The 54,579-nt window shown below is 62.5% G+C and carries 49 protein-coding genes, 1 tRNA gene, 1 pseudogene and 1 riboswitch; of the genes and pseudogenes, 29 read left to right on the top strand and 22 right to left on the bottom strand.

From position 1 onward, the window contains the following. From MUU55_RS13225 to MUU55_RS13195, 7 genes are all read left to right on the top strand, one after another. Positions 1-1,372 (top strand): autotransporter family protein (locus MUU55_RS13225; protein WP_244761212.1); only part of this gene is annotated, 1,372 nt, incomplete at its 5' end. A 210-nt stretch (positions 1,373-1,582) separates the two neighbouring features. Continuing rightward, positions 1,583-2,545, top strand: a complete 963-nt coding sequence (ytfQ, locus tag MUU55_RS13220; RefSeq protein WP_244761211.1) for a galactofuranose ABC transporter, galactofuranose-binding protein YtfQ — start codon at positions 1,583-1,585, stop codon at positions 2,543-2,545. Between the two features lie 168 nt (positions 2,546-2,713). Beyond that, positions 2,714-4,231: a galactofuranose ABC transporter, ATP-binding protein YtfR gene (ytfR, locus tag MUU55_RS13215; RefSeq protein WP_244761210.1), complete on the top strand. Its 1,518-nt coding sequence runs from the start codon at positions 2,714-2,716 to the stop codon at positions 4,229-4,231. Continuing rightward, the gene (locus MUU55_RS13210) at positions 4,228-5,253 is read left to right on the top strand and encodes an ABC transporter permease (protein ID WP_244761209.1); all 1,026 of its coding nucleotides are present in this window, start codon (positions 4,228-4,230) and stop codon (positions 5,251-5,253) included. The genes ytfR and MUU55_RS13210 overlap by 4 nt, the downstream gene beginning before the upstream one ends. Then, the gene (gene yjfF, locus MUU55_RS13205) at positions 5,250-6,218 is read left to right on the top strand and encodes a galactofuranose ABC transporter, permease protein YjfF (protein WP_244761208.1); all 969 of its coding nucleotides are present in this window, start codon (positions 5,250-5,252) and stop codon (positions 6,216-6,218) included. Before MUU55_RS13210 ends, yjfF begins: the two co-directional genes overlap by 4 nt. Positions 6,219-6,303: 85 nt before the next feature. After that, positions 6,304-7,035 (top strand): FadR/GntR family transcriptional regulator, encoded by a 732-nt coding sequence (locus MUU55_RS13200; protein WP_244761557.1) that lies wholly within the window; start codon positions 6,304-6,306, stop codon positions 7,033-7,035. A gap of 132 nt (positions 7,036-7,167) precedes the next feature. Continuing rightward, positions 7,168-8,415, top strand: a complete 1,248-nt coding sequence (locus MUU55_RS13195) for an alpha/beta hydrolase (RefSeq protein ID WP_244761207.1) — start codon at positions 7,168-7,170, stop codon at positions 8,413-8,415. A 55-nt stretch (positions 8,416-8,470) separates the two neighbouring features. Here MUU55_RS13195 and MUU55_RS13190 read toward each other — a convergent pair whose 3' ends face one another. Next, positions 8,471-9,106: a DUF1236 domain-containing protein gene (locus MUU55_RS13190; RefSeq protein ID WP_244761206.1), complete on the bottom strand. Its 636-nt coding sequence runs from the start codon at positions 9,104-9,106 to the stop codon at positions 8,471-8,473. 123 nt (positions 9,107-9,229) lie between these two features. Next, the gene (gene spdA / locus MUU55_RS13185; RefSeq protein ID WP_244761205.1) at positions 9,230-10,036 is read right to left on the bottom strand and encodes a 2', 3'cyclic nucleotide phosphodiesterase SpdA; all 807 of its coding nucleotides are present in this window, start codon (positions 10,034-10,036) and stop codon (positions 9,230-9,232) included. Positions 10,037-10,200: 164 nt separating this feature from the next. Between spdA and MUU55_RS13180 the strand changes: the two genes are divergently transcribed. Next, entirely contained in the window at positions 10,201-11,235 is a 1,035-nt protein-coding gene (locus MUU55_RS13180; protein ID WP_244761204.1) for a proline racemase family protein, read from the top strand. Positions 11,236-11,388: 153 nt separating this feature from the next. Here the strand turns inward: MUU55_RS13180 and MUU55_RS13175 are convergent, their stop codons facing one another. After that, positions 11,389-12,414, bottom strand: coding sequence for a tetratricopeptide repeat protein (locus MUU55_RS13175; protein ID WP_244761203.1), 1,026 nt, complete (start codon positions 12,412-12,414; stop codon positions 11,389-11,391). A gap of 188 nt (positions 12,415-12,602) precedes the next feature. Between MUU55_RS13175 and MUU55_RS13170 the strand changes: the two genes are divergently transcribed. Then, positions 12,603-13,244: a FecR family protein gene (locus tag MUU55_RS13170; RefSeq protein ID WP_244761202.1), complete on the top strand. Its 642-nt coding sequence runs from the start codon at positions 12,603-12,605 to the stop codon at positions 13,242-13,244. Here MUU55_RS13170 and MUU55_RS13165 read toward each other — a convergent pair. The 3 genes from MUU55_RS13165 to MUU55_RS13155 all read right to left on the bottom strand — a co-directional run bounded on the left by MUU55_RS13165 (position 13,241) and on the right by MUU55_RS13155 (position 16,129). Next, complete coding sequence (locus MUU55_RS13165) at positions 13,241-15,082, bottom strand: CHASE2 domain-containing protein (RefSeq protein WP_425314178.1); 1,842 nt, start codon at positions 15,080-15,082, stop codon at positions 13,241-13,243. The two genes, MUU55_RS13170 and MUU55_RS13165, sit on opposite strands and share 4 nt — an antisense overlap. 36 nt (positions 15,083-15,118) lie before the next feature. Further along, the gene (locus MUU55_RS13160; protein WP_244761200.1) at positions 15,119-15,823 is read right to left on the bottom strand and encodes a Crp/Fnr family transcriptional regulator; all 705 of its coding nucleotides are present in this window, start codon (positions 15,821-15,823) and stop codon (positions 15,119-15,121) included. A gap of 117 nt (positions 15,824-15,940) precedes the next feature. Then, on the bottom strand, positions 15,941-16,129 hold the full coding sequence (locus MUU55_RS13155; protein ID WP_244761199.1) for a hypothetical protein: 189 nt from the start codon (positions 16,127-16,129) through the stop codon (positions 15,941-15,943). A 193-nt stretch (positions 16,130-16,322) separates the two neighbouring features. Here MUU55_RS13155 and MUU55_RS13150 point away from each other — a divergent pair, with 193 nt between their 5' ends. From MUU55_RS13150 to MUU55_RS13135, 4 genes are all read left to right on the top strand, one after another. Further along, the gene (locus MUU55_RS13150; RefSeq protein ID WP_244761198.1) at positions 16,323-16,748 is read left to right on the top strand and encodes a DoxX family protein; all 426 of its coding nucleotides are present in this window, start codon (positions 16,323-16,325) and stop codon (positions 16,746-16,748) included. 130 nt (positions 16,749-16,878) lie between these two features. Further along, complete coding sequence (locus MUU55_RS13145; protein WP_244761197.1) at positions 16,879-17,577, top strand: orotate phosphoribosyltransferase; 699 nt, start codon at positions 16,879-16,881, stop codon at positions 17,575-17,577. Between the two features lie 63 nt (positions 17,578-17,640). Next, positions 17,641-18,570 carry a carbohydrate kinase family protein gene (locus MUU55_RS13140; RefSeq protein ID WP_244761196.1) on the top strand — a complete coding sequence of 310 codons (930 nt, stop codon included), beginning with the start codon at positions 17,641-17,643 and terminating at the stop codon, positions 18,568-18,570. Positions 18,571-18,812: 242 nt separating this feature from the next. Further along, entirely contained in the window at positions 18,813-19,898 is a 1,086-nt protein-coding gene (locus tag MUU55_RS13135; RefSeq protein ID WP_244761195.1) for a glycosyltransferase family 4 protein, read from the top strand. Here the strand turns inward: MUU55_RS13135 and pgi are convergent, their stop codons facing one another. Both pgi and MUU55_RS13125 read right to left on the bottom strand, forming a co-directional pair. Further along, complete coding sequence (gene pgi, locus MUU55_RS13130; protein WP_244761194.1) at positions 19,899-21,524, bottom strand: glucose-6-phosphate isomerase; 1,626 nt, start codon at positions 21,522-21,524, stop codon at positions 19,899-19,901. It lies immediately after the preceding gene. Between the two features lie 126 nt (positions 21,525-21,650). Next, positions 21,651-23,351, bottom strand: coding sequence for a long-chain-fatty-acid--CoA ligase (locus tag MUU55_RS13125; RefSeq protein ID WP_244761193.1), 1,701 nt, complete (start codon positions 23,349-23,351; stop codon positions 21,651-21,653). Positions 23,352-23,650: 299 nt separating this feature from the next. On the opposite strand from MUU55_RS13125, the gene MUU55_RS13120 reads away from it, so the two are divergent. Beyond that, positions 23,651-24,847 (top strand): AI-2E family transporter, encoded by a 1,197-nt coding sequence (locus tag MUU55_RS13120; RefSeq protein ID WP_244761192.1) that lies wholly within the window; start codon positions 23,651-23,653, stop codon positions 24,845-24,847. A 108-nt stretch (positions 24,848-24,955) separates the two neighbouring features. Next, positions 24,956-25,192, top strand: a complete 237-nt coding sequence (locus tag MUU55_RS13115; protein WP_244761191.1) for a DUF4189 domain-containing protein — start codon at positions 24,956-24,958, stop codon at positions 25,190-25,192. An 802-nt stretch (positions 25,193-25,994) separates the two neighbouring features. Here the strand turns inward: MUU55_RS13115 and MUU55_RS13110 are convergent. The 3 genes from MUU55_RS13110 to MUU55_RS13100 all read right to left on the bottom strand — a co-directional run bounded on the left by MUU55_RS13110 (position 25,995) and on the right by MUU55_RS13100 (position 28,174). Next, entirely contained in the window at positions 25,995-26,483 is a 489-nt protein-coding gene (locus MUU55_RS13110) for a histidine kinase (protein ID WP_244761190.1), read from the bottom strand. Positions 26,484-27,021: 538 nt separating this feature from the next. Continuing rightward, positions 27,022-27,097: transfer RNA gene (locus MUU55_RS13105), tRNA-Thr, on the bottom strand. A gap of 114 nt (positions 27,098-27,211) precedes the next feature. Beyond that, entirely contained in the window at positions 27,212-28,174 is a 963-nt protein-coding gene (locus MUU55_RS13100) for an NAD(P)H-dependent flavin oxidoreductase (protein ID WP_244761189.1), read from the bottom strand. A 354-nt stretch (positions 28,175-28,528) separates the two neighbouring features. Between MUU55_RS13100 and MUU55_RS13095 the strand changes: the two genes are divergently transcribed. Next, a complete protein-coding gene (locus MUU55_RS13095; protein WP_244761188.1) occupies positions 28,529-29,674 on the top strand; it encodes a biotin transporter BioY in 1,146 nt (381 codons plus the stop codon). A gap of 9 nt (positions 29,675-29,683) precedes the next feature. Here the strand turns inward: MUU55_RS13095 and ppk2 are convergent, their stop codons facing one another. Further along, positions 29,684-30,565, bottom strand: a complete 882-nt coding sequence (gene ppk2 / locus MUU55_RS13090; protein WP_244761187.1) for a polyphosphate kinase 2 — start codon at positions 30,563-30,565, stop codon at positions 29,684-29,686. A 143-nt stretch (positions 30,566-30,708) separates the two neighbouring features. On the opposite strand from ppk2, the gene phoR reads away from it, so the two are divergent. From phoR to phoB, 7 genes are all read left to right on the top strand, one after another. Continuing rightward, complete coding sequence (gene phoR / locus MUU55_RS13085) at positions 30,709-32,004, top strand: phosphate regulon sensor histidine kinase PhoR (RefSeq protein WP_425314172.1); 1,296 nt, start codon at positions 30,709-30,711, stop codon at positions 32,002-32,004. A 189-nt stretch (positions 32,005-32,193) separates the two neighbouring features. Beyond that, positions 32,194-33,228, top strand: coding sequence for a substrate-binding domain-containing protein (locus MUU55_RS13080; RefSeq protein ID WP_244761186.1), 1,035 nt, complete (start codon positions 32,194-32,196; stop codon positions 33,226-33,228). 109 nt (positions 33,229-33,337) lie between these two features. Continuing rightward, positions 33,338-34,822 carry a phosphate ABC transporter permease subunit PstC gene (pstC, locus tag MUU55_RS13075; protein ID WP_244761185.1) on the top strand — a complete coding sequence of 495 codons (1,485 nt, stop codon included), beginning with the start codon at positions 33,338-33,340 and terminating at the stop codon, positions 34,820-34,822. A 23-nt stretch (positions 34,823-34,845) separates the two neighbouring features. After that, positions 34,846-36,147, top strand: a complete 1,302-nt coding sequence (pstA, locus tag MUU55_RS13070) for a phosphate ABC transporter permease PstA (RefSeq protein ID WP_425314177.1) — start codon at positions 34,846-34,848, stop codon at positions 36,145-36,147. 13 nt (positions 36,148-36,160) lie between these two features. After that, positions 36,161-36,976, top strand: coding sequence for a phosphate ABC transporter ATP-binding protein PstB (pstB, locus tag MUU55_RS13065; RefSeq protein WP_244761183.1), 816 nt, complete (start codon positions 36,161-36,163; stop codon positions 36,974-36,976). Positions 36,977-37,026: 50 nt separating this feature from the next. Continuing rightward, entirely contained in the window at positions 37,027-37,755 is a 729-nt protein-coding gene (gene phoU / locus MUU55_RS13060) for a phosphate signaling complex protein PhoU (protein WP_244761182.1), read from the top strand. A 21-nt stretch (positions 37,756-37,776) separates the two neighbouring features. Then, on the top strand, positions 37,777-38,460 hold the full coding sequence (gene phoB, locus MUU55_RS13055) for a phosphate regulon transcriptional regulator PhoB (RefSeq protein WP_244761181.1): 684 nt from the start codon (positions 37,777-37,779) through the stop codon (positions 38,458-38,460). Positions 38,461-38,621: 161 nt separating this feature from the next. Here phoB and MUU55_RS13050 read toward each other — a convergent pair whose 3' ends face one another. Further along, positions 38,622-39,152, bottom strand: a complete 531-nt coding sequence (locus tag MUU55_RS13050) for a GcrA family cell cycle regulator (protein ID WP_244761180.1) — start codon at positions 39,150-39,152, stop codon at positions 38,622-38,624. Between the two features lie 423 nt (positions 39,153-39,575). On the opposite strand from MUU55_RS13050, the gene MUU55_RS13045 reads away from it, so the two are divergent. The 3 genes from MUU55_RS13045 to MUU55_RS13035 all read left to right on the top strand — a co-directional run bounded on the left by MUU55_RS13045 (position 39,576) and on the right by MUU55_RS13035 (position 42,894). Beyond that, positions 39,576-40,766: an aspartate aminotransferase family protein gene (locus MUU55_RS13045; protein WP_244761179.1), complete on the top strand. Its 1,191-nt coding sequence runs from the start codon at positions 39,576-39,578 to the stop codon at positions 40,764-40,766. 28 nt (positions 40,767-40,794) lie between these two features. After that, positions 40,795-41,706, top strand: coding sequence for an ornithine carbamoyltransferase (argF, locus tag MUU55_RS13040; RefSeq protein ID WP_244761178.1), 912 nt, complete (start codon positions 40,795-40,797; stop codon positions 41,704-41,706). Positions 41,707-41,901: 195 nt separating this feature from the next. Continuing rightward, complete coding sequence (locus tag MUU55_RS13035) at positions 41,902-42,894, top strand: Hsp33 family molecular chaperone (protein ID WP_244761555.1); 993 nt, start codon at positions 41,902-41,904, stop codon at positions 42,892-42,894. Positions 42,895-42,909: 15 nt separating this feature from the next. On the opposite strand, the gene apaG is transcribed toward MUU55_RS13035, so the two are convergent. Further along, on the bottom strand, positions 42,910-43,302 hold the full coding sequence (gene apaG, locus MUU55_RS13030; protein WP_244761177.1) for a Co2+/Mg2+ efflux protein ApaG: 393 nt from the start codon (positions 43,300-43,302) through the stop codon (positions 42,910-42,912). A 126-nt stretch (positions 43,303-43,428) separates the two neighbouring features. Then, the gene (locus MUU55_RS13025) at positions 43,429-44,613 is read right to left on the bottom strand and encodes an O-succinylhomoserine sulfhydrylase (protein ID WP_244761176.1); all 1,185 of its coding nucleotides are present in this window, start codon (positions 44,611-44,613) and stop codon (positions 43,429-43,431) included. Between the two features lie 43 nt (positions 44,614-44,656). Next, positions 44,657-44,735: riboswitch (SAM riboswitch) on the bottom strand. A 79-nt stretch (positions 44,736-44,814) separates the two neighbouring features. Here MUU55_RS13025 and MUU55_RS13020 point away from each other — a divergent pair. From MUU55_RS13020 to MUU55_RS29375, 3 genes and pseudogenes are all read left to right on the top strand, one after another. Then, entirely contained in the window at positions 44,815-45,921 is a 1,107-nt protein-coding gene (locus MUU55_RS13020; protein ID WP_244761175.1) for a 2'-deoxycytidine 5'-triphosphate deaminase, read from the top strand. Positions 45,922-46,014: 93 nt separating this feature from the next. Beyond that, a complete protein-coding gene (locus MUU55_RS13015; protein ID WP_244761174.1) occupies positions 46,015-47,043 on the top strand; it encodes a LacI family DNA-binding transcriptional regulator in 1,029 nt (342 codons plus the stop codon). Between the two features lie 258 nt (positions 47,044-47,301). Then, a pseudogene (locus MUU55_RS29375) lies at positions 47,302-48,221 on the top strand (transposase family protein). A gap of 83 nt (positions 48,222-48,304) precedes the next feature. Here the strand turns inward: MUU55_RS29375 and pseI are convergent. The 7 genes from pseI to MUU55_RS12975 form a co-directional block, all read right to left on the bottom strand. Next, positions 48,305-49,366, bottom strand: a complete 1,062-nt coding sequence (gene pseI, locus MUU55_RS13005) for a pseudaminic acid synthase (RefSeq protein WP_244761172.1) — start codon at positions 49,364-49,366, stop codon at positions 48,305-48,307. Further along, a complete protein-coding gene (locus MUU55_RS13000; protein ID WP_244761171.1) occupies positions 49,350-50,009 on the bottom strand; it encodes a formyltransferase family protein in 660 nt (219 codons plus the stop codon). The genes pseI and MUU55_RS13000 overlap by 17 nt, the downstream gene beginning before the upstream one ends. Next, a complete protein-coding gene (gene pseG / locus MUU55_RS12995) occupies positions 50,010-51,122 on the bottom strand; it encodes a UDP-2,4-diacetamido-2,4,6-trideoxy-beta-L-altropyranose hydrolase (protein WP_244761170.1) in 1,113 nt (370 codons plus the stop codon). After that, on the bottom strand, positions 51,119-51,814 hold the full coding sequence (gene pseF, locus MUU55_RS12990) for a pseudaminic acid cytidylyltransferase (protein WP_244761169.1): 696 nt from the start codon (positions 51,812-51,814) through the stop codon (positions 51,119-51,121). Before pseF ends, pseG begins: the two co-directional genes overlap by 4 nt. Next, complete coding sequence (gene pseC / locus MUU55_RS12985; RefSeq protein ID WP_244761168.1) at positions 51,811-52,974, bottom strand: UDP-4-amino-4,6-dideoxy-N-acetyl-beta-L-altrosamine transaminase; 1,164 nt, start codon at positions 52,972-52,974, stop codon at positions 51,811-51,813. Before pseC ends, pseF begins: the two co-directional genes overlap by 4 nt. Positions 52,975-52,976: 2 nt before the next feature. Continuing rightward, a complete protein-coding gene (pseB, locus tag MUU55_RS12980) occupies positions 52,977-53,975 on the bottom strand; it encodes a UDP-N-acetylglucosamine 4,6-dehydratase (inverting) (protein WP_244761167.1) in 999 nt (332 codons plus the stop codon). 385 nt (positions 53,976-54,360) lie between these two features. Further along, positions 54,361-54,579 (bottom strand): hypothetical protein (locus tag MUU55_RS12975; protein WP_244761166.1); only part of this gene is annotated, 219 nt, incomplete at its 5' end.

Genomic DNA, 54,579 nt, shown 5'->3' with positions numbered 1-54,579 from the left:
CGAGGATCCGACCGACCCGACGGACCCCGAGGATCCGACTGACCCGACCGATCCCGAGGATCCAACTGACCCGACGGACCCCGAGGATCCGACTGATCCCACGGATCCCGAGGACCCGACTGATCCCACGGACCCCGAGGATCCGACCGATCCGACTGACCCCGAGGATCCGACCGATCCCACGGATCCCGAGGACCCGACTGACCCCACGGACCCCGAGGATCCGACCGATCCGACTGACCCCGAGGATCCGACCGATCCGACTGACCCTGAGGATCCGACTGACCCGACCGATCCCGAGGATCCGACCGATCCGACTGACCCTGAGGATCCGACGGATCCCACAGATCCGGAGGATCCGCTCTACCAGCCCGGTGTCCCGGTCTATGAAGCCTATCCGCAGGCATTGCTTGGGCTGAACACCATGCCGACGCTACAGCAGCGCGTCGGCAATCGCTTCTGGTTGGTCGGAGGCATTCCGGAAGTCCATCAGCAGGGCGCTTCCAACGATTTGTCGAGCGCATTTCTCGCTGTTTCCGGAATCTGGGCGCGAATTGAAGGCGCGTACAGCGACATTGAACCGCGTTTTGCAACCGCCGGGACGGCATTCGACCAGAGCATTTTCCGCGCACAGGCGGGAGTGGACGGCGTTTTTTACGAAAGTGCCAATGGCACGCTGATGGCGGGACTTTCCACCCACTACAGGCACGGCGTGACCGATACTGATTCCATTCACGGCATCGGAAAGATTTCGAGTGATGGTTACGGCGCCGGCGGCGCGTTGACATGGTATGGCAACGACGGAACCTATCTCGATGGCCAGGCGCAAGCCACCTGGTACGAGTCGGATTTGCGCTCCCTCACAGCCAACCGCTTTCTGGTTCGCGACAACGATGCTTTCGGCTATGCGCTCTCCCTGGAGGGCGGAAAGCGGATCGCCATCGATGATGGCTGGTCGATCACGCCGCAGGCCCAGATTGTCTACTCGCATGTGGATTTCGACCGGTTCAAAGATGTATTCGGCTCTTCCGTCAGTCTCGACAAGGGTGCAAGCCTCCAGGGTCGCCTTGGGCTCACACTGGATCGTGAAATGACATGGCAGGACGCCCGGGGCCTGACCAGCCGGGTTAATGCCTACGGCATCGCCAACATCTACCATGAGTTCCTGAACGGGACCCGTGTGGACGTGGCCGGTGAAAAATTCCGCGTCCGGCAGGATCGTCTTTGGGGCGGTATCGGCGCCGGCGGAACCTATAGCTGGAATGACGGTCGATATTCGCTCTATGCGGAAGGCCTGCTCAACACGAGTCTTGCCCATGTCGGCGACAGCTATTCGCTGCAGGGCAAGATCGGCTTCCGCGCAAAGTGGTGAGGGAAAACAAGGAGTGCACCGTCCAGAATCCTGCCCCGCGCGAGATACTGGACGGTGCACCCTGTAGGCCGTCGGATTCCCGCAGCAGTACCGCACCCGCATGTGGCGATTAAAAAAATCGCAATCGGCAACTTTTGGCCGTTTACAATAGTAATACAATATGATGTTTTACGCCTGCTGCTGAGGAGCAGCTTTCTTTGGGAGGACATCATGAAATTCAAAATCGCACTCGCAAGTGCCACGATCCTTGCTGCCTCGATGTTCAGCACTGCATCCGCCGCCGACCTGACGATCGGCTTTTCGCAGATCGGTTCGGAATCCGGCTGGCGCGCTGCCGAAACCACGCTCACCAAGCAGCAGGCTGAAAAGCGCGGCATCGACCTGAAATTCGCCGACGCCCAGCAGAAGCAGGAAAACCAGATCAAGGCGCTGCGCTCGTTCATCGCGCAGGACGTCGATGCCATCCTGATCGCCCCCGTCGTCGCCACGGGCTGGGATGAAGTGCTGCAGGAAGCCAAGGATGCGGAAATCCCGGTCATCCTGCTCGACCGCACGGTCGATGCGTCGAAGGACCTCTACCTGACGGCCGTCACCTCCGACCTCGTCCATGAAGGCAATGTCGCCGGCAAGTGGCTGGTCGATACCGTTGCCGGCAAGCCGTGCAACGTTGTCGAATTGCAGGGCACGACGGGCTCGTCGCCGGCCATCGACCGCAAGAAGGGTTTTGAAGAAGCGCTCGCCGGCAAGGATAACCTGAAGATCATCCGCAGCCAGACCGGTGATTTCACCCGCACCAAGGGCAAGGAAGTCATGGAAAGCTTCCTGAAGGCGGAAGACGGCGGCAAGAACATCTGCGCGCTCTACGCCCATAACGACGACATGGCCGTCGGCGCCATCCAGGCGATCAAGGAAGCCGGCCTGAAGCCGGGCACGGATATCCTCGTCGTCTCCATCGACGCTGTTCCGGATATCTTCCAAGCCATGGCGGCCGGTGAAGCCAACGCCACCGTGGAGCTGACGCCGAACATGGCCGGCCCCGCGCTCGACGCGCTCGACGCCTTCCTCAAGGACGGCAAGGAGCCGCCGAAGTGGATCCAGACGGAATCGAAGCTCTATACCCAGGCCGACGATCCGCAGAAGGTCTACGAGGAGAAGAAGGGCCTCGGCTACTGATCTCCTTCCGGGAGCCCCGCGTCCGGCTCCTAACTTGACGCGGGGCATCTTCCCTTTGCATTCGGCACTCCCTGACGCACTGTCTCCTGGATAAGTTTGTCGGAGTTGTCGGCTCGCCTGCCGTCTCCCCTTGGGACGGCGGGCGGCAGACGTCACACGGGTGGGATCATGCAGGCGAGTACCTCCATTCTTTCGGCAACGGCGATCGACAAGATCTTTCCCGGTGCCAGGGCGCTCGACGGCGTCGATTTTTCGCTGCAGCGCGGCGAGGTCCATGCGCTGCTCGGCGAAAACGGTGCAGGCAAGTCGACGCTCGTCAAATGCCTGACCGGCGCCTATCGCCGCGATGGCGGGCGCATCCTGCTCGACGGCGCGGATGTCGATCCGCAGAGCACGCTGGAAGCCCAGAACCTCGGCATCGGTACGGTCTACCAGGAGGTCAACCTCCTGCCGAACCTCACGGTCGCTGAAAACCTCTTCCTTGGCCGCCAGCCGAAGCGCTTCGGCTTCATCGACAGCCGCGAAATGAACCGGCGTGCGAAGGCGCTGCTTGCCGAATACGATCTCGATATCGATGTGACTGCCGAGCTTGCCGCCTATTCGGTGGCGGTGCAGCAGGTCATCGCTATTGCGCGTGCGGTGGATCTCTCCGGCAAGGTGCTGATCCTCGACGAGCCGACGGCCAGCCTTGATGCGCATGAGGTGGCGATGCTGTTTCGCATCGTGCGCCGCCTGAAGGAGCGCGGCCTCGGCATCATCTTCATCACCCACTTCCTCGAGCAGGTCTATGACATTTCTGACCGCATCACCGTGCTGCGCAACGGAAAGCTCGTCGGCACACGCGCCACGGCGGACCTGCCGCGCCGCGATCTCATCGCCATGATGCTCGGCCGCGAGCTGGTGCAGGAAGTGGCGGCGGAGCATGGCGCGAAGGGCGAGGGCGGCGAGGTCCGCTTCCGCTTCCGCAATTTCGGCCGCAAGGGCCACATCCAGGCCTTCGATCTCGATGTGCGCAGGGGCGAGGTAGTCGGCGTCGCCGGCCTGCTCGGTTCGGGGCGCACCGAGACGGCGGAAATCATGTTCGGTGCCGAGCGGGCCGATAGCGGCACGGCGGAAGCAGACGGCCGCGCGCTCGACCTCTCTTCGCCGCGATCCGCCATCCGCGAAAAATTCGGTTTCTGCCCGGAGGATCGCAAGGTCGACGGCATCATCGGCGATCTCTCGGTGCGCGAGAACATCGCGCTCGCCCTGCAGGCGCGGCGCGGCTGGGCGCGACCGATCAGCCGCAGCGAGCAGGATCGGCTCGCCGACGAGTACATCAGGGCGCTCGATATCCGCACCAGCGACCGCGAGAAGCCGATCAAGCTTCTCTCGGGCGGCAACCAGCAGAAGGCGATCCTCGCGCGCTGGCTCGCCACGAACCCGGATTTCCTGATCCTCGACGAACCGACGCGCGGCATCGATGTCGGGGCGCATGCGGAGATCATCCGCCTCATCGAATCGCTCTGCGAGAAAGGTATGTCGCTGATCGTGATCTCGTCGGAACTGGAAGAACTCGTCGCCTATTCGAGCCGCGTCATCGTGCTGCGCGACCGGGCGCATGTCGCCGAACTCGTGGGCAACCAGGTGACGACCGATGGCATCGTCGAGGCCATTGCGGCCTCGGCCGGGAGGGTGGACGCATGAGCACGACACTGAAGGCCTATGCGGTCAGGCTCTTTCCGCAGGTCGCAGCACTTGCCGTCATCCTGCTGATGGTCTCCATCGCCTTTCCTGGCTTCTTCAAGCTCGAAATGCAGAATGGCCGGCTCTATGGCAGCCTGATCGACATCCTGAACCGCGGCGCGCCTGTGGCGCTGCTCGCGATCGGCATGACCGTCGTCATCGCCACCAAGGGCATCGACCTCTCGGTCGGCGCCGTCATGGCGATCTGCGGGGCGGTGGCGGCGGCGGCCATCACCTCGGGTCATTCGCTCGCCATGACGCTCCTGATCACGCTCGGCACCGGCATTCTCTGCGGCCTGTGGAACGGCATCCTTGTCGCTGTGCTCGATATCCAGCCTATCATCGCAACGCTGGTGCTGATGGTGGCCGGACGCGGCATTGCGCAGCTGATCACCGAGGGTGCTATTCTCACCTTTAACGATGCCGGGCTGATCTTCATCGGCAGCGGCGCGCTGTTCGGCCTGCCCATGCCCGTCGTCATCTGGCTCGCTTTCGGCCTGCTGGTGGCGCTGCTCGTGCGGCGCACGGCGCTCGGCATGCTGATCGAGGCGCTCGGCGTCAACCGCCGCGCCTCCATGCTCTCGGGTGTCTCGACGGGCGTGCTGCTGATCGCGGCCTATGTGCTGTCGGGCCTCTGCGCCGCGCTCGCCGGCATCATCGCCGCCGCCGATATCCGGGGTGCCGATGCCAACAATGCCGGCCTCTGGCTGGAGCTTGATGCGATCCTCGCGGTCGTCGTCGGCGGCACGTCGCTGCTCGGCGGACGCTTCTCGATTGCCGCCTCGCTCATCGGCGCGCTGATCATCCAGTCGGTCAATACCGGCATCCTGCTCTCGGGCTTTCCGCCGGAATTCAACCTCATCATCAAGGCGGCGATCATCGTGCTGATCCTCGTCATCCAGTCGCCGCGTGCGCAGTCGGCCTTCGTCTTCCTCTCCCGTGCCCGCGCACCGGTAAAGAAGACGGCCGGGGAGGCGAAATGAACCCGCGTTACCTTCCGCTCACCGCGACGATCGCGATCTTCCTGATCGCCTATGCCGTCTGCATCGCGCAATATCCCAACATGCTGTCGACGCGCGTCATCGGCAACCTTTTGACGGACAATGCTTTTCTCGGCATCGCCGCCGTCGGCATGACCTTCGTCATCCTGTCGGGCGGCATCGATCTCTCCATCGGCGCGGTCATCGCCTTCACCGGCGTCTTCCTCGCCGTGCTCCTGCAGGCGACGTCGATCCATCCTCTCGTCGCCTTTGTGCTGGCGCTCGCCATCACCACGGCCTTCGGCGCGCTGATGGGGGCGATCATCCACCATCTGGAAATGCCGCCCTTCATCGTCACTCTCGCCGGCATGTTTCTGGCGCGCGGCATGGCGTTTGTCCTGTCGATCGATTCCATTCCGATCAAGCACCCGTTCTACGCCACCCTGAAGAGCGCCTACTACAAGCTGCCCGGCGGCGGACGCATCACGCTGATCGGCGGGCTGATGCTGCTCGTCTTCGCGCTCGGTATCCTGATTGCCCACCGCACCCGCTTCGGTGCCAATGTCTATGCGCTCGGTGGCGGTGCGCCGACGGCGCGGCTGATGGGCGTGCCGATCGGGCGCACGACGATTGGGATCTATGCGCTCTCGGGCTTCCTCGCCGGCCTCTCGGGCATCGTCTTCTCGCTCTATACCTCGGCCGGTTATTCGCTGGCGACGGTGGGCGTGGAACTCGACGCCATCGCCGCCGTCGTCATCGGCGGCACGCTGCTCACCGGCGGTTCCGGCTTCATTGCGGGCACGCTCGTCGGCATCCTGATCCAAGGCCTCATCCAGACCTACATCACCTTCGACGGCTCGCTGTCGAGCTGGTGGACGAAGATCCTGATCGGCCTTTTGCTCTTCGCCTTCATCCTGTTGCAGAAGGGGCTGATCCTCGTCACCGACCGGCGGAGGCGGCATGCCTGATTTCCTGCGCACGCCGCCTCTCACGCTCCCACTCTGTTGCTAGACGGAGGGCAAAGCGGTGCGGAAAACAGGTCTGCTCGAAACCATGATGAACGGAGCGGTGGCGCGCACCAGCCACTCGCAGGTGGTGGGCGAGCTCGGCAAGGCGATCATCGCCGGCGAGTTTCCGGTGGGCGCGACGCTGCCGGGCGATGCGGAAATGGAGGCGCGCTTCGGCGTATCGCGCACCGTCATCCGTGAGGCGATGAAGACGCTCGCCGCCAAGGGCCTCGTCGTGCCACGCGCCCGCATCGGCACGCGCGTGACGCCGAAGGACCAGTGGAACCTCTTCGACAGCGACATCCTCACCTGGCACTTCGCCGTCGGCGTCGATGATGTCTTCCTCATCCATCTCAGCGAAATCCGCCTCGGCTTCGAGCCGCAGGCCGCAGCCCTTGCCGCGCGCCACGCGACCGAGGCGGATATCAACCAGATGATGCTGCTCGCCGTCGCCATGGGCGATCCCGAGCACACGCCGGAAACGCTGGCGCTGGCCGACCTGCGCTTCCACCTCGCTGTGATGGACGCCGCGCGAAACCCTTTCATGCGCACTGTCGGCAGCCTGATCGAGGCGGCGCTGGCCGGCGTCTTCAAGCTCAGTTCGCCGGCTTCCGACCGCATCAAGATCGGTGATGTCGCGGCAAACCACATGCGCATCGTCGAGGAAATCCGCCGCCGTGACGAGGATGGCGCGCGCCGCGCCATGGAGAACGTCATCCGCGTCGGCCGCGCCCGCATCACCGATGCGCTGGGCGGGCAGTCGCCCGGGCCGGCGTGACCGATATGCCACGCCTCGCCGCGTCGATGGGCGCTGTCGCTCAGCTTGTCTTCTAAACCGAGCCTCACTCCGCTAAGCAGGGACATCGGTGCGCCGCACCGGCGAGAACTGGAAAGCGGAAGGAAGCGGGACATGATGCACCGCGAAATGCCGCGCGTATTGCGTCGCGTGATTGTCGCCGGGGTCATTCTGCTGGCCGGCTGTGCCGGCCGCCCCGAGGGCGTACTGGTGCCGAGCGGCGAAACACCGCCCGGTGTTTCGACCGTCGATCTGCTGGTTGCGACCACGCGCGCCCCCTCCGAGCAGCCGGGCGTGCTGTTTTCCGGTGAGCGCGGCTCGGACCTCCAGCTGCGCGACATCGCCATTTCCATTCCGCCCGATGACAAGCGCAAGATCGGCCAGGTGCAATGGCCAAAGAAGCTGCCGGCCGATCCGCTGAAGGATTTCTCCACGGTCAGCGTGACGGCGATCGACAAGGAGAAGGCCGGGAGTGCCTGGCTTGACCGCAACCTGCCGAAAAGCCGGCGCGTGCTGATCTTCGTGCACGGTTTCAACAACCGCTACGAGGATGCCGTCTACCGCTTTGCGCAGATCGTGCATGATTCCAAGACGGATGCGGCGCCGATCATCTTCACCTGGCCTTCGCGCGCCAGCATTTTCGACTATTCCTACGATAAGGAAAGCACCAACTATTCGCGCGATGCGCTGGAAGAGTTGCTGCGTGCCGCGGTGGACTCTCCCAGGGTCGGTGAAATCACCATCATGGCCCATTCCATGGGGACGTGGCTCGCGGTGGAAACGCTGCGCCAGATGGCGATCCGCGACGGGCGCGTGCCGAAGAAGATCCAGCAGGTCATCCTCGCCTCGCCCGATCTCGACGTCGACGTCTTCGGCCAGCAGCTGCGCGCGCTCGGCAAGGAGCGGCCGCAATTCACCCTGTTCGTGTCGCGTGACGACCGGGCGCTGACGCTGTCGCGCCGCATTTCCGGCAATGTCGACCGGCTCGGCCAGATCGATCCCTCGCAGGAGCCCTATCGTTCCATGCTGGAAAAGCAGGGCATCACAGTGCTCGATCTGACGGCGCTGAAATCCGGCGACAGCCTGAACCACGGCAAATTCGCCGAAAGTCCCGAGGTCGTACGCCTCATCGGCAACCGGCTGATCGATGGCCAGACGGTGACGGATTCAGAAGTGGGCTTCGGCGACCGGCTTGGCGCGGTGGCGCTTGGCACGGCCGAGACGGTCGGCAGCGCGGCGAGCGTCGTCGTCTCCACGCCGATCGCGGTCTTCGATCCCGTCACCCGCAAGAACTACGACGACCAGTGGCGCCGCCTTGGCCGCTCTGTCGAGGACACGGCGGTCACGGCAACCGGACAGTAAGAAAAAAGGGCGGCCCGCACGGAGCCGCCCTTTCGATTTATGCTCCGTGCCCGGCTTAGCGGACCCAGATCACTTCGCGCGAGCTGCGGTCGACGAGAACAGGGCGCTGGTCGACATAGATGTAGCCGTAGCTCGGATTTTCCGGCACCTCGACGATCTGGACCGTGTCGGGGATCACCGCACCGGCCTGGACGGGACCTTCCAGCACGACAGGTTCGACCGGATGGCGTTCCACATAGGTGATCGTCGCCTCGGGAATGTCACCCGAAATGCTCGCCGTCGTCTCAACCTCGGGCGCGTAGATCACCTGGCGGCTGTCGATGCGCACGATGACCGGGCGGTTGTCTACATAGACATAAGCGAGATCCGGGTGGTCAGGAATCGGTGTGAGGGTGACGGTATCGTTGAAGCGTGTATCGGCCGTCAGCTGGCCATCCAGTACGACCGGCGGCGTCGGGTTTTCCATCACATAGACACGGGCATCCTCGGGAACGGCAGCTTCCGCGCCGATCATGAAGCCGACCGCACCGCCGACGATAGCGCCCGCGGGGCCGCCGACGACGGCGCCTGCGGTCGCCCCTGCGGCACCCATCGCCGCACCGCCAAGGGCTTCCTTGTCGCGATCGTCGGCATGGGCGACGGAGGCGCCGATGAGAGCCAGAGCGGCACCTGCCATAAGAAACTTACGCATGTCTTTCTCCTTCGAAGATTGGGTTTCCCACCCCTTCGGCGGAGACAACGTGACATGCCGGGATCGGTTCCCGCATCATGTCTAACGGACATCACGATGTGTGACGCGCGGTAACCGTTGGCCTCAGGCGATCGCCGAATCCAGCTTGGCGATTTCGTAATCCTCGTGGTGCACTTGCAGGCCTTCTTCCGTCACCACGACGATGCCGTAGGCGGCGGGTTCGTCGACCGAGAGCGAGGCGTTCGGTGCATCGAAGGGCATCGGCTGCTGATGCACCGGGCTCTTGAAGATCGAGAAGGGAATGCCGCGATGCGAGCCACCGATCGTTCGATGTACATGGCCGGCGAAGATATGGCGGACATTGCCGTGCTTCAGCACGAGATCATAGAAGGCGTGTTCGTTCGACAGCCGGATCGCATCCATGCCGGTAAAGCCGGTCTTGTGCGGCGGGTGGTGCATGAAAAGAAGGACGGGCAGGGAGCCGGCGCTCGCCAGCGTCTTGTCGAGCCAGGCAAGGCGCGTCTCGCAGAGATAGCCGGCATGGCTCAGCGGATAGTCGTAGGGCGGGGCGAAGAGCGTATCGAGCAGCACGACGCGGCAGTCATCGAAATCGATCGCCTGTTGCACGAAGCCGTTCTCGTCCGGCTGGACATGAGAGAAGGTTTCAAGGAAGCGGTCGCGATAATCGTGGTTGCCGATGGTGATGGCGGCCGGCGGCACAAGCTTGGCGAGCAGGCCGTGCAGGCGCTCATAGGACAGCGTGTCGGCGCGGTGCGTCAGGTCGCCGGTAAAAATGACCCGGTCGGCATCCGCGTGGTAGCGGTTGACATGCTCGATGCCGGCAAGCAGCCGCTGATAGGGATCGAGGCCGATGATCTTCGTGCCCTCGGGCACCATGTGCAGGTCGGTAAAGACAATGAGCTTGGTCATGAAAGGATCTCGCGGCGGGGTTCTTTCGGGTACACAATGAGGACTGCGCCGGATGCATTCGTAGCGTGCGAACCTGTCGCGTGAAAAGCAGTTGGAACGCGTGACGATCTGATATATCAGAAGAGTGAAACAGCCGGCGGGCTGGCCAAACGGAGCATAGCGACATGAGATGGAAGCGCACGATCCAGCTGCTGGACGTTCATTGCGAGGGTGAGATCGGCAAGGTGGCGATCGGCGGCGTGCCGAAGATCCCCGGCAATACCATCGCCGAGCAGCTCAACTACATCAATACGGTCGACGACAGCCTGCGCCGCTTCTTGTGTCTGGAGCCGCGCGCGGCCGCAACCGGGTCGGTGAACCTGCTTCTGCCGGCCAAGCGCCCGGAGGCCGATGCCGGCTTCATCATCCTGCAGGCCGACCAGGCGCATGCCTCCTCGGGCTCCAACTCGATCTGCATCACGACCGCGCTGCTCGAATCCGGCATCGTCGAGATGAAGGAACCGGAAACGGTCGTCGTGCTCGACACCGCCGCCGGTCTCGTCAAGGCGACGGCGACCTGCCATGACGGCCGTTGTGAGAAGGTCAAGCTCACCATGGTGCCGTCCTTCGTGGAAGCGCTGGATGTCGAGATCGATACGCCGCACTGGGGCCGCGTGCGCTTCGACATCTCCTATGGCGGCATCTTCTATGCGCTCGTCGATGTCGACCAAATCGGCACGAAGATCGAAAAGGCCAATGCCCGCGCGCTGGTCGATGCCGGCATGGCGCTGAAGGATCTCATCAACAAGTCGATGAAGGTCGTGCATCCGGAGATTCCGGAAATCAACGGCATCGCCTATGTCATGTTCCGCGACCGCGACCCTGATGGTACCGTGCGTACCGCTACCACCATGTGGCCCGGCCGCGTCGATCGCTCGCCCTGCGGCACCGGCAATTCGGCAAACCTCGCCACGCTGCATGCCCGCGGCCTCGTCAAGGTCGGCGACACGTTCCGCTCGCGCTCGATCATCGGTTCGCAGTTCGAGGTGGGCCTGGAAGCCGAGACGGTCGTCGCCGGCCGCAAGGCGATCATCCCGACCATCACCGGCCGCGGCTGGACCTTCGGCCTGCACCAGATCGCGCTCGACCCGACCGATCCGCTCGCCGACGGTTTCGCGATGACCGATACCTGGGGCCCGCAGGCCGGCGAAATTCGCTGAGCCAATCGGAACCTTTCTTCCGTCGGCCGGGCCAAACATCTCCTCCGTCATGGTCGGGCTTGACCCGACCATCCACACCGCTCAACGCCCGCAATAGTGGATCCTCGGCTCAAGGCCGAGGATGACGTCGAGGGTGTGGAAGCGCCCAGATCTTTATTTCGCGGCGTAGTGCTTCTCGATGGCGCCAAGGGTGACGGGGTCGATCTCCGCCGTATCGGCATCCTCGATCAGGTCCTGGTCGGCCAGCACCTGCTTGATGGCAAGGCGTGCATCGGCGGACAGCTGTTCCGGCTGGTCGCGCAGGATGACCTCGAGATCGACGTCACGCATCTCGAAGGCGGCGACGAGGCGGGTCACGGCCTGCTCGATGTTCCTGACGATGCCGGTGCCGCTCTGCTGCATCAGGCCGATTTTCAGCTTGCCGAAACTGTCGCCCTTGTCGGCCGCCTGCTCGAAATAGCCGGCGGCGGCGGTGAGGTCCTGGGTGATGCCTTCGCCCGATTCCAGCATGAGACCGAGATTGATCATGGCATCGATGCTGCCACGTTCGGCGGCGAGCTTGTAGTAGGCGGCAGCCCGCGCATTGTCTTCGGCAATGAGGCTGCCGTCGTCGAGCAGCACGCCGAGATTGAAGGCGGCAGTCTCGTCACCGCTGGCGGCGGCCTTGTCGAACCAGCGGGCGGCTTCTGCACCGTTCACATCGGTGCCGATGCCATCGCGATAGGCGACGGCGAGATTGTAGGCGCCGAGCATGTCGCCCAGTTCGGCAGCCTTCTTGTAATGGCTGAATTCGGCGGCCGGATCGCCACGCTTGCCGAGCATCGCACCATAGTTGACCATGGCGACGGTATGGCCGAGTGCTGCGGCCTCAGCATAGAGCTTCATGGCATCGAGATCCTGACCGGCGCGTTCCAGGGCGCGGGCCAGCTGGAAGGCCATGCGCGGGCTGCGGTCGGCATTGTAGGCCGCGCGGCAGGCCGAGAGCGCGGCGCCGATCTTGATGTCCTCGAGCGCGACCGGCGCGAAGGCGGTGTTGCGCGTCGCGTCGTAGCGGCTACCGGCGGCGGCATCGCATTTGGCTTCGATGGTGTCGGCATGGGCGCCATCGGCACCAGCCAGAAGGACCGCGAAGAAAAGGGCGCGGCCAGCCGTCTTCAGCATGTTGGATCGAAAGTTCATGATCCGTCTCCCTTCGTTGATGAACGCACCTTAGATGATCCGGGGAAAACGGCTGTTTCCACGGGAACAGAGGGATGGCGGGAGGCAGCGCATAAGGGTAGTCATTGCTGGCGGTGTGCACGGTGGAAGTGGCGCGGCGCCCTGGTTCAATTCATCCTGTCGGGGCTGTTCCCCGCGAAAGGTGTATCATGCGAACGCTCCATACCCGCCGTCCCGTCACCCTCAGCCGTAGGCTGTTCATCGCAGGCAGCGCGCTGGCACTTCTGGGGGCCGGCTTGCGTGCGACGCAGGCCAATTCCATCATCGGCAAGGCCGTCGAAATCACCGGTGATGTCAGCCGTAAGCAGGCAAACCACCTCGAAGGCCTGAAGGCTGGCGCAAGCCTGATGGACCACGATTTCGTCGCGACCGGGAAGGAAAGCTTTGCCGAACTGGCGCTCGGTGACGATACCAGCCTGCTTCTCGGCAGCGAGACGGAGCTGCTGATCGATACCTTCATCGCCGGTCAGGGCGGCACCATAGAGCTCGGCACCGGCCAGATGGTCTTCGACCGGCCCGAGGGGCTTGCCAAGATCGACCTCACCATGCGCACCGCCTTTGGCATGATCGGCGTGCGCGGCACGAAGTTCTTTGCCGGCCCGAGCCGGAATGCCCCCTTTGCCGTGTTCGTCGAGCACGGTCGCGTCGAGGTCACCGGTGGCGGCGTGACAAGATCTGTCTCCGGCGGCGAGGGCGTCGAGATCAGCGCGCCGGGTGCAGCACCCGGCGATGTCGTCAAATGGGGCGAGGCCCGCATCCGCGAAGCCTATGCCAGTGTCGGCATACGCTAATCCAGCGTAAACAGATCCATCGTTCCGAACCCGCGGATCTCGTGGTTGCCGATGGCGCGCAGCATTCGGCTTGTTTCGCCTGCTGCGCGCGGGCCGATGCAGATCTGGGTGCCGAGGAATTTGTTGGCATCCTGGAGGCGCGCGGCGAGGTTTACTGCGTCTCCATGGGCGGTGTAGTCGAGCTTGCCGCCGGTGCCCACTTCGCCCAGCACCGCCATGCCGGTCTCGATGCCAAGGCGCGTGCGCCCGAAATCCTTCTCCAGGAAGGCGGGGCGGCGGCGCATCTCCTCGGTCAGGGTGCGGATTTCGTCGGCGCAGGCAAGCGCCTTGTCGACGTGGCGGTCGAGATCGTCGGGGGCATTGAAGAGGGCGTGCACGGCGTCGCCCACCACCTTGTCCACCATGCCGCCATGGTGTGCGACCAGCGCGTTGACCTCGGAAAAGTAGATGTCGAGCAGCCTGACGAGATCGTGCGGGCCGATTTTCTGGGAAAGTGCGGAAAAACCTTCGATATCGGTAAAGAGGGCGGTGACCTGCCGTTCCTCGCCGGCCACGCGCGCCATATCGGGATTGTCGATGTAGCGCGAGACGACAGATTGCGGCAGGTATTGCGCAAAGCGCTGCCGCGCCGTCGCCTCGGCGCGACGGATATGGGCGAATTGCAGGAGGCCGGTGACAAGGGCTGCCGTCACGACGATCAACGTCACGCCGACGGCATCGGCGAGAAGCGCCGTGTGCATGTAGAGCACTGCCGAAGTGCCGAAGACGAGGCCGACGAGCGCAATGCCGGCGATCGCGGCAAACAACGGACGAAGCCGCGCCGCCGCGAGCGCCGCCGCAGCGCCCAGGACAAAGGCAAAACCGGCCTCCATCGGGGCGATGCCGGGATCGCGCATCGGGATATGATCGGTCAGGATCGCATTGGCGACGTCGGCATGGATCTGCACGGAGGGTTCGAGCGGCATGGAGGCGCTGGCACGAAGGCCGCCGAGATTGGGCAGGCTGCTGCCGATCAGCACGACCTTGCCGGCGATTTTGTCCGGCGCGACGTTGCCGGCCACGATATCCGCGGCGGAAAAGGTTCTGGCACCGATGGTCGCGGCGTTGCTGGCGACGAAGCGCAGGCTGCCGTCCTCGTCGAGCCTGAGGATGCGCGCATCGTGCCGCAGCCAGACGGGATTGCCGCCGAGAACGGGCGTGCGTGCACCGGCGGCCAGCCGCGCTGCTTCGACGCCGAGCGCCGGATAGGCGGCATTGCCGACAATGGCATAGGCCTGTACGCGCCGTACCACCGCATCCTCGTCGCCGACGAGGAAGGAGGCCGACGCCGAGATCGCCTTATCCTGCAGGAAGGCGCAGGAGCTTTCCGTGCCGTCGATGAACCAGAGCTCGGGTACCGCGACGGGTTTTTGCAGGGCGAGTGCCGGCACGGGATGCGGCGCGCCGTCCGTCGCCTCGCCGATGAGAAAACCGAGAACGGTCGGCACCTTGGCGATGGCGCCGGCAAGCGCCGCATTGGCGGCTTCGTCGGCCACGCAATCGGTACTGAAGACGAAATCGAAGGCGATCGCGGTGGGCTTGGCGGCAGCGAGGCGGTCGATCAGCTCGGCGGTCTGGCTGCGCGTCCAGTCACGGCCCGGCACGCTCTGGAAGGCCTTGCGATCGATATCGACCACGACGATGCCGTCGCTTTCGGGGGCGGGTATGGTCTGGGTCAGGGCATCGAAGTAGAATTCGCGCTGACGTTCCAGCGTGGTCTCGCCTAGAAAAAACAGGGCGAGCGCGCCGGCAAGGCTCGCGGCAAGGCCGGCGGCAAGCGGTCTGTATTTCTTGGCGATCATGATCGGCCGCTCCCGTTCCGGGCCGCCGGCCTGTTAGTCGTCATCCGGCTCGGCGATGTTCTGCAGCCGGCCGATATGGCAATGGATGATGCCGTCGTTACGGCGGATCGCGCCGGCCTCTTCCAGCGCCAGGATCGACCGGTTGATCTTCGGCCGGCTTGCGCCGACGATGCTGGCGATCTCGCTCTGGCTGAGCGAAAGCTGGAGATTGGCGCTGTCGGGAAGTTCCTCGCCATGGATGTTGCGCAGCGTCGCGAGGAAGAAGCGGGCGACGCGGGAATCGAGATCGTAGAGCGCGATGGTTTCGAGCTGCTCGGTCGTCTCGCGCAGCTTGGTGCAGAGATAGTGGATGATCGCGTGCGCGGCGGTCGGGTTGCGGGTCAGCACGTCGAGGAAATCGCGCTTGGCGATGACGTAGCCTTCGGTCGCGGTCACCGAGGTCGCATCCGCCGAACGCGGTTGGCCGTCGAGGATTGCCATTTCACCGAGGATGGAGCCCGCTTCGAGCTGGCGCAGCGACAGTTCCTTGCCCTGCGGCGTAATCAGCGACAGCTTGATGCGGCCGGTAACGAGCACGATCAGATAGGTGCCCTCGTCGCCGCGCTGGAAGATGACCGTTCCCGCCGGCCATCGGCGCCAGGTCGCGATTGCGGCGATTTCGCCGATCGTTTCCTTGCTGAAGCCCTCGAAAATCGGAAAAGAACGCCAGAACGCGGCACTCTTGTTGATCTCGTTCATATCCGGTTTCCCCCGGCCGCCCCTGATACGATGAAGACGGGCCGCTCGACCGAAATCTTCGCCCAGCCTGTGAGCGCTTGCAACAGAAAAGAAAGGATAGTTCCCGGCAGTCCCGGCCTATCGGCAAATGCGCACCCGTTTGGTGATGGTCTTGCCCGTATGGTCTTCCATGCGCGTGCGCTTGGTGATGCAGGTCTGCTGGTAGTGGCCGTAGTAGCCATCGGCTGAGGGCGTGCCGGCATGGCCGGGTGCGGTGAAGGCAAGCGATGCGGCGGCGAGAGCCAGGGCGATGAGATTGTGGTGCATGGCGTGTCCCGGAGAGGCAAGACGGTGGGGTGGCCTTTCTCTTCGCATGGGGCAGCTTCGGTTTCTGTTCCATTGGAAACAGGTCATCGTTCACAAAATGCGAACAATCTGTCTTCTGGCGACCTGACTAGTTTGACGACGGAAAACTGTTATTTCTCTGCCAACGAAACGCCCAAGCCTCAGGAGCTTCCCCATGCCGCAGAACGCCGTCGTCCTCGTTGGACGCATCCTTCTCTCCCTCATGTTCATCACCGCGGGCTTCCCGAAGCTGCTCGACCCGTCGGGCACCGCCTGGATGATCTCCAATGCCGGCCTGCCGGCCGCCACCGCGCTCGCCTATCTCGCAGGCATTTTCGAACTCGTCGCCGGCCTCTTCATCCTCGTCGGCTTCCAGACGAAGATCACCGCCTATCTGCTCGCTGCCTTCTGTGTGTTCACCGCTCTCGTCTTCCACAGCGGCGCGATCAACAACCCGGACTTCCCGGAAGGCGCAAACGGCCTGCTCACCGTCTTCAATGGCCTGATGATGTGGAAGAACATCACGATCGCGGGCGGCTTCCTCGTGCTCGCCGCCTTCGGTCCGGGCTCCATCTCGGTCGATGCCCGCCGCGGCGCCTAAGCTCGCGGCAAAATCTGGTCCTCCAGAAACCCTCCCCGGCCTCCGGGGAGGGTTTTTCGTTGCGTGAACGCTGGAAAGCTGCGGCTCTTGCTGCTATGCGCACGAGGACAAAATCATGCGGGAGATGCCGATGTTTTTCAATTCCTTTCCGGACAGAGACGTGATGGCGGAGCTGATGGCCCGCATGCTGTGGGAGATCAAGGCGGTGCATTTCCGCCCTGAGGAACCCTACAAGCTCGCCTCCGGCATGGCCTCCCCGGTCTATATGGATTGCCGCAAGCTGCTCTCCTATCCGCGCATCCGCTCGGCCATCATGGATTTCGCCGCCGCGACGCTGACGCGCAATGTCGGCTTCGAGCGCATCGACGTGATTGCCGGCGGCGAGACGGCCGGCATTCCCTTCGCGGCCCTGCTCGCCGACCGCCTCAGCCTGCCGATGATCTATGTGCGCAAGAAGCCGAAGGGCCATGGCCGTAACGCGCAGATCGAGGGCGTGATGTCCGAGGGTGCGCGCGTGCTGGTCATCGAGGATCTCGTGACGGTCGGCGGCTCGATGTTCACCTTCATCGACGCCATCCGCGCTGCGGGCGGTGTCGTGGATCACGGCATGTCGCTGTTCTACTACGGCATCTTCAAGGAAGCCGAAGCCCGCTACGCCAATGGCGGCGTCAAGCTGCATCATATCGCCACCTGGCGGGATGTGCTGGCCGTTGCGCGCACCGAAAAACTGTTCGACGATGCGACGCTCGCCTCCGTCGAGGCCTTCTTCGATGCGCCGCTCGTCTGGTCGGCCGCTCATGGCGGCGTGTCGGAACTGCCGACGTCGTAAATGGCGCTGGCGCTTTGCGCTGAGATCGTTTAAATCGATTGAAAATCGGTGGGAGGACTCCGGATGATCCTGTGTTGTGGTGAAGCGTTGATCGACATGTTGCCGCGGACGACGACGCTCGGCGAGGATGCCTATGCGCCCTATGCCGGCGGGGCGATCTTCAACACGGCGATCGCGCTTGGCCGTCTCGGTGTCTCGACGGGCTTCTTCACCGGCCTTTCCGACGACATGATGGGCGACATCCTGCGCAAGACGCTGGCCGAAAGCGGCGTCGATTACAGCTATTGCGCAACGCTGTCGCGCCCGACCACCGTCGCCTTCGTCAAGCTGGTGAACGGCCATGCGACCTATGCCTTCTACGACGAGGGCACCGCCGGCCGCATGATCACCGAGGCCGAGCTTCCGGATCTCGGCGACGATTGCGAGGCGCTGCATTTCGGCGCGATCAGCCTGATCCCCGAGCCCTGCGGTTCGACCTACGAGGCGCTCCTGAAGCGCGAGCACGACAAGCGCGTGATCTCGCTCGACCCGAACATCCGCCCTGGCTTCATCAAGGACAAGGATGCGCATATGGCGCGCATCCGCCGGATGGCAGCGATGGCCGACATCGTCAAGTTCTCCGATGAGGACCTCGCCTGGTTCGGCCTCGAGGGTGACGAGGATGCGCTGGCCCGCCACTGGTTGCACCACGGCGCCAAGCTCGTCGTCGTCACGCGCGGCGCGGAAGGTGCCGTTGGCTACACCGCCGCGCACAAGGTTACGGTGCCGAGCGAGCGCGTAACGGTCGTCGATACGGTCGGCGCCGGTGATACGTTCGATGCCGGCGTGCTGGCCTCGCTGAAGATGCAGAACCTGCTCACCAAGCAGCAGGTGGCAGCGCTCTCGGAAGACCAGATCGCCAAGGTGCTCGCGCTCGGCGCCAAGGCCGCCGCCGTCACCGTTTCCCGCGCCGGTGCAAACCCGCCCTGGGCGAAGGAAATCGGGCTGGCCTGAGTAGTGTCAGCACAGGAGGCAAAAAGCGCATTGCTCTCCTCCGTCATCCTCGGCCTTGAGCCGAGGATCCACGCCACAAGCGCTGAGGTTGCCGCATGGATCCTCGGCTCAAGGCCGAGGATGACGGTTGAGGGTAGGGACATTGGCGAATAGGGCATAAGCAGAGGAGGGAAGGGATCTCTCTCTAACTCTCGTGGAGCTCCCCTTCATTCGCCTGTCATCGCCGCGTGGTCAAAGGGGCCATGCTCGATCACACCGCACCAGATTCGCTCGCCCCGGCCCGTCCTAACGGGCAGGCGCCCACCATTCTCGTCGTCACGGATGCCTGGCGCCCGCAATTGAACGGCGTCGTGCACACGCTGGAGGAGCTTGCCCGCTCCATGGCGGAGGAGGGGATCGAGGTCATCTTCCTGACGCCGGAAAAGTTCGCGACGGTGCCGCTGCCGTCCTATCCGGAAATCCGGCTCGCACTGACCTCCAAGCGCCAGGTGATGGCCGAGATCGAGGCGATTGCGCCCGACTATATCCATATCGCCACCGAAGGGCCGCTCGGCATGGCGGCGCGCCGCGCCTGCCTGCAGCGCCGGCTGCCCTTTACGACGGCCTATCACACGCGTTTCCCGGAATTCATCAGCGCGCGCCTGCCCATTCCTGAAAGCTGGAGCTACTGGTGGCTGCGCCGCTTCCACAATTCCGGCCAGGGCATGATGGTGGCGACGAAATCGCTCGGTGCCGAAATGGCGGCGCGCGGTTTTACCCGGATCAAGCGCTGGTCGCGCGGGGTCGATACGAAGCAGTTCGATCCGGCCAAGCGCCGCGATCTCGGCCTGCCGCGGCCGATCTTCCTCAATGTCGGCCGCGTGGCGGTGGAAAAGAACCTGCCGGCCTTCCTGGCGCTCGATCTGCCGGGCAGCAAGGTGGTCGTCGGCGATGGTCCCGATCTCGCCATGCTGCGCCAGCGCTACCCGGATGTGCATTTCCTCGGCCGCAAGACCGGCGAGGATCTCGCATCGATCTACGCCTCGGCTGACGTCTTCGTCTTCCCGAGCCGGACGGATACGTTTGGCAATGTCATGCTGGAAGCCTTGGCGAGCGGCGTGCCGGTCGCCGCTTTCCCGGTGACGGCGCCGCGTGACGTGCTGGGGGACGCCGGGGCCTTGTCGGAAGACCTGCGGGAGGCGGCCCTTGCTGCGCTCGAGATCCCGAAAGAGGTCGCCCTTGGCCGTGCGGCCACCTATAGCTGGCGCGCCTGCGCTCTCGAATTTCTGGGCAACCTGACCCGCGTGCCGCGCGGTGCTTTCGCGGCACGCCGTCTCAGCCTGCGCTGATTAGTTTGCAGCCTTCAGCAGCGCGGCAACCAGGCCGGCCGTCGAGCTGTCGTGGCCGGCGGCGCTTTCCTTGCCTTCGACGACTGGCAGCAGGCCCGTTGCCAGCTCCTTGCCGAGCTCAACGCCCCACTGGTCGAAGGAATTGATGTTGAACAGCGCGCCCTCGACGAAGACGCGGTGTTCGTAGAGCGCGATCAGCCGGCCGAGCGCGAAGGGCGTCAGGCTGTCATGCACCATGGTGATCGACGGGCGGTTGCCATCGAAGACTCGGTGCGGCGCGATCTTGTCGGCCTTCGCCTCGCCCATGCCCTTGGAGGTGAGCTGGGCCTTGGCCTCTTCCAGCGTGCGGCCCTTCATCAGGGCTTCCGACTGCGCCAGGCAATTGGCGATGAGCAGTTGGTGCTGGTGGCGGAGATTTTTCTCGTGGCCGTTGGCGGCGATCATGAATTCCGTCGGGATGACCGAGGTGCCCTGATGGATCAGTTGGTAGAAGGCGTGCTGGCCGTTGGTGCCGGGTTCGCCCCAGACGACCGGGCCGGTCTTGCAGGCGACGGGCTTGGAATCCATCGTCACGGACTTGCCGTTCGATTCCATGTCGAGCTGCTGCAGATAGGCCGGGAAGCGCGACAGGCGCTGGTCATAGGGCAGGATGGCGCGCGACGGGTAGTTCAATACGTTGCGATGATAGAAGCCGATAAGGCCGAGCAGGACCGGGATGTTCTCGCGGATCGGTGCCTCGCGGAAATGGGTATCGATGGCATGGCCGCCGGCGAGGAATTCGCCAAAATTCTCCTTGCCGATGGCGATCATCAACGGCAGGCCGATGGCAGACCAGATCGAATAGCGCCCACCGACCCAATCCCAGAAGCCGAAGACGCGTTCCGCACCGATGCCGAAGGCCGAGACCTTGTCGAGTGCTGTGGAGACCGCGCAGAAATGGCTGCCGACGGCGGCGTCACCCAGCTTGTCCGAAATGAATTTGCGCGCCGTTGCGGCATTGGTCATCGTCTCGATGGTCGTGAAGGTCTTCGAGGCGACGATGAAGAGGGTGGTTTCGGCCTCGAGCGTCTTCAGCGTATCGGCGATATGCGCGCCGTCGATGTTGGAGACGAAGTGCAGGCGCGGGCCGTCATGATAGGGCGCGAGCGCCAGTGTCGCCATGACCGGACCTAGATCGGAACCGCCGATGCCGATATTGACGACGTCGGTGATTTTCTTGCCCGTCGCACCCTTCAGCGCGCCGGAGCGGATGCCGTCGGAGAAGGCGCCCATGGCGTCGAGCACGGCGTTGACGTCAGGCATGACGTCCTTGCCGTCGACGAGGACCGGTGTGTTTGAGCGGTTGCGCAATGCGGTGTGTAGCACGGCGCGCTCTTCGGTGATGTTGATGATCTCGCCGGCGAACATCGCGTCGCGCTTCTTCTCGACGCCGGCCTCCTTGGCGAGCGTCTCCAGCGCGTCGAGCACGGTGTCGTTTACCGCGCATTTTGAATAGTCGAAGAGGAAATCGCCGAGCGTGGTGCTGTAGCGGGAGAACCGGTCGGGGTCGGCTGCGAAGGCCGCCCTTATGTCTGTGGCGTTGGTGTCGCGAACGATGGATTTCAGCTTTTCGACAAGCGCGTTCATCGGCGTCTTCCCTTGCTTTGGACGATGCCGCTAGCTAGTCGCTTTGGCACCGTCAAATCAAGACCGAAAACGCGCCTGGTGCGAAAAAATTAAATCGATTTAGAGGCGGGTGTGCCGGGGCTGCGCTCAGCCCCGGAGATCCTTGCGCAATATCTTGCCGACATTGGATTTCGGTAGTTCGGTGCGGAACTCGATGAAGCGCGGGCGCTTGTAATTGGTGAGGTTCGCCGCGCAATGCGCCTTCACGTCAGCCTCCGTCAGACCCTCATCCTTCTTCACCACGAACAGCTTCACCGCTTCGCCGGAATGCTCGTCCGGCACGCCGATCGCCGCGCATTCGAGGACGCCCGCAAGCGACATCGCCACCTCTTCCACCTCGTTCGGGAAGACGTTGAAGCCGGAGACGAGGATCATGTCCTTCTTGCGGTCGACGATCTTGGTGAAACCGTCAGGCGTCATGAAGCCGATATCGCCGGAGCGGAAGAAGCCGTCCGGCGTCATTACCTTGGCCGTCTCGTCCGGCCGCTGCCAGTAGCCGGCCATGACCTGCGGCCCGCGGATGCAGATCTCGCCGACACCACCCAAGGCAAGCGTGTTGCCGTCGTCGTCGCGGATCGCGATCTCGGTTGAAGGCAGCGGCAGGCCGATCGTGCCGGTGAATTCCGCCCGGTCGAACCGGTTGGCGGTTGCGACCGGCGAGGTTTCCGAGAGGCCGTAGCCTTCGATGATGGCGCAACCCGTCGTCTTCTGCCAGCGTTCGGCAACCGGTCGCTGCACTGCCATGCCGCCGCCGAGCGTTAAAAGCAGGCCGGACAGATCGAGCTTGGCAAAATCCGGATTGTTCATCAGCGCGTTGAACAGCGTGTTGAGGCCGGGGAAGATATGGACGCGATATTTGCCCAGTTCCTTGACGAAGGCGGGAATGTCGCGCGGGTTGGCGATCAGCATATTGTGGCCGCCAAGCGCGATGCCCATCAGCCCGTTCACCGTCAAGGCGAAGATATGGTAGAGCGGCAGCGCACAGATGAAGACGAGCTGGTCCGGCCGTTGCTTCACATGGAAGATCGGCTCGATCCACAGTTTGATCTGCTCCATGTTGGACAAGAGGTTGGCATGCGTCAGCGTCGCGCCCTTGGAAACGCCCGTCGTCCCGCCGGTATATTGCAGGAAGGCGGTGTCGCCGGGGGCAACAGTGACCGGCTTCAGTGCGCCGTGCGCGCCCTCGGCCATCACCTGCTTGAACGGAATATGTCCCGGCAGTGACCAGGCCGGCACGAGCTTCTTCACCTTGCGCACGACGAGATTGACGATCAACCCCTTGAGGCCGAGCATGTCGCCCATCGTGGTGACGACGACGTGTTTCACGGAGGTACGCGAAACGACCTGCGCCACCGTGCTTGCGAAATTTTCCAGCACGAACAGCGCCTTGGCGCCGGCATCCTTCAGCTGATGCTCCAGTTCGCGCGGCGTATAGAGCGGATTGACATTCACCACGACGAGACCGGCGCGCAGGATGCCGAAGATGATGACCGGGTTCTGCAGGATGTTCGGCATCATCACGGCGACGCGGTCGCCCTTTTCGAGCCCTTTGGCTTGAAGCCAGACGGCGATCCTCTTCGAGGCGGCCTCGAAATCTCGGAAACTCAGCGTCTTGCCCATGCTGGTGAAGGCGGGGCGGTCGGCATATTGCGCACAGCAGCTTTCAACCAGCGCGCCGATGGAGGGATGCGCCAATGGCGCGATGTCGCCGGCCATGCCGTCGGGGTAGTTGGCAAGCCAGAAGCGGCCGGTCGGCTCGGTGGAAGGGGCCTCAATGGTGGCCGTCATGCGTGCTCTCCTCCTTGGGCGCGGGCATCGTCCGTCCCGCCGGCACCGAATGGTCCTCCAACCACGCGATACGGACAAGATGATGCTTTTAGCGGGCGCCATCAAGGGCTATCGCTATCTTACATTGACGTAAACGTCAACAAGCGCATGCCGTCGCCCGTTCGCGTTTTCGTGATCGTGAAGTGCCGCACTGCGGCGTCTCACCGCGCCTTCCGGTAAAAAAGCGCGTATATGTTTAACATTCATCGGGTACACCTTATCTAGGGGATCCCGGCCGAACGCCGGAGACAGTGGAGTGCATGAGTTTGCTGCATCAGGAACATCGCAGAAGTGAGCCCAGGTTTCTCGGCGCGGCGCGCCCGAGTGGGGCTGCGCTCATCTCGCCGATCTCGGCGGCGCGCTGGCTGCTCGTGCTCGTCGTTTTCGCCGGCATCTACTTCTTCCATGGTTTCTTGGTTCCGGTGCTGGCCGCCCTCGTCATCGCCTTCGCCAGCTGGCCGCTCTATTCGCGCCTGCTGGCGCAGGTGAACGGCAACCGCACGCTGGCCGCCTCCATCGCCATCCTGCTTATTCTCGCCTTCATCATCGGCCCGATCGTCATTGCCTCCACCTATGCGCTGCACGAGGTGCGCGATTGGGTCGGCTGGGGCGTGGAGATGAACCGCACCGGCGCGCCGACCCCGGAATGGATTCGCGTGCTGCCGGTCGTCGGCGGCTGGCTGGACATGCAGTGGACACGGTTCCTCGATCATCCCGGCGCCATCGGCGAGCTGACGCAGGTCGTCAGCGGCGCCAATATCGGCAACATCTACCGCGTGGCGCTGGCGGCCGGCGGCAAGGCCTTCAGCTTGCTGCTCGCCGCGCTCTTCATGCTGATCGCCCTGTTCTTCATCTATCGCGACGGCCAGTCCTTCGCCGGCCAGGTGGATCGCCTCGGCGAGCGTATCCTGCCGATGCGCTGGGAGCGCATTTCCCGCATCGTGCCGGCCACCATCAGCTCCACCGTGACCGGCATGACGCTGATCGCCATCGGCGAGGGCATCGTGCTCGGCGTCGCCTACTGGATCGCCGGCGTGCCGTCGGCCGTCACGCTCGGCGTCATCACCGGCATCATGGCGCTTTTCCCCGGCGGCGCGCCGCTCTCCTTCACGCTGGTATCGGTCTATCTGGTCTCCAGCGGTTCGCCCGTCGCAGGCCTCGCCCTCTTCGTCTGGGGCTCCGTGGAACTGTTCATCGTCGACAAGACGCTGCGTCCCCGCCTCGTCGGCGGCCCGATCAAGCTGCCGTTCCTCCCCACCTTCTTCGGCCTCATCGGCGGTGTGAAGACCATGGGTTTCCTCGGCCTTTTCATCGGCCCCGTCCTCATGGCCCTGCTCGTCGCCATCTGGCGCGAGTGGATCCGCGAAGTAGAGGCGACCGATCCCCCGTCGCCGATCATTCTCGACCCCCATGCGGAGCCGCCCGCCCGGTCCGATCCGGAGCGGAATGTCGGCTGAGCCGGAACGCGAATGTCGCTGAATTGGCCGCTGGGCTTGCTTGCAAAGGCGATGGACCGGAGCATAGTAACCCGACGCGCATGCCGCGCGACTTGAGGGGATTACACCATGACATCCATCAGACGGACAGCGCTTGCCGCGCTCGTCCTCACGACTGCTTTCGCAGCGTCCCATAGCTCGGCGCTCGCCTGGGGCTGCATCGCCGTTTCGGAAGAGGGCAGCTACGGCTACAGCTACAATTACGACTACGAGGCCGATGCGCGCGAAAAAGCGCTGACGGAATGCGCCAATCGCACGACCGAAGAATCCGTGTGCGAAATCACGGAATGCGACGAAAACGATTGAGACGCCGTGATTGCGGGGCCCGTTAGGCGGGCCCCATCGCGGTCCGGGCGTCGCGGTGGCCACCCGGCGGGCTGCGCTCGTGCCGCTGCGGGCTCCAGGATTTTCCGCTGACTGTGATCCTGCCATGTACCGATCGTGGATCGCGGCGATATCGTTTCGCACGCCGCTATGGATGCGCTCGGCGCGACGGTCAGCGTGGCAAGATTGAGAGCGGGAATTTTCGCAGGGACGATGTCCCGCGGTAAAAATCCCGAATGCATCGACCGGTTTCGGCTGGAGTGCCAAAAGAACCCTCTGGTCAAAGTGGGCGGTGTCAGACGCCAGAACGGGTTTTTCCGGCACCGCCGCAGAGAGGTGGCCGGTGTCGCAAGGTCACCGAGGGCGCGAGAGGAATGGATCGGGACGGCCAGCGTGATCTCGCGGCAGCAACGTGACGTCAATCGGTCGCCCGACCCCGATCTAAAGTTATCGGCAGTCGCGTCCACGCCGCTTCTGACAGACAAGGCTGATGTCGTCCAGCTTAAACAGCAGTCAGGACACTTTTGCAGCCCCAAGCCGGACGCTTCCCCTGATATTCGGGGAGCGGAAAGGTCTGTTCTATCCAAGCCATCCGCTGTGGGAGCCTTGGCCGGGATCTGTGGATCTCCCGTCAAGGCATGTTCGCCACGAGCCGGACGCCATCGTAGACGGCGCCGGCTCTTGCAGGCGTTGGTCTTCCGCAAGCCGTGTCACGGTGCGGATGGAGCCGATTTTCGCGAAAAAGAGGCGCATACCGGGCTTTTCAGGCCGGCTGCGGGCTCATTTACTGGGCAATCGGCTTCAGGGAGTTGAAAATCCCGCCGATCGCTTCACCGTGTGCCTTCTGCTCTTCGGTGCCGCCCCAATAGGTGATGACCAGGGTCTTGTCGGCACCTGCGACCAGTGCCGTCAGGCCGATCGTCACGGGACCGTCGTTATCCTTGCCCGACCAATAGACATTGTAGGCCTGCATGCCGTTGAGCGTGCCTTCCTCTTCCTTCTTGGTCGAATCGTCGACGGTGATGTTCTGGCTTGCGAGATATTCGACAGCCTCCGCCACGGTCTCGCTGGTATCCTTGCCGTCCTGGGCGTCGATGGAGAAATACACGGCATCGTCATCGGATTGAACCTCGATGCCGGTTTCGGTTTCCGTGGTCTTCCACCCGTCGGGAATGGTGATCGCGGCAACGGGTGCTGCGGCCGGAAATTTGAATTCGGCGGCGTGCGTGGCGCCGGCGAACAAAAGGGCGGCAACAAAGGCGGCATGCTTCATGACGATATCCTCCATAACGAGCGAAGCGGAGTGGATGTAATGTCCACCGGAAATGCGGGTTTTCTTTCATGCGGTTGGTCTGCGGGAACCCTTGACGCGTCCGAGTTCACCCTGGTTTGAACGCAGTCGCGCGGTAATGTCGAACGGCGCAGTGGTCAGCCTTTATATCTGGATCGAGCAAGGTGAACCGGATAGCGGTCGCTTGCCAAAGCCGAACGTACTTTTCTGCCGGTGCTCAAGCCCTTTCGGTCAACGCAACACATCCCACCCGCAGCGCCTTCTCAAAGTGCGTGCTGGCCGAGATATTCCTGCATTTTTAGAGGAGCCGGCCGCGATTTTCACCGTCCATTTTTGACATCGGCAGCAGGGAATAAAATGGACAATGAGAAGCACCCAAGACCGGGCTATCGTATAGCCAAGCCGCCGTGATCAGGGACCTGTTGAAGCCACCGACTGTGTGCGCAGAAAGGCTGCCCCGGGAGAGCGCGCGCAAAATGCCGTTCACTGGCCAAACGGTGAAATCAGTTCTTTGGGAAAATGGTGCCGCTTACGTGACTCGAACACGTGACCCCGTCATTACGAATGACGTGCTCTACCAACTGAGCTAAAGCGGCCTATCAACGGTCCCGAAGCATGTCGGGGCCGGAATGGATGCGCTGATAACCGCAATGGGAAAAGATTTCAAGCGGCTAGTTTCAACTTCCGCATTTTTCCCGTCCGGTTCGCGATCAGGCGGCGCAGATGCGGGCGCGGGCGGCCTGATATTCGCGGTCGAGGCGCGCGACGAGATCCTTGACGGGGCCGATGGCTTTCACCGCGCCGATGCCTTGGCCGCAGCCCCAGATGTCCTTCCAGGCTTTCGCGCCGCTTGTCGCTGTTTCGAAGTCCATCTTGGACGGGTCGGCTTCCGGCAGGTGGTCGGGGTCCATGCCGGCGGCGGCGATGGAGGGCTTCAGGTAGTTGCCGTGGATGCCGGTGAAATAGTTGGAATAGACGATGTCGGCCGCGGCGCTGTCGACGATCATCTGCTTGTAGGCCTCCGTCGCCCGTGCTTCCTCCGTCGCGATGAAGGGGGAGCCGATATAGGCCATGTCGGCGCCCATCGCCTGGGCCGCGAGGATCGCTCCGCCGTTCGCGATGGCGCCCGACAGGAGAAGGGGCCCGTCGAACCATTCGCGGATTTCCTGGACCAGGGCGAAGGGCGAGAGCGTGCCGGCATGGCCGCCCGCGCCGGCGGCAACGGCAATGAGGCCATCGGCGCCCTTGCGGATGGCCGAGTTGGCATGGCGGTTGTTGATGACGTCGTGCAGCACGATGCCGCCATAGGAATGGATCGCGGCGTTTACCTCCGGCACGGCGCCGAGCGAGGAAATGACGACCGGCACCTTGTACTTCACGCACATCGTCAGATCGTGTTCCAGCCGCTTGTTGGAGCGGTGGACGATCTGGTTGACGGCGAAGGGCGCAGCCGGGCGGTCCGGATGTTTCGCATCGTGAGCGGCGAGCCCCTCGGTGATTTCCGCGAGCCACTCGTCGAGCTGAGCTTCCGGGCGCGCATTCAATGCCGGGAAGGCGCCGATGACGCCGGCCTTGCATTGTGCGAGGGTCAGCGCGGGATTGGAAATGATGAAGAGCGGGGCGCCGACGATGGGCAGGCGCAGCTTGTCCTTGAGAATCGCGGGCAGGGCCATGAAGGAAATCCAGATCCAATTTTGACGTTTACGAAAACGTCAAAACAATAGCAGTACGAACTTGTGCTGAAAAGAGGGATCGCGGTCCCGTTTCGGATATGCCGCAGGCTTTGTTGCGTGCGCTGCCAGAACGCGAGCGTCGCGAAACGTTGCGCCGCCCGGAAGGCTTGCGCAGGGCCTTGCTGGCATTTCCCTGCCGGCTTTTCCCCGGTCAAGGTCGCCCCTTTGAGCGGGAAGGCTTGCGCAAAGGTGCGGCAAACGTTACGCAAAACCTAACAAAAGTCGGAAAGCACAGGTCTTTCCACAGATGAATCATGGTCGCTTCGTCTGGCGGCTCCCGCAGAAGGGTCTCATGTGAGCGGACTGGAAACGGCAATCAGAAACGCGCTGGCGCGCTCTGAACGTGCGAATGCCGAAGTTCGGGCGCGCATCTACCAGTCAGCGCGCAACGCGCTGGAGGCGGGCCTGCGCAAGCAGGAGATCAACGATCCCGAAACTATTGCCGCCCAGCGCCATCGCCTGGAGGCGACCATCCACGAAATCGAGGCGGAAGAGCGCGCCGCCGTGACGCCGGCGCCCGTCCGGGAGGTTCGCGTCGAGCCAACCGTCGAGGCGCATCCGGAGCCGGTGCTGCGTGCCGAACGCGACGTGCGGGCCGAGAAGACGCCTGATGCGGAGCCAAGGGCCGAAGTCCGGCCCGGTGCGGGCGGCGATACGAGCGATATCGGCGCCATCCGTCCCGAGCGCGGTGACGGCTTTGCCAAGGGTGCCAAGCCACCCGCCGCAAGCACCACTGTCAATGAAGCTTCCGATTTTCGGCCGGAGCGTGTGGCCAAGGCCCGCAAGCGCCGTGGGCGCCTGTTCTCCTTCCTGCTCGTTGTCGCCACGCTGGTCGCGGCCTTCGGAGCCCTTGCCTGGTGGGTCGAGACGAGCGGCCTTCTGAGGGACCTGCAGAACGGCGCGGACGATTCAACCCCGCCGGCCACCGTTTCGGGAGAGGATTTTTCCGGCGAGGATCCGATCAAGAAGGCGCTCGATACCCAGAGCCGCTTCTCCGCCGATTGGCGTCAGATCTTTTCCCCGGGGGATACCGCGAAGCTTTCGGCAAGTACGGCCGCCCGCTTTGAAGCGGTCAGCACGAATGAGGGACCGGCGGTTCGCGTGACCTCCACCAATCCGGAACGCGACGGCGCGCTGCGCATCGAGGTTTCGCCCGACGTGCTGAACGAAATGGGCGGCAAGACCTCGACGGTCGCGCTGACGGTCCAGGCGGTGGGCGACAAGCCGGTACAGGTCTCGGTGGAGTGCGACTTCTCCAGCATGGGCGGCTGCGGCCGTCACCGCTTTACCGTGTCCGAGCGCACCGACCTCCTGTTTCAGGTCGAGTTCGATCGCTCGCTCTCGCCGAGCGAGCCCGGCCATATCCTTCTCAACAGCGACGTCACCGGCGGGGATGCGAGCGTCAATCTCTATGCCGTCCGCATCCAGCCGGGCGAATAGGCCGCCGGTTTACTTCACAAAACCAGGGCCCGCCCCGACGATCTTGTCGTCGATGTCGCCGATCGCCTGTTTGTCCTTGCCCTCGTAGTCGAGCGTCTTGAGAATGTGGCGGATCAGGTTGATGCGGGCGCGGCGCTTGTCGTTGGCGCGGATCACCGTCCAGGGCGCGTGGTCCGTATGTGTCTCCTTCAGCATCCGGTCGCGCTTCTGCGTGTAGTCGCCCCATTTATTGAGGGCGGCGATGTCCATCGGCGAGAGCTTCCAGACCTTCAACGGATCATGCCGGCGGTCGTGGAAGCGCTTGAGCTGCATTTCGCGGCCGAGATCGAGCCAGAACTTGAAAAGATGGATGCCCTCGGATGTGATCATCTTCTCGAAGCGCGGCGCTTCCTTCAGGAATTTCTCATATTCCTCCGGCTTGCAGAAGCCCATGACCGGTTCGACACCCGCACGGTTGTACCAGGAGCGGTCGAACAGCACGAACTCCCCCGCCGTCGGGAAGGTTGAGACGTAACGCTGGAAGTACCACTGGCCTTGTTCGGTTTCCGTCGGCTTGGTCAGTGCCACGATGCGTGCGGAGCGCGGGTTCATGTAGGACATCGTGGCGTGGATGGCGCCTCCCTTGCCCGCGGCGTCGCGTCCTTCGAACACGCTCATGATGCGTGTGCCCGTTTTCTGCTGCCAGAACTGCACCTTCACCAGCTCGATCTGCAGAAGTTTCAGCGTCTTCTCGTATTCGCTGTTGTCGAGTTTCTTCTCATAGGGATAGTCGTTCGAGCCGAAGGCCTTGTCGTCGATCCAATCGGGCAGCTTAGGATCGTCGATGTCGAACACCCGTTTCTTGCCGTGGATATCCAGTTCCACTGCACGGCTTTCGGCTTTTTCCGCCATGGTCCACTCCTTCGGATAGTGCATGCGCCTCACGCGGCGTAAATCGGAAGGTGGCCATAACCGCATTGCGAATTCAAGCCGGCCGTGAAAAACATGTCATGAAGTCGCGCTATTCCTCCAGAATCGGTGGAGGCGCGGAGGATATGATGCTTGCGAGGGAATGGGTGGCGGTTTCGGATCAGCGGACGGGTTTCGGCTGGCTGGCAGCGCAACTGTGGGGCGTGCGGGTTCTGATCGCCTCCGCGGTCTTTGTCGGCTTCATGATGTGGCTTGCGGGTCTTCATCTCGGCTGGGTGTCCTTCACGGTTCTGCTTCTGGTCATTGCCGGCCTGCTGCGTACGGACAGGCGGATGATCGAGACGGGCAGGACCATGGCGACGGCTGTCGTCCCGGTCGCCGTCGAGCCGCTCTTCGACCCGCAGAAAATTGAGCTCGCCGCCATTTCGGCGGTGCTCGGCGCGCTAGATGCACCCGCTATCCTGCTCTCCGGCAGGGAAACCATAAAACTGCAGAACCGCGCGGCCGAGGCCATATTCGGTGTCATTCCCAAGGACAGCGATCTCGCCGGACGCATCCGCGCCCCAGGAATCCTCGATATGGTGCGGGATGCGATCGCCGCTGGCCAGCCGCGCGAGACGGAACATGCCGAGCGCCTGCCATCGGAAACCGTCTATGTCGTGCGTATCGCGCCGCTTGCCGAAAAGACCGGCGAGCCGCTGTGGCTCCTGACATTCCGTGACGTTTCCCAGGCGCGTCGCATCGACCGCATGCGCTCGGATTTCATCGCCAATGCCAGCCATGAACTGCGCACCCCGCTCGCCTCGCTGCGCGGCTTCATCGAGACCCTGCAGGGGCCGGCGAAGAACGACGTGAAGGCGCATGAGCGCTTCCTCGGCATCATGCATGAGCAGGCGACGCGCATGAGCCGTCTCGTCGACGACCTTCTCTCCCTGTCGCGCCTTGAGCTGCGTTCGAACCTCACGCCCGACCAGACGGTGGACCTCGTGCCGCTGATCGCCCATGTGCGCGACAGTTTGCAGCCGCTTGCCGGCGACCTCGGCGTCGAGATCGCCCTCGACCTGCCGAAGCACGCCGTCATGGTCAATGGCGACCGCGACGAGCTGGTCGAGGTTATGGAGAACCTGATCGAGAACGCCTGCAAATATGGCCAGGAGGGCAAGCGGGTGCATGTGGCGCTGACGGGCGGCAGCGATGCGCCGGTCGAGTTGTCGGTCACCGACTATGGTCCGGGTATCCCACCCGAACATGTCCCGCGCATCACCGAACGTTTCTACCGGGTTAACGTGGAAGCCAGCCGGTCCAAGAAGGGCACAGGGCTCGGTCTTGCCATCGTCAAGCACATCCTGACCCGCCACCGGGCACGCCTGGTGGTGAAGTCCGAGGTGGGCAAGGGCACGGTCTTTACCGTGCGTTTTTGACATAAAGGGACGCCGCTTTGTCGTTTCTCTGAAAATTCGTGAGCGTTTTCAGGTGTTTGGCATGTCACAAATGTTTCGCGAAACTGACATAAAAGAGAGGGCGTCCGGGGGTTAGAGAAGAGCCGCCGGTCAACGGCAGACAGCGCAAGAACAGCGCTTTCCACACACGTCCTCTTCGGGAGAACCCAGATGAAATCTCTTAAGCTCACCCTCGCGGCGCTCGTTGCCTCCGCCGCATTCGCAGGCGTTGCCGTTGCGCGCGATCAGGTCCAGATCGCCGGCTCGTCCACCGTTCTTCCCTACGCCAAGATCGTCGCCGAGACGTTCGGCGAGACCTTCCCCGACTTCAAGACCCCGATCGTCGAATCCGGCGGCACGGGCGGCGGCCTCAAGGAATTCTGCAAGGGCGTCGGCCCGGAGACCCTCGACATCGCCAACGCTTCGCGTGCGATGAAGGATAGTGAAATCGAAGCCTGCAAGGCAGCCGGCGTCACCGAGATCCAGGAAGTCAAGATCGGCTACGACGGCATCGTCTTCGCAACCGACGCCGGCAATGCCGACCTGAAGCTCGAGCCGAAGGACCTCTACCTCGCGCTCGCCGCTGAAATCGTCGTCGACGGCAAGCTCGTCGCCAACCCGAACAAGAAGTGGTCGGAAGTCAATAAGGACCTGCCGGACGCTGAAATCGCCGCCTACATCCCGGGCGAAAAGCACGGCACCCGTGAAGTCTTCGACGAGAAGATGCTGGCTGCAGGCTGCAAGGCCACCGGCGCTCTCGACGTGATCAAGGCTGCCGTTGCCGACGAAAAGGAACAGCATGCCAAGTGCATCGCCGTTCGCAAGGATGGCCTGGCTGTCGACATCGACGGCGACTACACCGAAACGCTGGCCCGCATCGCCGCCAACAAGACGGGTCTGGGCGTATTCGGCCTGTCCTTCTACGAAAACAACGCCGACAAGCTGAAGGTTGCGACCGTAAGCGGCATCGTTCCGTCCACCGAGACGATCGCTTCGGGCGAATACCCGGTTTCGCGCCCGCTGTTCTTCTACGTCAAGAAGGCACACCTCGGCGTTATCCCGGGTCTGAAGGAATATGTCGAGTTCTTCACGAGCGACGACATGATCGGCCCCGACAGCCCGCTGGCTGAATACGGCCTCGTTCCGGCTCCGGATGCCGAGCGTGAAGAAGTCCGCAAGGCCTTCGTTGACGGCAAGATCATGTAATTGACGTTGGCCGGCGCGCTTTCCAACGCGCCGGCCGCTTCACTTCCGGGCGATTTTCGCCCGTCGCATGAATGACACCGCGGATGATCTCGCCGGGAGAGTTTCCTCAATGAGTATTTCCCTTCTTCTGCTCGTCGTCGCCGTGATCGGCGCGGTGGGCTATTTTATTGGCAGCTGGCGCGCGAACGCGCTTGCCGGCGGCAAGCTTTCCAGCCTGCATTCGCGGCCGGGTTACTACGGCTCCTTCGTTGCCCTGTGGGCCATTCTGCCGGCGGTTGTCGTCGTGTTCGTCTGGGTCATCGCGAGCCCGATCTATGTCAACTCGACCATCCGCGCCGGCTTCCCTGAAGAGGTGAAGGCCGAGCCGCAGGCCACGCAGAACCTCAACTACAACATGATCTCGGCCATTGCCCGCGGCTTCAAGGTGCTGACGGCGGAAGAGCGCGAGGCCTTGTTCAAGGACGGTGCCGCCGCCCGCGACGTGCTCGCCAGCAAGGGTGTGCCGGTCGCTGCAGAGCCCGCGCCCTACATGCTGAAGTCGGCCGACGACCTCAACCGCATGACGAATACGAGCAGCACCCTGCTGTCGATCCTCGCGATCGTGGTGGCCACGGCCGGTGCCTTCCTCTCCTACCGTTCGATCGCGCCGAAGTTTCGCGCCCGCAACCGCGTCGAAGGCATGATGCTGGTCGGTCTCATCGCCGCCTCGTCGATCGCCATCCTCACGACGGTCGGCATCGTCGCCTCGATGTTCACCGAGGCCGTGCACTTCTTCAACATGGTGCCGGCCTGGGAGTTCTTCTTCGGCACGGTCTGGGATCCGCGTTTCGCCGCCGCCGGTGCGACGGCCTCCGCCGGCCAGTTCGGCCTGATCCCGCTGCTTGCCGGCACGCTCTATATCGGCTTCGTCGCCATGCTGGTGGCCGTGCCGGTCGGTCTCTTCGCCGCCATCTACATGTCGGAATATGCCTCGCGTCACGTCCGCTCGGTGGCCAAGCCCCTGCTCGAAGTGCTCGCCGGCATCCCGACCATCGTCTACGGCTTCTTCGCCCTCGTGACGGTCGGTCCGTTCCTGCGCGATATCTCCGCACAGCTGAACGGCCTCGTCACCGGCAACTACTCGAACTTCATCCAGGCGCAGAGCGTTCTGACGGCCGGTTTCGTCATGGGCATCATGCTGATCCCTTACGTTTCCTCGCTGTCGGACGACATCATCACCGCCGTGCCGCGGGCGCTTCGTGACGGTTCGCTCGGTCTCGGTGCCACGCGTTCGGAAACGATCAAGCGCGTCATCCTGCCGGCAGCACTTCCGGGCATCGTCGGCGCATTGCTGATGACCGCCTCGCGCGCCGTCGGCGAGACCATGATCGTGGTGCTTGCAGCCGGTGTTGCGGCCCGCATGCAGCTCAACCCCTTCGAGCCGATGACGACCGTGACCGTCAAGATCGTCAACCAGCTGACGGGTGACCTTGAGTTCACCTCGCCGCAGACGCTGGTGGCCTTCGCCCTCGGCATCACGCTGTTCTTCATCACGCTTTGCCTGAACATCTACGCCCTTTACATCGTGCGCAAATACCGGGAGCAGTACGAATGAGCCAGGTCTCCACGAGCCCTTCGATGGCTACCCTTGGCGTCTCCGCCAAACCCGAGCGCCGCGATATCGGTCTTCGCCGTCGCTATGCCGCCGAACGCCGCTTCCGCCTCTTCGGCATGGCAGCGATCGCCTTCGGTCTGCTCTTCCTGTTCCTCCTGCTGTTTTCGGTCGTCTCCAAGGGCTACACCGCATTCCAGCAGTCGATGATCACCATCCCGGTCGAGTTTTCCGAACAGGTCATCGACAAGAACAACGAACGCGCCACCAACCCGCAGAAGCTGGTCTCGGCCAATTATCCGGTCGTTGCCCGCAATGCGCTCGCCAAGGTTCTCGGCGTTGCCGAGGATGACCGTGCCGGCCTCAAGGCCGTCAACGGCATGATCTCGGACAGCGTTCGCACACAGTTCCGTGACATGGTCGTCGCCAATCCGGCGATCATCGGCACCACGCAGACGGTAACCTTCCTCGCCCACGGCGATCTCGACTCGGCCTTCAAGGGCCAGATCGACCTCTCGGTGGCGGAAAACAACCGCAAGATCTCCGACAAGCAGGTCGGCTGGATGAACACGCTCGTCGAAAGCGGCGCGCTCTCCAAGCACTTCAACACCGGCCTCTTCGTCAACGGCGCATCGAGCCGTCCGGAAGCGGCAGGCCTCGGCGTCGCCGTCGTCGGTTCGCTCTACATGATGCTGATCGTGCTCGTGCTCTCGCTGCCCATCGGTGTTGCCGCCTCGATCTATCTCGAGGAATTCGCCCCGAAGAACCGTTTCACGGATCTGATCGAGGTGAACATCAACAACCTCGCCGCCGTGCCGTCGATCGTCTACGGTCTGCTCGGCCTCGCCGTCTTCGTCAACTTCGCGGGCTTCCCCCGCTCGGCAGCCCTCGTCGGTGGCCTGGTGCTGACGCTGATGACGCTGCCGACGATCATCATCGCGACCCGCGCTGCCCTCAAGGCCGTGCCGCCGTCGATCCGCTCGGCCGCGCTTGGTCTCGGCGCATCGAAGATGCAGACCGTGTTCCACCACGTTCTGCCGCTCGCCATGCCGGGCATCCTGACGGGCACGATCATCGGTCTGGCGCATGCGCTCGGCGAAACCGCACCGCTGCTGCTCATCGGCATGGTCGCCTTCGTCGCCGACATTCCCGGAACGCCGCTGGACCCCTCCACGGCTCTGCCGGTACAGATCTACATGTGGGCGAACGAGGCCGAGCGTGCCTTCGTGGAGCGCACGTCTGGCGCCATCATGGTGCTCCTCATCTTCCTCATCCTCATGAATGTTGGCGCCATCCTGTTGCGCCGCCGTTTCGAACGGCGCTGGTAGAAGGACCGATCCTATGAACATGATGTCAGAAGCCGCAGTCGAGAAAGCGCTGGACAAGAAAATGAATGACATTTCCTACAAGATGATCGGCAAGGACGTTTCGGTCTATTACGGCGAGAAGCGTGCCCTCTACGACGTCAACCTGAACGTCCGCGAAAACACCGTGACGGCGCTGATCGGCCCGTCGGGCTGCGGCAAGTCGACCTTCCTGCGCACGCTGAACCGCATGAACGACACGATCGACGGCTGCCGCGTCACCGGCCGCATCACGCTGGATACGGACGATATCTACGATCCGAATATCGACGTCGTCGAACTGCGCGCCCGTGTTGGCATGGTCTTCCAGAAGCCGAACCCGTTCCCGAAGTCGATCTACGAGAACGTCGCCTACGGTCCGCGCATCCACGGTCTTGCCAAGTCGAAGTCCGACATGGATGCCATCGTGGAGAAGAGCCTGCAGAAGGCCGGCCTCTGGAACGAGGTGAAGGATCGCCTGCATGAAGGCGGCACAGGCCTCTCCGGCGGCCAGCAGCAGCGCCTGTGCATCGCACGCGCCGTTGCCGTCAGCCCCGAGGTCATCCTGATGGACGAGCCCTGCTCGGCGCTCGACCCGATCGCGACGGCCAAGGTCGAGGAGCTCATCCACGAGCTTCGCGCCAACTTCACCATTGTGATCGTGACGCACTCCATGCAGCAGGCGGCCCGCGTTTCGCAGCGCACCGCCATGTTCCACCTCGGCAACCTCGTCGAGGAGAACGACACCGACAAGATGTTCACCAACCCGGATGACCAGCGCACGCAGGACTACATCATGGGCCGCTTCGGCTGACGTTCTCGTCGCCAGGCTTCCTGAAAACCGCGTGTATTAAGGACAGAACGATGTCATCGACCCATATTGTTTCGATCTACGACGAAGAACTGAAGTACCTCTCCCGCCGCATTTCCGAAATGGGCGGCACAGCCGAGCAGATGGTGGCGGATTCCGTCCGCGCCCTGGTCTCCACCGACGTGGCGCTGGCCCAGAAGGTCATTTCCGAGGACGTCATCCTCGACAATGCCGAGCGCCAGATCAACGAGAAGGCGATCGTCACCATCGCCAAGCGCCAGCCGATGGCGGCCGACCTGCGCGAAATCATGGGCACGATCCGCATCGCGGCCGAACTGGAGCGTGTCGGCGATCTCGGCAAGAACACCGCCAAGCGCGTCATCGCCGTGCAGAGCTCGGGCATGCCCCGCAAGCTTGCCCGTGGCCTCGAGCATCTCGCCGAACTGGCGCTGATGCAGCTCAAGGAAGTGCTCGATGTCTTCGCCACCCGCTCGGTGGACAAGGCCAAGGCCATTCGCGAGCGCGACGACGAGATCGATGCGATCTACACCTCGCTGTTCCGCGAACTCTTGACCTACATGATGGAAGATCCGCGCAACATCACGCCCTGCACGCATCTCCTGTTCTGCGCCAAGAACATCGAGCGCATCGGCGACCATGCGACCAACATCGCCGAAACCATCTACTACATCGCGACCGGCTCCCAGCCGGAAGGCGAGCGCCCGAAGGACGACACGTCGACGTCGGTCGTCGCGGGCAATGTCGCCGACGCGTCCGAGTAAGTTTGAACGGGAATCCTGTCCATGGTGCCCAGAATAGCCGTCGTGGAAGACGAGGAGGCGCTGAGCGTTCTCCTGCGCTACAATCTCGAAGCCGAAGGTTTCGAGGTCGATACGATCCTCTCCGGTGACGAGGCGGAAATGCGCTTGCAGGAGCGCATGCCCGACCTCCTCATCCTCGACTGGATGCTGCCGGGCGTCTCCGGCATCGAACTGTGCCGGCGCCTGCGCCAGCGGCCGGAAACCGAGCGCCTGCCGATCATCATGCTGACGGCGCGCGGCGAGGAGAGCGAGCGTGTGCGTGGCCTTGCGACCGGCGCGGACGACTATGTCGTCAAGCCGTTCTCGACGCCGGAACTGGTGGCGCGCGTGCGCGCCATGCTGCGCCGCGCCAAGCCGGAGGTCGTCTCGACGGTGCTGCGCTGCGGCGATATCGAGCTCGATCGCGAGACGCACCGTGTTCACCGCCGCACCCGCGAGGTTCGCCTCGGCCCGACGGAGTTCCGCCTCCTTGAGTTCCTGATGACCTCGCCCGGCCGCGTCTTTTCGCGCTCGCAGCTGCTCGACGGCGTCTGGGGCCATGACATCTATGTCGACGAGCGCACCGTCGACGTGCATGTCGGCCGCCTGCGCAAGGCGCTCAACTTCGCCAACATGCTGGACGTCATCCGCACGGTCCGCGGCGCCGGCTATTCGCTGGAAACCTGAGCGATCCGAAATTCCTCCCAAGGACGGAAATGGGCCCTGCGGGGCCTGTTTGCGTTTTGGGAGGTTTCACTCCTCTGGCATGCTGCGTCTTCTATCGTACCCCATTCCAAAAACAAAAACGGAGCCTTTCGGCTCCGTTTCTCATCCCATGTCCAACGCGATCAGCGCATCCGGCGACGATCGGCCGAGGGCTGGTAGGCGAGGCGCTGGTGGTAGGTGCAGTAGGGCGAATTGTCCGGGGACTCGTTGCCGCAGAAGTGGAAGTCGTCGTTCAGCGGGTCGCCGATCGGCCACTTGCAGGTGCGTTCGGTCAGCTGCGTCAGTTCCAGCTTACGCGAAGAGGGTACAACGGCATTGTTGATGTTGGCGGGAACCGGCAGGCGTTCGGCCTGGGTGTCGAAATCCTTGTCCAGGTCTTCCGCAGTCGTTGCCGTCGGGCGTGCCACGGTGCGCGGGGTGACGGCACGGGCCTGGAAGGTCGCGGGACGCGGGGCGGCGGGCGCCGGGCGCTTCGGGCGTGCGGCGGTCTGCGTGCCGCCGGCCTTGGCGCGGCCCGGCAGGTTTAGCCGGTGCACCTTGCCGATGACGGCATTGCGGCTGACGCCGCCGAGTTGCGCCGCGATCTGGCTCGCGCTCAAACCCTCGGCCCAGAGCTTCTTGAGTTTTTCGACGCGCTCGTCTGTCCAGTTCATGTTTTCGTCTCCGCTCGGCGTTCGATGCGGGAATCCCTCGTCGCGTCCCGGACAGATCCGGAACCTGAACGCCTTCAACTCTTTTGGTGACTAGTTCCGCCGCATGCAGTCTAGTAATTGGTCTTTAACCTAGAGACCGGGGGACTCTGTGACAAGAGTCGCAGGAATCGGCGCGAATCGATTTCGAGGTTTTCCCCAACTTGCTGGTCGGGTGTGACTCGATGGCGACACCTTCCGCGCGTGCCGTGAATCCTCACCTTGCGGGAGGTTCAGCGTTGTTTCGGGGTGCGATTTTGTTGACATCCCCGGGTGAAATGCCGATAGTGCCGCAGGCCGCCGAAAGGCGGCTTTTGATTTTTCTGGCGCCCGGAAAAGTCAAGTGTGAAGCCCGTTTTTCCGCATCTCTTTTGGAGGATCCGCGCCATGGCCGATGCCGCGCCGCTCTATGAAACCTATATGCGTGCACCGCTCCGGTTCACGCGCGGGGAGGGCGTCTGGCTGATCGCCGAAGATGGTGAGCGATATCTCGATTTCGCTGCCGGCGTCGCGGTCAATTCGCTGGGCCATGCGCATCCCCATCTCGTTGCCGCGCTGAAAGACCAGGCCGAAAAGGTCTGGCACCTGTCCAACCTCTATGAGGTCCCCGGCCAGGAAAGCCTCGGCCGCCGGCTGACGGACGCGACCTTCGCCGACAAGGTGTTCTTCACCAATTCGGGTGCCGAAGCACTGGAATGCGCGATCAAGACCGCGCGCCGTTATCACTTCGCCAAGGGCCATCCCGGCAAGTTCCATATCCTCACCTTCGACGGCGCCTTCCACGGCCGTACCATCGCGACGATCGCGGCTGGCGGGCAGGAGAAGTATATCGAGGGCTTCGGTCCCAAGGCGCCGGGCTTCCTGAAGCTGCCCTTCGGCGATATCGCCGCCGTCAAGGACGCGATAACAGAGGAAACCGCCGGCATCCTGATCGAGCCGGTGCAGGGCGAAGGCGGCATCCGCCCGGTCTCGAAGGAATTCATGCAGGAGCTGCGCCAGCTCTGCGACGAATACGGCCTGCTTCTGATCCTCGACGAGGTGCAGTCCGGCGTCGGCCGCACCGGCCGCCTCTTTGCCCATGAATGGGCGGGCGTGACGCCCGACATCATGGCGGTCGCCAAGGGCATCGGCGGCGGTTTCCCGCTCGGCGCCTGCCTTGCCACCGATGAGGCCGCCTCCGGCATGGTCGCCGGCACGCACGGCTCGACCTATGGCGGCAGCCCTCTAGCCATGGCGGTCGGCAATGCCGTGCTCGACGTCGTGCTCGAAGATGGCTTCCTGGAGCATGTGCGCGATGTCGCGCTGGTCTTCCGCCAGGGCCTTGCCGCCCTCAAGGATCGTTTCCCCGAGGTCATCGAGGATGTGCGCGGCGAGGGCCTGATGCTCGGCATCAAGGCGAAGATCCCCGTCGCGGACCTTCTGAAGGCCGTGCGTGCGGAAAAACTGCTGGGCGTGCCGGCTGGCGACAATGTGCTGCGGCTCCTGCCGCCGCTCACCGTCACGGCCGAAGAGGCACGTGAAGGGCTCGCCCGTATCGAACGCGCAGCCGAAAAGCTGACGGCGGCGAAAGCCGCCTGATCAGAGACCGGGACAGACAGGACACATCATGGCCAAGCATTTCCTCGACCTTTCCGCCGTTTCGGAAAGCGATCTCCGCGTCATCATGGACGATGCGCACAAGCGCAAGGCAGCCAACAAGGCCGGCAAGGAAGAGCGACCGCTCGCCGGCAAGATGCTCGCGATGATCTTCGAGAAGCCCTCCACCCGCACGCGCGTCTCCTTCGATGTCGGCATGCGCCAGCTCGGCGGCGAGACGCTGTTTCTGTCGGGCACGGAAATGCAGCTCGGTCGCGCCGAGACGATCGGCGACACGGCCAAGGTGCTGTCGCGTTATGTCGACGCCATCATGATCCGCACGACGGACCACAACCGCCTGCTGGAGCTGGCCGAGCACGCCACCGTGCCCGTCATCAACGCGCTGACGGACCTGACGCATCCCTGCCAGATCATGGCCGATGTCATGACCTTCGAAGAGCATCGCGGCCTGGCCAAGGGCAAGACCTTCACCTGGACGGGCGATGGCAACAACGTGCTGCATTCCTTCGTCGAGGGCTCCGCCCGCTTCGGCTACACGATGAAGATGGCCGTGCCGATGGGCTCCGAGCCCGATGACAAGATCTTGAACTGGGCGCGTGACAATGGCGGCAACATCCTGCTCGGCCATGATCCGGAAGCGCTCGTCGATGGCGCCGATCTCGTCGTCACCGACTGCTGGGTCTCTATGAACCAGGAGCACCGCGCCCGCGGCCACAACATCTTCCAGCCCTACCAGGTCAACAAGACCTTGATGGCACGCGCCGACAAGGATGCGCTCTTCATGCACTGCCTGCCGGCCCACCGCGGCGAGGAGGTGACGGACGAGGTCATCGACGGTCCGCAGTCCGTGGTCTTCGACGAGGCGGAAAACCGTCTGCATGCGCAGAAGTCGATCCTCGCCTGGTGCCTCGGCGCCGTCTGACGCCATCTTGAAAAGTGCGGTTACCCGCACGATTTAGGGTCCATCACAAGGCGCCCCACGGCGCTTTCACTGGCGCGTGCCTGTCTGGTGTGGAATGATCGCACGACGGGTAGCACCAAATCACGATAGAACGCTGTCGGACGCGGCGGGGCTTGGCTCCCGCCGTCGCATGGCGTGTGAAGGAGCAGAACGATGATGGCTGAAAGTGCCCTGAAACTCGGTGAAGTCGGTTTTGCCGGCGACGACCATGTCCTGCCGTTCCAGGTCGAGGGCCTCGACGTGCGCGGCCGTGCCGTGCAGCTCGGCCCGATGCTCGACACCATTCTCGGCCGGCACAATTATCCTGCCCCCGTCGCGCGGCTGCTGGCCGAAGCCATTACGCTCACCGTGCTGCTCGGCACCTCGCTGAAATTCGAAGGCAAGCTCATCGTCCAGACCAAGGGCGACGGCCCGGTCGACTTGCTGGTCGCGGATTTTGCAGCACCCGAGAACGTGCGCGCCTATGCCCGCTTCGATCAGGACGCGCTCGATGCCGCAATCGCGGCCGGCGCGACGGAACCGCACGAGCTGCTCGGCAAGGGCATCCTAGCCTTCACCATCGATCAGGGTGCGCACACGCAGCGCTATCAGGGCATTGTTCCGCTCGACGGCCATACGCTGGAAGAGATCGCTGGCGTCTATTTCCGCCAGTCGGAGCAGATCCCGACCAAGGTGCGCCTCGGTGTCGCCGAACTCTATGATCGCGACGAGGCCGGCAAATCCCGCCATCGCTGGCGGGCCGGCGGCATGGTCGCGCAGTTCCTGCCGCAGGCACCGGAGCGCATGCGCCAGTCCGATCTTCCCGGCGGCGACGGCGACGAGGTCGGCCACAAGATCCAGGACGACGACACCTGGGCCGAAGCGAAGGCCATGGTCGAGACGATCGACGCCGACGAGCTGACGGACCCCAATGTCGGCACCGAACGGCTGCTGTACCGTCTCTTCCACGAGCGCGGCGTGCGCGTTTACGATCCGCAGCAGGTCTTCGACCGCTGCTCCTGCTCGCGCGAAAAGCTGAAGGGCGTGCTTGCCGGCCTCAGCGCCGACGACATCGCGCACACGGCCGACGACAAGGGCGAGATCGCGGTGACCTGCGAGTTCTGCTCGACGACCTACCGCTTCGAAGCGGCGGAAGTCCTGCCGCAGTAAGGCAACAGTGCATCCTCAGTTGAGGGTGCGCGTCTGCCCCGGCGTATCCAGTGAAAAGGCGGGAATGGCGACGTCGAAGGCTTCGCCGTTTTCGGCTTCCATGCGGTAGCGGCCGAACATGATGCCGGATGGCGTCTCCAGCGGGCAGCCGGACGAATATTCGTAGGTATCGCCCGGACGCAGCACCGGCTGTTCGCCGATGACGCCGGGGCCATTGACCTCGTCCACCTGGCCGTTCTGGTCGGTGATGTTCCAGTAGCGCGTCACGAGCCGCACGGCGATGTCGGAATGGTTGGAAATAACGACCCTGTATCCCCAGACATAACGGCTGTCGTCGGGATCGGACTGATCGGCCAGATAATACGGCTCTACGGTCACTTCGATGTCGCGGGTCAGCGCACGATACATAGGCAAGCCTTGAACTGATTAGGTCCTGCTATTGTACAGGATTATGGTTTCGTCAAGGATAAGCAAGGAAGGCACCGGCTTTGTCGGCCGGTGCCTCCGCATTTGTCCGTTCTGTGTGGGCGAAAATCAGGCCTGGACCTTGGAAAGCGCGCGGGCGAAATCTTCCAGCAGGTCGTCGCTGTCCTCGATGCCGGCCGAGAAGCGCACGGTGCCGGCGGACATGCCGAGCTCGGTGCGGGCTTCGTCCGTCAGGTTCTTGTGCGTCGTCGTCGCCGGATGCGTGATCAGGCTCTTGGCGTCGCCGAGATTGTTGGAGATCTTCACGACCTCGAGCGCATCCTGCAGCGCAAACGCCGCGTCCTTGCCACCCTTCATCTCGAAGCACACCAGCGTCGAGCCGCCCGACATCTGCTTGGCGATGATATCGGCCTGCGGATGGTCCTTGCGGCCCGGATAGATCACGCGGGCGATCTGCTTCTGGTCGGCGAGGAAATCGGCGATGCGGCTCGCATTCTCCGTCTGCTGTTTGACACGTAGCGGAAGCGTTTCAATCCCCTTCAGCAGCGTCCAGGCATTGAACGGCGACATGGCCGGGCCGGTGTGGCGGAAGTAGTCGTGCAGGTTCTCGTCGATCCACTGCTTGTCCGACAGCACGACGCCGCCGAGGCAGCGGCCCTGGCCGTCGATGTGCTTGGTCGCGGAATAGACGACGACATGCGCGCCCAGTTCCAGCGGCTTCTGGAAGAGTGGCGTGGCGAAGACGTTATCGACGACGACCTTGGCACCGATCTGGTTGGCGAGCTTTGCGACGCCGGCGATGTCGATGACTTCGAGCGTCGGGTTGGTCGGGCTTTCCAGGAAGAAGACCTTGGTGTTCTTCTGGATCGCGCCTTCCCAGTTGGCGAGGTCGCGGCCGTCGATCAGCGTGCATTCGATGCCGTATTTCGGCGCGAGTGTCTCGACCACCCAGCGGCAGGAGCCGAAGAGGGCGCGGGCGGCGACGATATGATCGCCGGCCTTCAGCTGGCAGAGGATCGCGGCGGAGACGGCGGCCATGCCGGATGCCGTGGCGCGCGCATCTTCGGCGCCCTCCAGCATGCACATGCGCTTTTCGAACATGTCGTTGGTCGGGCTGCCGTAGCGGGCGTAGATGAAGCCATCCGTCTCGCCCTTGAAGCGGGCCTCGGCCGCCGCAGAGGTATCATAGACGAAACCTTGCGTGAGGAAGATCGCCTCGGCGGTTTCGCCGTGCTGGGAGCGGGTGGTTCCGCCGTGAACGAGTTGAGTGGCGGGGCGCCAGGACTTGCTCATGTGATCGTCGCCTTCAAACAAAAAAACCGGCCGCAAAAGCAGGCCGGTTTCGAACCCGGCCTTTTTAGCTACTTGTTTAACGTGGCTGCAAGCCGACCGGCCAAATCACCACGGGATAACCTTGCTAATACTGCGCGCCCGCGCTTGCGTCAATTGCCGCCATTTGGTTTTGTGCGAACCCTCTGACAGGACGGGACGATCATGGCTTCTGCGACGCGCAGCACGGGCATTCTGGCGGACAACGCCATCAGCGGTTTGTTCGACAGCGGACGGCTGAAGAGCGAAGCCGCGCTCGATGCAGACCAGATCCAGCCGGCAAGCCTCGACCTGCGTCTCGGCGCCAAGGCGTTTCGCGTGCGCGCCAGCTTCCTGCCGGGGCCGTCGCATCTCGTCGCTGACAAGCTCGACCGGCTGCAATTGCACGTCATCGATCTCAGCCAGGGCGCCGTGCTGGAAACCGGTTGCGTCTATATCGTACCGCTCATGGAAAGCCTCGATCTCCCGGCGGACCTCGCGGCCTCCGCAAACCCGAAGAGCTCCACCGGCCGCCTCGATATCTTCACGCGCGTCATCACCGACCGTGCGCAGGAATTCGACAAGATCCCGGCCGGCTATTCCGGCCCGCTCTATCTCGAAATCTCGCCGCGCACCTTCCCCATCGTGGTGCGCCGCGGCTCGCGCCTGTCGCAGATCCGCTTCCGCAAGGGCAAGGCCCTGCTGAACGAGAGCGAGCTTTTGGCGCTGCATGGGACCGATACGTTGGTCGCGAGCGAGACGCCGAACGTCTCGGGCGGCGGCATTGCGCTCTCCATCGACCTCAAGGGCACCGGCCCGGATGGCCTGATCGGCTATCGTGGCAAGCACCACACCTCCGTCGTCGATGTCGACCGCAAGAACCAGCACGACATCTTCGATTTTTGGGAGCCGCTGTTCAGCCGCGGCCGTAACGAGCTGATCCTCGATCCCGACGAGTTTTACATCCTCGTCTCGCGTGAGGCCGTGCATGTGCCGCCCCTCTACGCGGCGGAGATGACGCCGTTCGACCCGTTGGTCGGCGAGTTCCGTGTGCACTATGCCGGCTTCTTCGATCCCGGCTTCGGCCACGCCCCGGCCGGCGGCTCGGGCAGCCGCGCAGTGCTGGAGGTGCGCAGCCACGAAGTGCCCTTCATCCTCGAGCATGGCCAGATCGTCGGCCGTCTCGTCTACGAGCACATGCTTGATGCGCCGGAAGGTCTCTATGGTTCCGGCCTCGGCTCGAACTACCAGGCGCAGGGCCTCAAGCTCTCCAAGCATTTCCGCGCCGGCTGAACCGGCCGTTTGGGCGCTTTACATTGAAGTTAAACGTTTTTATTGTGCTGTGAGCCGCGCTTCCTTGCGGCGCCACGGTGAGACGGGCTTTTTATGTCAAGACCCACAATTAAGACCATCGCGCAGGAGACAGGCCTTTCGATCGCCACCGTATCGAAGGCGCTGAACGACAGTCCGCAGGTGCGGCCGGAAACCCGCGCCCTCGTCGTGGCGGCCGCCGAGCGCGTCGGTTACCAGCTCAACATGCATGGCGTGCAGCTGCGCACGGGAAAAACCTATCAGGTCGCCGCGATCATGACGGCGCCAGGCCCCAAGCAGAACGAATGGGAGGGCGTCGAATATGCCCAGCTGCTCAGCGGCATTTCCTGGGCGCTGGAGGACAGCCCCTACCGCGTGTCGCTCTATGCCGTGCGTTCCTTCGAGGAGAGCATCACCACGATCCGCCAGATCGTCTCGTTGAAAAAGGCCGACGGTATCATCGTGTCGGGCACCCATGCCGATGACCCGCGCGTGCGCCTCATGCAGGAGGCGGATTTCCCCTTCGTCACCTATGGCACGACAATCCACAACGCCCCGCACGCCTATGTCGATGCCGACAACGAGCAGATGATCCGCCTGTCGGTGGCGCGCCTAGCCGAACGCGGTCACAGCCGCATCGCGCTGATCAATCCGATGGCGGATCTCAGCTATTCGCTGACCCGCCTGGAAGCCTACCGCCAGGCTCTCGACATTGCCGGCCTGAGCTTCAATCCGGCGCTCACCGCCCACGGCCATCTCACCCCCGCCTTCGGTCGTGAAAACGTGCTGCTCATGTCCGGCCTTTCCAACCCGCCGACCGCCTATATCTGCGCCAACGAAGCCTCCGCGCTGGGCGCCTTCTCCGGCTTCCACGCCCGCGGCCTCGTGCACGGCCGCGACGCCGTGATCAACGCCACCGACGACCTGAACGTCAGCCAATACTTCGCCCCGCCGATCACCACCTATTTCTTGCCGATCCACGAGCCAAGCGAAATGCTCGGCCGCTACATCCTGCGCCGCATGGAAGGCGAAACCCCACAAGCCTTGCAGACGCTCATCATGCCCAAGCTGATCGAGCGGTCGGATGACCGGCTGGCGAAATGATATGGTTCTCAGGCGGTCGAAGGCGGGTGTCCGATGAAGCTGGCCGGCATGGGAGGTGGCGTTGGCAATCGGAGGACTGCCAGTGGAATACGCTTCTCGTCTGGATCGCGTTGCCAGATCTGCCCGCTTCAGGGATGGTCTACATGTTCGCGATTTCATATAAACGAATGTTGTCGTTCTCGACCCAACCAAAAGAGTTATGTGTTTGATTCCACGGTTTGATAGTGCTCTTCTTTCTCGAAAGTGGAAGGAAGCATGATAGGGCAAGTTCGTCACGGGAGTATCACGACCACGGACGCCGTTATAGCAGCAATACAGCGATGGCGAGCCTCGTTCGCGCAGCCGTGCCTAGCTCTAGCGTCAATCCGAAGACAGTGGCAAAGTGGCGTAAGCGGGCGACACTCGAAAGTATGAGATTTGGTTGCCGGAGCCGCGATCCACAATGCTGACGGACGCTAAGGAAGTGTGTCGTCGCGTTCCGGCACCACGTGCTATTGCCATTGATTGACGGTCTCTATGCGACTTCAGTCGTCTATCCCGCACCTGACCTGGTCAGCGCTGCATTGCTGCCTGCAGCGGTACGATATCTTATGCCTTCATAGCGTCGAGCCGATGCGCCAACCGTTCGCGCACCACCCCATCGGTTCTTCCAGATTGATGTCGTCGAAGTGCAATCCGGCACAGACGAGCTCCATCTCCATGTCGGCATTGACCGGGCCGCCAAATTTGCTGTCGCATCAACTCTATGCAACTGCTGGCAGAAATACGGCCTATGCAGTTCCCACAGCGCATGGTCGAAGCCGTGCCTATCAGGTCTACACCATTTTGACGGCAATAGTAACCAGTTCGCCGAGCAACCCCAGAGGCGCAAAACCATTTATTACCGGTTGATGCGCTTCAATATGGTCTGCAAGGTAAAGGGGATTGAGCAAGCCGAGCGGGTGAACCGCACGATCAAGGAGGGGACTGTCAAACGCTTCTGCCGTGATGGCCATGACCAACTGCGCCCCACTTCGCAGCGGTCCTCGCAGCCGGTAACTTCGTCCGAAGACTCAGGATGCTGAACGGCCTCACGCCTACGAGGGCATCTGCGAGATCTGGATATCAAATCCAAATCTATTCATCCCAAACTCGAACCACCAAATGCTGGGACTGAACAACTAGAACAATCCCGGTGAAATCCGGTTCGCCGGGATTGCTCTAGACTCTCGTTTTTACGCGTCATGCAACGCCAAGCGATGCGGCTTCGGCTGAAAATACTCTAGAACTGTCTGTCTGCGATGACGGTTGCCAGAACCGGAGTGCAAGCCTGCACGTCAGCCGATACACGTGCGCCGATGACTGCGTCCAGATGCTTGGGTGCAAGGCCAAAGCCCGGGCGGACACTGCGCACCGCATCGGCGGTGATCACGTCGCCGGCTTTGAGGTCTTTCACGAAATAAAGCGATCGCCGAAACTTCACGTTGTCACGCTCACTGGATTTGCGCCCGTAGTCAACCCGGCCCAAGGATTCCCACGCCGTTCGCGCACCATTGCAAAGTGCCGTGAATTCGGCTGGCTCAAGGGAGAAGCTGTCGTCCGGGCCGCCAGCCGAGCGGTCAAGCGTGAAGTGCTTTTCAATGATGTTGGCACCCAATGCAACGCTGGCAATCGCGGTTGTGTTGTCCAGCGTATGGTCCGAAAGCCCCGTTACGATGGCGTGCCGCTGGATCATGTCGGGAATCGTCCGCAGATTGTAATCTGCGGCGGGTGCCGGATAGCCACTGACGCAATGGAGGACCGCAAGCTGTTGGCAGCCCCCGGCGTAGGCCGCGTCGATAGCCTCCTGGATTTCTTCCGCATCGGCCATACCGGTCGAAATGATCATCGGCTTGCCCGTGGAGGCGACGTAGCGGATGAGCGGCAGATCGACCGCCTCGAAGGAAGCAATTTTGTAAGCGGGCGCATTCAGGTCTTCCAGCAGATCGACAGCAGTCGTGTCGAAAGGCGAGCTGAACATCGTGATGCCGATTTTGCGAGCGTGCTCGAAAAGTTCAGCATGCCATTCCCAAGGCGTATGCGCCCACTCATAGAGTTCATACAGGGTTTTTCCGCCCCACAGGCCGCCGACGATCTGGAAATCAGGCAGCTTACTGTTCAGCGTGATGGTATCTGGGCGATACGTCTGAATCTTGACGGCGTCCGCACCGACTGCCTTGGCGGCCTCAATAATCCGCAAGGCGGCCGAGAGATCGCCATTGTGGTTCGCCGACATCTCGGCGATGACGTAGGGAGGGAAGTCGTCCCCAATCGACCTGCCTGCAATCTTAATCGGTGGCTTCATCGCGTCTCTCCAATCTTATCACATACCTGTGTCCATGCAGTTCAAAGAAGGCAGGAAAGCGCTCGGGATCGCATACCCTTATCAAATCGAACTGCTCTTCAATGCTCTTTGACGGGTCCAGCTTGCTGGCCGCAGGCGTTCTCTTGGGATAATATGTCGCTGTTATGTCTGCCGATTGCGGTTTTGGACGGACGGTATGGTAGGCATTAACGGCAAAATCCATAAGCTGCAACTCGGCCTCGAACAGCGCATGGTTGATCTCGTTCCACAGCGCGCCGCGAGGAACAGGCACCTTCAACTTGTTCCAGATATCGCCCCGATCCACCTTTTCTGCAGCTTCCAGCAGGGACATCGTGATTTCCGTGGCCCCCTCGACGATCTGCCAGATATGGGGACTCCACCCTCGTCCCAAGGGAAGGTCGCTTGCATGAAGCACCAAGGCTTTCCCGTAACGGTCGAGATCTTCCTGCTTCAGTATTTCGTTACAGGAAATTAGGAAGAGGATATCCCCACCCTGAAGCTCGGCTTTTTTCCGGGCGATCGAAATCTCGTTTTCCGTTCCGTTTTTCGATGTCCAGTCAAACAGATATTGGTTGATTGGATGTGTTTCAGAGCTGCAAAGTATCGTGATCCTCAGCTTCATTCACATCACCATAGATGAGGCCAAACGGTCGGCGCCCTGACCATTCGTCATGGAGGAGGCCGCTACGCTCATGGCCATAAGCTTTTCCGGGGCGTTGATCAATTCATGCACGGCTGCTTCGAGTTCGATATTGAATGCCGTATCCGGAAACCGCTTCAACGCGATTGCGGCGCCTTCCCGCTCGAGGGCGCGGGCGGCATCCTTCTGATTGTCGGCAAGGACCACGATGAGAGCCGGCAAGCCAAGGCAGCAACGCTCCCATGATGTGGTGCCTGCGGCGCCGATGGCGAGGTCGCTGGCGGCCATCAATGATCCCATGTCGGCAACGTTGATCAGAACCTCCGTCGGCCATTTCATTGCAGCCGCACGCGTGAGGATGTCATCGCGCCAAGGTGCATGCGGCCCCAACACAACGGTGACGCGGCAGTCGTCAGGCAAATCCGTCTGCTGCAGAACCGCAAGTGTCCGCGCTGTCGCGTTGGGCTGATCTACGCCGCCCATGGAAATCAAGATGTTGCGAATTGCTGGCGAGAGATGCCGACGAGCCAAGCTTCCGGCGCGCAGCTCCGAGAAATCCTTTCGCAAAAGCGCGTGCATAGGCCCGGCGAGAATGCGCGCATGCTCTGGGACGAGCCCATTGTAGTCCGATGCCGCGCGACCGAGATTCTGATCGAGCAGCACGTCGCAATCGTGCTCCCGATCGGCCAGGTCGTCGATAGCAAGCAGATGCTTGCAAAAGGGACGAAGCGCGTTGTCCCAGCGCCGGTCGAGCGCATAGTGATCGACGACCAGCCAATCGACGGTGTCGCCGGCGAGGGCGGTAACGACATCGTCGGCATCGGTACGCCAATCGGTGCCAAGCCAGGAAGCGTGCGATGGTCCGCTATCGACGCTGATCGTGTCAGCCGGATCGTGCAAGGGGAGGGGCCGAACCTCAAAACCGCGTTTTCGGATGGCGTCCAGTAAGTGTCCAGGATGTTCGCGGCATAGAAAGACACACTCCGCACCTTGGTCAGCCAAGGCTTGGGCCAAGGTTATGCAGCGCATCACATGACCAGTTCCGATCGCAAGAGAGGCATCGGCGCGAAACGCAATACGGATCGACCGAGTCATTCGCCTGCCGCATTAAGCGCGGTGAACATCAATTCTGCACGCTGCCAGTCTTCAGGCGTGTCGATGTCCTGGACACGATGACGGGGCAGAACGACGGCAGCGGCGTGCGGCGAAAAAAGCGGCCGTCCTGCGAGCCAAGCCTCCGAGCGCCCCCAGTAGAACTGGCCGGCGTCGTGGAAGGATTCCTCCAGATCCTGGGAGCGGCTGGCAAAGTGTTCTGGCCAGAACATCTCCACCCTTTTCTCGGCTTTCAAACGAATGGCCCGCTGGATTGGGAAAGGAAAAGACGTCACGCTGAAGGCGTAGTCGGCGCCGCCGTCTTCAAGGATGGACTGCCCCCGGCGGATGTCTTCTGCGCGAACAAACGGTGCAGTTGCATAAATGCAGCAGACGGAGCCCACCGCATCGCCATGCTCTTGCATCCAGGATATCGCGTGGGCGACAACCGGGATGGTACCCGTATAGTCGTCACTCAGGTTGGCCGGCCGCATGAACGGCACGTCGGCGCCAGCTTTGGAAGCGATTGCTGCGATCTCTGCATCATCCGTCGAAACTATGATCCGGTCGAAGCAGCCGCTATCGAGTGCTGCATCGATCGACCAGACGATCATCGGCTTGCCGGCAAACGATTTCACGTTTTTGCGGGGTATCCGCTTACTTCCGCCGCGGGCTGGAATGACCGCCAGCCTCATGCCTGCAAGACCTCAGCCAAAGCGGCAACGACCGTATCCTGCTGATCATCCGTCATGACGGCGAACATGGGCAAGCTGATCGCTTCGGCATAATAGGCTTCCGCCTGCGGGAAATCGCCCTGTTTGAAGCCCATCTTCTGGTAGTATGGCTGCGTGTGGATCGGGATATAATGGAGGTTGACGCCGATACCCTTCGCCTGAAGCCTTTGGAAGGCAGTGCGATGGAAACCCTCCGGCCGACCGTCGAGTTCTAGCCTGACAACATAGAGATGCAGACCGGAATAGCCGTCGGGATGCTGCCAAGGTGTCTTTACGGGGAGTGCTGCGAACATCTTGTCGTAGCGTTTCGCGATCTGGTGGCGCCGTGCGACATAGGCGTCGAGCCGCTCCATCTGGCTCAGGCCGAGTGCCGCCTGTAATTCTGTCAGGCGGTAATTGAAGCCAAGATCAATCTGCTGGTAGTACCACGGGCCATCCGGTTCATGCGTCATCAGGCTGGCATCCCGGGTGATGCCGTGGCTGCGCAGAAGGCGCATGCGTTCCGCGAGAGTGTCGTCGTTCGTCACCGACATACCACCTTCGGCAGTCGTGATGATTTTGACCGGATGAAAGCTGAAGACAGTGATATCGCTGTACTGGCAACTTCCTATCGCTCTGCCCTGGTATTTTCCGCCTATCGCGTGGGAAGCATCTTCGATGACGCGGAAGCCGAACCTGAGCGCCAAGGCAGCGATAGCAGACATATCGCATGGCTGTCCGCAAAGGTGAACCGGAACGACGATCTTGGGCAGCCTCCCGGCCTTTTCTGCATCCACAAGCTTTTGCTCGAGGGCGATAGGGCAGAGGTTGTAGGTTTGTGGGTCGATGTCCACAAAATCAACCTGTGCCCCGCAATAGAGTGCGCAGTTCGACGACGCTACGAAGCTGACGGGAGAGGTCCACAGCCAATCGCCGGGGCCTAGCCCAAGGGCTAGGCAGGCAATGTGCAGAGCCGATGTGGCACTGTTCACCGCTACCGCATGGACAGCGCCGCAATAGGCGGCAGCAGCCTGCTCGAAGCGCGGCACGGCAGGCCCCTGGGTCAGGTAGTCCGACTTGAGGACGTTTGTAACGGCCTCGATGTCAGCGTTGACGATATCCTGCCGTCCGTAGGGTATCATGATCAGACTGCCCCGATTTTAGCGCGGTTTGTTTCGACCCAGGACTGAAGCGTCTCGGCCGTCATCCATTCATGGTTGTTGCTGCTCGTGTAGCTGAATCCGTCCGGCACTCTCACGCCGTCCTTGATACGCTCGTTGCTGACATGCCAATTGTGAATGGCCGGCAGGATTTTGTAGTGATGTGGGTACTCGTACGTGTAGAACGCGTCTTCCTCGCCAATCATCTGCTCGTGCAGCTTCTCGCCGGGACGAATGCCGACAAAGCGTAGTTCCGCGTCGGGTACAATGGCGCGGGCAAGGTCGGTTACCTTCATGGAGGGGATCTTCTTGACGTAGATCTCGCCGCCTTCCATATCGTCGAACGCATGCCAGACGAGCTCCACGCCTTGTTCAAGCGTGATCATGAAGCGCGTCATGCGTTCGTCCGTGATCGGCAGTTCACCCTTGTTGGCAATGGACAGGAAGAACGGAATGACCGAACCGCGCGATCCCATCACGTTGCCGTAGCGCACGACTGCGAAGCGCGTGTCATGGCCGCCAGCATATGAGTTGCCAGCCACAAACAGCTTATCGGAAGCAAGCTTAGTCGCGCCATAAAGATTGACCGGGCTGCTGGCCTTATCCGTGGAGAGTGCCACGACCCGCTTTACGCCACGATCGATGCAGACGTCGATCAAGTTCATGGCGCCATGGATGTTGGTCTTCACGCATTCAAACGGATTGTACTCCGCCGTCGGTACGATTTTGGTTGCGGCCGCATGAACGACATAGTCGATGCCATCAAGAGCACGATGCAGCCGTTCTTTGTCGCGCACATCGCCGATAAAGAAGCGTACGCGCGGATCGCCTTCGAATTTCCGCGCCATTTCCCACTGTTTCATTTCATCACGGGAATAGACGATAATCCGCTTGGGGTTGTATTTTGCAAGTGTCATCGGCAGGAACGCGTTACCGAATGAACCCGTACCACCGGTGACAAGAATGGACGCTTCTGTGAGCATCGGAACTCCTTATAGTCCGCTTTTCGGTTGGCTCAAATAGCACCACGCTGGTGGTTGCGCTAGGGCGATCCATCGAAAATTTCTTTAAATATAGAGGCGCTCTCAACTTGGAAAACTTGAATTCAAAGGTTAAATCTCGCAAATCAAGTTGATCCTGCTCGCTAATGTTGCAGCAAGAATATTGCTGTCGTGTAATCCGGCCCCGATGCTCGTTGCCGAGCCTGACGGATCGCCAACGAAGAGCCTTTTGCACCCGCCTAACACGCTTCGGTCGGAGCCTGGTCACTTGGTAGACTCGGACCACGGGGTGGTCTATTAAAGCCCGCATCCTCAACTGGCGAAGTCCGCGAACATGCTAAAAAGACTATACCTTTTTCTCCGTGCATCATTTTCGGGGGGAGCGAAGCAGGTTCCACAAGGGCATGAATCTCGGACTGAACTGGACGAGGGAATCAAGAAGACGAAAAAAGCGCGCAAGCTGGCTCCGCTTGAGAAAGTCAAAAGACGCCTCAAGACCGGTGATGTGGCGGGCGTTTTGTCGGTTCTGCGTCAGCGAGAGTTCGTCGAGGCCCGAAGCTTGCTGATCAAGGCCGCGACGGATATC

The organism is Shinella curvata (assembly GCF_022899935.1).
Classification (GTDB): Bacteria; Pseudomonadota; Alphaproteobacteria; order Rhizobiales; family Rhizobiaceae; genus Shinella; species Shinella curvata.
Note: the sequence above shows the minus strand (reverse complement) of the source record. Positions and strands in the feature narration are given on the sequence as shown.

Coding starts and splice junctions, on each gene's coding strand:
- ytfQ (WP_244761211.1), top strand. CDS start 1,583: ATGAAATTCAAAATCGCACTCGCAAGTGCCACGATCCTTGCTGCCTCG.
- ytfR (WP_244761210.1), top strand. CDS start 2,714: ATGCAGGCGAGTACCTCCATTCTTTCGGCAACGGCGATCGACAAGATC.
- MUU55_RS13210 (WP_244761209.1), top strand. CDS start 4,228: ATGAGCACGACACTGAAGGCCTATGCGGTCAGGCTCTTTCCGCAGGTC.
- yjfF (WP_244761208.1), top strand. CDS start 5,250: ATGAACCCGCGTTACCTTCCGCTCACCGCGACGATCGCGATCTTCCTG.
- MUU55_RS13200 (WP_244761557.1), top strand. CDS start 6,304: ATGATGAACGGAGCGGTGGCGCGCACCAGCCACTCGCAGGTGGTGGGC.
- MUU55_RS13195 (WP_244761207.1), top strand. CDS start 7,168: ATGATGCACCGCGAAATGCCGCGCGTATTGCGTCGCGTGATTGTCGCC.
- MUU55_RS13190 (WP_244761206.1), bottom strand. CDS start 9,106: ATGCGTAAGTTTCTTATGGCAGGTGCCGCTCTGGCTCTCATCGGCGCC.
- spdA (WP_244761205.1), bottom strand. CDS start 10,036: ATGACCAAGCTCATTGTCTTTACCGACCTGCACATGGTGCCCGAGGGC.
- MUU55_RS13180 (WP_244761204.1), top strand. CDS start 10,201: ATGAGATGGAAGCGCACGATCCAGCTGCTGGACGTTCATTGCGAGGGT.
- MUU55_RS13175 (WP_244761203.1), bottom strand. CDS start 12,414: ATGAACTTTCGATCCAACATGCTGAAGACGGCTGGCCGCGCCCTTTTC.
- MUU55_RS13170 (WP_244761202.1), top strand. CDS start 12,603: ATGCGAACGCTCCATACCCGCCGTCCCGTCACCCTCAGCCGTAGGCTG.
- MUU55_RS13160 (WP_244761200.1), bottom strand. CDS start 15,823: ATGAACGAGATCAACAAGAGTGCCGCGTTCTGGCGTTCTTTTCCGATT.
- MUU55_RS13155 (WP_244761199.1), bottom strand. CDS start 16,129: ATGCACCACAATCTCATCGCCCTGGCTCTCGCCGCCGCATCGCTTGCC.
- MUU55_RS13150 (WP_244761198.1), top strand. CDS start 16,323: ATGCCGCAGAACGCCGTCGTCCTCGTTGGACGCATCCTTCTCTCCCTC.
- MUU55_RS13145 (WP_244761197.1), top strand. CDS start 16,879: ATGTTTTTCAATTCCTTTCCGGACAGAGACGTGATGGCGGAGCTGATG.
- MUU55_RS13140 (WP_244761196.1), top strand. CDS start 17,641: ATGATCCTGTGTTGTGGTGAAGCGTTGATCGACATGTTGCCGCGGACG.
- MUU55_RS13135 (WP_244761195.1), top strand. CDS start 18,813: ATGCTCGATCACACCGCACCAGATTCGCTCGCCCCGGCCCGTCCTAAC.
- pgi (WP_244761194.1), bottom strand. CDS start 21,524: ATGAACGCGCTTGTCGAAAAGCTGAAATCCATCGTTCGCGACACCAAC.
- MUU55_RS13125 (WP_244761193.1), bottom strand. CDS start 23,351: ATGACGGCCACCATTGAGGCCCCTTCCACCGAGCCGACCGGCCGCTTC.
- MUU55_RS13120 (WP_244761192.1), top strand. CDS start 23,651: ATGAGTTTGCTGCATCAGGAACATCGCAGAAGTGAGCCCAGGTTTCTC.
- MUU55_RS13115 (WP_244761191.1), top strand. CDS start 24,956: ATGACATCCATCAGACGGACAGCGCTTGCCGCGCTCGTCCTCACGACT.
- MUU55_RS13110 (WP_244761190.1), bottom strand. CDS start 26,483: ATGAAGCATGCCGCCTTTGTTGCCGCCCTTTTGTTCGCCGGCGCCACG.
- MUU55_RS13100 (WP_244761189.1), bottom strand. CDS start 28,174: ATGGCCCTGCCCGCGATTCTCAAGGACAAGCTGCGCCTGCCCATCGTC.
- ppk2 (WP_244761187.1), bottom strand. CDS start 30,565: ATGGCGGAAAAAGCCGAAAGCCGTGCAGTGGAACTGGATATCCACGGC.
- phoR (WP_425314172.1), top strand. CDS start 30,709: ATGATGCTTGCGAGGGAATGGGTGGCGGTTTCGGATCAGCGGACGGGT.
- MUU55_RS13080 (WP_244761186.1), top strand. CDS start 32,194: ATGAAATCTCTTAAGCTCACCCTCGCGGCGCTCGTTGCCTCCGCCGCA.
- pstC (WP_244761185.1), top strand. CDS start 33,338: ATGAGTATTTCCCTTCTTCTGCTCGTCGTCGCCGTGATCGGCGCGGTG.
- pstA (WP_425314177.1), top strand. CDS start 34,846: ATGGCTACCCTTGGCGTCTCCGCCAAACCCGAGCGCCGCGATATCGGT.
- pstB (WP_244761183.1), top strand. CDS start 36,161: ATGAACATGATGTCAGAAGCCGCAGTCGAGAAAGCGCTGGACAAGAAA.
- phoU (WP_244761182.1), top strand. CDS start 37,027: ATGTCATCGACCCATATTGTTTCGATCTACGACGAAGAACTGAAGTAC.
- phoB (WP_244761181.1), top strand. CDS start 37,777: ATGGTGCCCAGAATAGCCGTCGTGGAAGACGAGGAGGCGCTGAGCGTT.
- MUU55_RS13050 (WP_244761180.1), bottom strand. CDS start 39,152: ATGAACTGGACAGACGAGCGCGTCGAAAAACTCAAGAAGCTCTGGGCC.
- MUU55_RS13045 (WP_244761179.1), top strand. CDS start 39,576: ATGGCCGATGCCGCGCCGCTCTATGAAACCTATATGCGTGCACCGCTC.
- argF (WP_244761178.1), top strand. CDS start 40,795: ATGGCCAAGCATTTCCTCGACCTTTCCGCCGTTTCGGAAAGCGATCTC.
- MUU55_RS13035 (WP_244761555.1), top strand. CDS start 41,902: ATGGCTGAAAGTGCCCTGAAACTCGGTGAAGTCGGTTTTGCCGGCGAC.
- apaG (WP_244761177.1), bottom strand. CDS start 43,302: ATGTATCGTGCGCTGACCCGCGACATCGAAGTGACCGTAGAGCCGTAT.
- MUU55_RS13025 (WP_244761176.1), bottom strand. CDS start 44,613: ATGAGCAAGTCCTGGCGCCCCGCCACTCAACTCGTTCACGGCGGAACC.
- MUU55_RS13020 (WP_244761175.1), top strand. CDS start 44,815: ATGGCTTCTGCGACGCGCAGCACGGGCATTCTGGCGGACAACGCCATC.
- MUU55_RS13015 (WP_244761174.1), top strand. CDS start 46,015: ATGTCAAGACCCACAATTAAGACCATCGCGCAGGAGACAGGCCTTTCG.
- pseI (WP_244761172.1), bottom strand. CDS start 49,366: ATGAAGCCACCGATTAAGATTGCAGGCAGGTCGATTGGGGACGACTTC.
- MUU55_RS13000 (WP_244761171.1), bottom strand. CDS start 50,009: ATGAAGCTGAGGATCACGATACTTTGCAGCTCTGAAACACATCCAATC.
- pseG (WP_244761170.1), bottom strand. CDS start 51,122: ATGACTCGGTCGATCCGTATTGCGTTTCGCGCCGATGCCTCTCTTGCG.
- pseF (WP_244761169.1), bottom strand. CDS start 51,814: ATGAGGCTGGCGGTCATTCCAGCCCGCGGCGGAAGTAAGCGGATACCC.
- pseC (WP_244761168.1), bottom strand. CDS start 52,974: ATGATACCCTACGGACGGCAGGATATCGTCAACGCTGACATCGAGGCC.
- pseB (WP_244761167.1), bottom strand. CDS start 53,975: ATGCTCACAGAAGCGTCCATTCTTGTCACCGGTGGTACGGGTTCATTC.